Origin of the sequence: Streptomyces sp. NA04227, assembly GCF_013364195.1 — a bacterium.
GTDB lineage: Bacteria > Actinomycetota > Actinomycetes > Streptomycetales > Streptomycetaceae > Streptomyces.
The window spans coordinates 4,713,808-4,771,478 of record NZ_CP054918.1; the positions used below are offsets into that span (position 1 = coordinate 4,713,808).

General features: G+C 69.2%; 48 protein-coding genes and 3 rRNA genes (2 of these 51 only partly in view). 36 read left to right on the forward strand and 15 right to left on the reverse strand.

Translation table 11 applies throughout. The features are described 5' to 3' along the window. Positions 1 to 709: the start of a serine/threonine-protein kinase gene (locus HUT18_RS20120; RefSeq protein WP_176101990.1), read on the reverse strand. The gene continues 1,706 nt to the left of window position 1, outside the view; the window shows 709 of its 2,415 coding nt (coding positions 1-709); its start codon is at positions 707 to 709; its stop codon lies beyond the left edge, outside the window. 239 nt (positions 710 to 948) lie between these two features. Between HUT18_RS20120 and HUT18_RS20125 the strand changes: the two genes are divergently transcribed. The 15 genes from HUT18_RS20125 to HUT18_RS20195 all read left to right on the forward strand — a co-directional run bounded on the left by HUT18_RS20125 (position 949) and on the right by HUT18_RS20195 (position 17,103). Continuing rightward, positions 949 to 1,371 carry an SH3 domain-containing protein gene (locus HUT18_RS20125; RefSeq protein WP_176101991.1) on the forward strand — a complete coding sequence of 141 codons (423 nt, stop codon included), beginning with the start codon at positions 949 to 951 and terminating at the stop codon, positions 1,369 to 1,371. 306 nt (positions 1,372 to 1,677) lie between these two features. Beyond that, positions 1,678 to 2,715, forward strand: a complete 1,038-nt coding sequence (locus HUT18_RS20130; protein ID WP_176101992.1) for an ABC transporter ATP-binding protein — start codon at positions 1,678 to 1,680, stop codon at positions 2,713 to 2,715. Then, a complete protein-coding gene (locus HUT18_RS20135) occupies positions 2,712 to 3,449 on the forward strand; it encodes an ABC transporter permease (protein ID WP_176101993.1) in 738 nt (245 codons plus the stop codon). Before HUT18_RS20130 ends, HUT18_RS20135 begins: the two co-directional genes overlap by 4 nt. Positions 3,450 to 3,636: 187 nt before the next feature. Beyond that, entirely contained in the window at positions 3,637 to 4,446 is an 810-nt protein-coding gene (proC, locus tag HUT18_RS20140; RefSeq protein ID WP_176101994.1) for a pyrroline-5-carboxylate reductase, read from the forward strand. Between the two features lie 756 nt (positions 4,447 to 5,202). Beyond that, positions 5,203 to 6,727, forward strand: a 16S ribosomal RNA gene (locus tag HUT18_RS20145). Between the two features lie 315 nt (positions 6,728 to 7,042). Beyond that, positions 7,043 to 10,159 (forward strand): 23S ribosomal RNA (locus HUT18_RS20150). Between the two features lie 93 nt (positions 10,160 to 10,252). Further along, positions 10,253 to 10,369, forward strand: a 5S ribosomal RNA gene (gene rrf, locus HUT18_RS20155). Together the 16S, 23S and 5S rRNA genes form the textbook arrangement of a ribosomal RNA operon. Before the next feature lie 117 nt (positions 10,370 to 10,486). Beyond that, positions 10,487 to 11,143, forward strand: coding sequence for an HAD family phosphatase (locus HUT18_RS20160; RefSeq protein ID WP_176101995.1), 657 nt, complete (start codon positions 10,487 to 10,489; stop codon positions 11,141 to 11,143). Positions 11,144 to 11,226: 83 nt separating this feature from the next. After that, positions 11,227 to 12,399 (forward strand): acetoin utilization protein AcuC, encoded by a 1,173-nt coding sequence (locus HUT18_RS20165; RefSeq protein ID WP_176101996.1) that lies wholly within the window; start codon positions 11,227 to 11,229, stop codon positions 12,397 to 12,399. Between the two features lie 136 nt (positions 12,400 to 12,535). Continuing rightward, positions 12,536 to 13,360 (forward strand): phosphatase, encoded by an 825-nt coding sequence (locus tag HUT18_RS20170; RefSeq protein ID WP_176101997.1) that lies wholly within the window; start codon positions 12,536 to 12,538, stop codon positions 13,358 to 13,360. A 128-nt stretch (positions 13,361 to 13,488) separates the two neighbouring features. Beyond that, positions 13,489 to 13,698 (forward strand): helix-turn-helix domain-containing protein, encoded by a 210-nt coding sequence (locus HUT18_RS20175; protein ID WP_176101998.1) that lies wholly within the window; start codon positions 13,489 to 13,491, stop codon positions 13,696 to 13,698. Between the two features lie 132 nt (positions 13,699 to 13,830). Next, complete coding sequence (locus tag HUT18_RS20180; protein ID WP_003948845.1) at positions 13,831 to 13,929, forward strand: AURKAIP1/COX24 domain-containing protein; 99 nt, start codon at positions 13,831 to 13,833, stop codon at positions 13,927 to 13,929. Between the two features lie 282 nt (positions 13,930 to 14,211). After that, positions 14,212 to 15,300 (forward strand): NAD-dependent epimerase/dehydratase family protein, encoded by a 1,089-nt coding sequence (locus tag HUT18_RS20185; RefSeq protein WP_176101999.1) that lies wholly within the window; start codon positions 14,212 to 14,214, stop codon positions 15,298 to 15,300. 14 nt (positions 15,301 to 15,314) lie between these two features. Then, the gene (locus HUT18_RS20190; protein ID WP_176102000.1) at positions 15,315 to 16,484 is read left to right on the forward strand and encodes a lysophospholipid acyltransferase family protein; all 1,170 of its coding nucleotides are present in this window, start codon (positions 15,315 to 15,317) and stop codon (positions 16,482 to 16,484) included. 115 nt (positions 16,485 to 16,599) lie between these two features. Further along, entirely contained in the window at positions 16,600 to 17,103 is a 504-nt protein-coding gene (locus HUT18_RS20195; protein WP_176102001.1) for a DUF1579 family protein, read from the forward strand. A gap of 30 nt (positions 17,104 to 17,133) precedes the next feature. Here HUT18_RS20195 and HUT18_RS20200 read toward each other — a convergent pair whose 3' ends face one another. After that, entirely contained in the window at positions 17,134 to 17,898 is a 765-nt protein-coding gene (locus HUT18_RS20200) for a bifunctional 2-polyprenyl-6-hydroxyphenol methylase/3-demethylubiquinol 3-O-methyltransferase UbiG (protein ID WP_176102002.1), read from the reverse strand. Positions 17,899 to 18,090: 192 nt separating this feature from the next. Here HUT18_RS20200 and HUT18_RS20205 point away from each other — a divergent pair, with 192 nt between their 5' ends. Next, positions 18,091 to 18,753, forward strand: a complete 663-nt coding sequence (locus HUT18_RS20205; RefSeq protein WP_176102003.1) for a helix-turn-helix transcriptional regulator — start codon at positions 18,091 to 18,093, stop codon at positions 18,751 to 18,753. Between the two features lie 178 nt (positions 18,754 to 18,931). On the opposite strand, the gene HUT18_RS20210 is transcribed toward HUT18_RS20205, so the two are convergent. The 3 genes from HUT18_RS20210 to HUT18_RS20220 form a co-directional block, all read right to left on the reverse strand. Then, positions 18,932 to 20,125 (reverse strand): DUF5667 domain-containing protein, encoded by a 1,194-nt coding sequence (locus HUT18_RS20210; protein WP_176102004.1) that lies wholly within the window; start codon positions 20,123 to 20,125, stop codon positions 18,932 to 18,934. A 272-nt stretch (positions 20,126 to 20,397) separates the two neighbouring features. After that, positions 20,398 to 21,219 (reverse strand): ECF subfamily RNA polymerase sigma factor, BldN family, encoded by an 822-nt coding sequence (locus HUT18_RS20215; RefSeq protein ID WP_176102005.1) that lies wholly within the window; start codon positions 21,217 to 21,219, stop codon positions 20,398 to 20,400. Between the two features lie 536 nt (positions 21,220 to 21,755). Beyond that, on the reverse strand, positions 21,756 to 22,769 hold the full coding sequence (locus tag HUT18_RS20220) for an HAD family phosphatase (RefSeq protein WP_176102006.1): 1,014 nt from the start codon (positions 22,767 to 22,769) through the stop codon (positions 21,756 to 21,758). Between the two features lie 201 nt (positions 22,770 to 22,970). Between HUT18_RS20220 and HUT18_RS20225 the strand changes: the two genes are divergently transcribed. The 6 genes from HUT18_RS20225 to hemB all read left to right on the forward strand — a co-directional run bounded on the left by HUT18_RS20225 (position 22,971) and on the right by hemB (position 29,525). Beyond that, positions 22,971 to 23,258, forward strand: coding sequence for a glutaredoxin family protein (locus HUT18_RS20225; RefSeq protein ID WP_176102007.1), 288 nt, complete (start codon positions 22,971 to 22,973; stop codon positions 23,256 to 23,258). A 347-nt stretch (positions 23,259 to 23,605) separates the two neighbouring features. Beyond that, positions 23,606 to 24,409, forward strand: a complete 804-nt coding sequence (locus HUT18_RS20230) for a redox-sensing transcriptional repressor Rex (protein WP_176102008.1) — start codon at positions 23,606 to 23,608, stop codon at positions 24,407 to 24,409. Then, a complete protein-coding gene (locus tag HUT18_RS20235) occupies positions 24,406 to 25,770 on the forward strand; it encodes a glutamyl-tRNA reductase (protein WP_176102009.1) in 1,365 nt (454 codons plus the stop codon). The genes HUT18_RS20230 and HUT18_RS20235 overlap by 4 nt, the downstream gene beginning before the upstream one ends. Next, a complete protein-coding gene (gene hemC / locus HUT18_RS20240; RefSeq protein ID WP_176102010.1) occupies positions 25,767 to 26,738 on the forward strand; it encodes a hydroxymethylbilane synthase in 972 nt (323 codons plus the stop codon). Before HUT18_RS20235 ends, hemC begins: the two co-directional genes overlap by 4 nt. Further along, positions 26,735 to 28,411 carry a bifunctional uroporphyrinogen-III C-methyltransferase/uroporphyrinogen-III synthase gene (locus HUT18_RS20245; RefSeq protein WP_176102011.1) on the forward strand — a complete coding sequence of 559 codons (1,677 nt, stop codon included), beginning with the start codon at positions 26,735 to 26,737 and terminating at the stop codon, positions 28,409 to 28,411. Before hemC ends, HUT18_RS20245 begins: the two co-directional genes overlap by 4 nt. Positions 28,412 to 28,532: 121 nt before the next feature. Beyond that, entirely contained in the window at positions 28,533 to 29,525 is a 993-nt protein-coding gene (hemB, locus tag HUT18_RS20250) for a porphobilinogen synthase (protein WP_176102012.1), read from the forward strand. A 24-nt stretch (positions 29,526 to 29,549) separates the two neighbouring features. Here the strand turns inward: hemB and HUT18_RS34220 are convergent, their stop codons facing one another. Then, positions 29,550 to 32,033, reverse strand: a complete 2,484-nt coding sequence (locus tag HUT18_RS34220) for a serine/threonine-protein kinase (RefSeq protein WP_303246548.1) — start codon at positions 32,031 to 32,033, stop codon at positions 29,550 to 29,552. Positions 32,034 to 32,290: 257 nt separating this feature from the next. Continuing rightward, positions 32,291 to 32,953 carry a DUF4360 domain-containing protein gene (locus HUT18_RS20260; RefSeq protein ID WP_176104678.1) on the reverse strand — a complete coding sequence of 221 codons (663 nt, stop codon included), beginning with the start codon at positions 32,951 to 32,953 and terminating at the stop codon, positions 32,291 to 32,293. Between the two features lie 1,290 nt (positions 32,954 to 34,243). On the opposite strand from HUT18_RS20260, the gene HUT18_RS20265 reads away from it, so the two are divergent. Continuing rightward, positions 34,244 to 34,441, forward strand: a complete 198-nt coding sequence (locus HUT18_RS20265) for a hypothetical protein (RefSeq protein WP_176102014.1) — start codon at positions 34,244 to 34,246, stop codon at positions 34,439 to 34,441. Positions 34,442 to 34,711: 270 nt separating this feature from the next. Continuing rightward, a complete protein-coding gene (locus HUT18_RS20270; RefSeq protein ID WP_176102015.1) occupies positions 34,712 to 36,556 on the forward strand; it encodes a right-handed parallel beta-helix repeat-containing protein in 1,845 nt (614 codons plus the stop codon). Positions 36,557 to 36,600: 44 nt separating this feature from the next. Here HUT18_RS20270 and HUT18_RS20275 read toward each other — a convergent pair whose 3' ends face one another. Together HUT18_RS20275 and HUT18_RS20280 are read right to left on the reverse strand one after the other, a co-directional pair. Beyond that, the gene (locus tag HUT18_RS20275) at positions 36,601 to 38,049 is read right to left on the reverse strand and encodes a cell wall metabolism sensor histidine kinase WalK (protein ID WP_176102016.1); all 1,449 of its coding nucleotides are present in this window, start codon (positions 38,047 to 38,049) and stop codon (positions 36,601 to 36,603) included. Then, a complete protein-coding gene (locus HUT18_RS20280) occupies positions 38,046 to 38,744 on the reverse strand; it encodes a response regulator transcription factor (protein WP_176102017.1) in 699 nt (232 codons plus the stop codon). The genes HUT18_RS20275 and HUT18_RS20280 overlap by 4 nt, the downstream gene beginning before the upstream one ends. A 205-nt stretch (positions 38,745 to 38,949) precedes the next feature. Here HUT18_RS20280 and HUT18_RS20285 point away from each other — a divergent pair, with 205 nt between their 5' ends. From HUT18_RS20285 to HUT18_RS20305, 5 genes are all read left to right on the forward strand, one after another. Continuing rightward, positions 38,950 to 40,065 carry an endo-1,4-beta-xylanase gene (locus HUT18_RS20285; protein WP_176102018.1) on the forward strand — a complete coding sequence of 372 codons (1,116 nt, stop codon included), beginning with the start codon at positions 38,950 to 38,952 and terminating at the stop codon, positions 40,063 to 40,065. 301 nt (positions 40,066 to 40,366) lie between these two features. Beyond that, positions 40,367 to 41,014 carry a hypothetical protein gene (locus HUT18_RS20290; protein WP_254878719.1) on the forward strand — a complete coding sequence of 216 codons (648 nt, stop codon included), beginning with the start codon at positions 40,367 to 40,369 and terminating at the stop codon, positions 41,012 to 41,014. Positions 41,015 to 41,208: 194 nt separating this feature from the next. Next, positions 41,209 to 41,700, forward strand: a complete 492-nt coding sequence (locus HUT18_RS20295) for a DUF2975 domain-containing protein (RefSeq protein WP_176102020.1) — start codon at positions 41,209 to 41,211, stop codon at positions 41,698 to 41,700. After that, positions 41,700 to 41,921 (forward strand): helix-turn-helix transcriptional regulator, encoded by a 222-nt coding sequence (locus HUT18_RS20300; protein WP_176102021.1) that lies wholly within the window; start codon positions 41,700 to 41,702, stop codon positions 41,919 to 41,921. The genes HUT18_RS20295 and HUT18_RS20300 overlap by 1 nt, the downstream gene beginning before the upstream one ends. Before the next feature lie 262 nt (positions 41,922 to 42,183). Next, positions 42,184 to 43,056, forward strand: coding sequence for an alpha/beta fold hydrolase (locus tag HUT18_RS20305; protein WP_176104679.1), 873 nt, complete (start codon positions 42,184 to 42,186; stop codon positions 43,054 to 43,056). 7 nt (positions 43,057 to 43,063) lie between these two features. Here HUT18_RS20305 and HUT18_RS20310 read toward each other — a convergent pair whose 3' ends face one another. Both HUT18_RS20310 and HUT18_RS20315 read right to left on the reverse strand, forming a co-directional pair. Further along, positions 43,064 to 43,822 (reverse strand): hypothetical protein, encoded by a 759-nt coding sequence (locus tag HUT18_RS20310; protein ID WP_176102022.1) that lies wholly within the window; start codon positions 43,820 to 43,822, stop codon positions 43,064 to 43,066. A gap of 184 nt (positions 43,823 to 44,006) precedes the next feature. Next, on the reverse strand, positions 44,007 to 45,221 hold the full coding sequence (locus HUT18_RS20315; RefSeq protein WP_176104680.1) for an RNA-guided endonuclease TnpB family protein: 1,215 nt from the start codon (positions 45,219 to 45,221) through the stop codon (positions 44,007 to 44,009). A gap of 51 nt (positions 45,222 to 45,272) precedes the next feature. Here HUT18_RS20315 and tnpA point away from each other — a divergent pair, with 51 nt between their 5' ends. After that, on the forward strand, positions 45,273 to 45,701 hold the full coding sequence (gene tnpA / locus HUT18_RS20320; protein ID WP_176102023.1) for an IS200/IS605 family transposase: 429 nt from the start codon (positions 45,273 to 45,275) through the stop codon (positions 45,699 to 45,701). A 136-nt stretch (positions 45,702 to 45,837) separates the two neighbouring features. Here the strand turns inward: tnpA and HUT18_RS20325 are convergent, their stop codons facing one another. Together HUT18_RS20325 and HUT18_RS20330 are read right to left on the reverse strand one after the other, a co-directional pair. Beyond that, on the reverse strand, positions 45,838 to 46,089 hold the full coding sequence (locus HUT18_RS20325; RefSeq protein WP_176102024.1) for a DUF397 domain-containing protein: 252 nt from the start codon (positions 46,087 to 46,089) through the stop codon (positions 45,838 to 45,840). Beyond that, positions 46,086 to 46,871, reverse strand: a complete 786-nt coding sequence (locus HUT18_RS20330) for a Scr1 family TA system antitoxin-like transcriptional regulator (protein ID WP_368661544.1) — start codon at positions 46,869 to 46,871, stop codon at positions 46,086 to 46,088. The genes HUT18_RS20325 and HUT18_RS20330 overlap by 4 nt, the downstream gene beginning before the upstream one ends. 158 nt (positions 46,872 to 47,029) lie before the next feature. Between HUT18_RS20330 and HUT18_RS20335 the strand changes: the two genes are divergently transcribed. From HUT18_RS20335 to HUT18_RS20350, 4 genes are all read left to right on the forward strand, one after another. Then, positions 47,030 to 47,449, forward strand: coding sequence for an ATP-binding protein (locus HUT18_RS20335; protein ID WP_176104681.1), 420 nt, complete (start codon positions 47,030 to 47,032; stop codon positions 47,447 to 47,449). Between the two features lie 145 nt (positions 47,450 to 47,594). Continuing rightward, entirely contained in the window at positions 47,595 to 48,476 is an 882-nt protein-coding gene (locus HUT18_RS20340; protein ID WP_176102026.1) for a hypothetical protein, read from the forward strand. Between the two features lie 211 nt (positions 48,477 to 48,687). Then, positions 48,688 to 49,677, forward strand: a complete 990-nt coding sequence (locus HUT18_RS20345; protein WP_176102027.1) for a hypothetical protein — start codon at positions 48,688 to 48,690, stop codon at positions 49,675 to 49,677. A gap of 184 nt (positions 49,678 to 49,861) precedes the next feature. Beyond that, positions 49,862 to 52,006: a transporter substrate-binding domain-containing protein gene (locus tag HUT18_RS20350; RefSeq protein ID WP_176102028.1), complete on the forward strand. Its 2,145-nt coding sequence runs from the start codon at positions 49,862 to 49,864 to the stop codon at positions 52,004 to 52,006. Here the strand turns inward: HUT18_RS20350 and HUT18_RS20355 are convergent. After that, positions 52,003 to 54,567, reverse strand: coding sequence for a caspase family protein (locus tag HUT18_RS20355; protein ID WP_176102029.1), 2,565 nt, complete (start codon positions 54,565 to 54,567; stop codon positions 52,003 to 52,005). The two genes, HUT18_RS20350 and HUT18_RS20355, sit on opposite strands and share 4 nt — an antisense overlap. Beyond that, entirely contained in the window at positions 54,560 to 54,979 is a 420-nt protein-coding gene (locus HUT18_RS20360; protein WP_176102030.1) for a hypothetical protein, read from the reverse strand. The genes HUT18_RS20355 and HUT18_RS20360 overlap by 8 nt, the downstream gene beginning before the upstream one ends. A 466-nt stretch (positions 54,980 to 55,445) precedes the next feature. Here HUT18_RS20360 and bla point away from each other — a divergent pair, with 466 nt between their 5' ends. Beyond that, entirely contained in the window at positions 55,446 to 56,522 is a 1,077-nt protein-coding gene (gene bla, locus HUT18_RS20365) for a class A beta-lactamase (protein WP_254878720.1), read from the forward strand. 163 nt (positions 56,523 to 56,685) lie between these two features. Further along, positions 56,686 to 57,671, forward strand: the 5' portion of a protein-coding gene (locus HUT18_RS20370) for an aldo/keto reductase (protein WP_176102031.1). The gene runs 22 nt beyond the window's last position; 986 of the gene's 1,008 nt are visible here — the first part of the coding sequence; it begins with the start codon at positions 56,686 to 56,688; the stop codon falls past the right edge of the window.

The following is a 57,671-nucleotide window of genomic DNA, read 5'->3' on the forward strand; positions in this document are numbered from 1 at the left end:
CCTCGTCGTGCACGACCTGGTAGGCGACCAGATAGGGGCTGTCGGAGTCCCAGGGGGCCTTGCCGGTGGCGGCGTGCACCATGAGGGAGCCGAGGGCGAAGATGTCGGCGGCCGGGCCGACCTCGCGGGGGCGCCGGAACTGCTCGGGTGCCATGTACGGCGGGCTGCCGATCAACTTGCCCGTCTCGGTGCGCAGTTCACTGTCCTTGGGGCGGGAGATCCCGAAGTCGATGACCTTCGGGCCGTCGTCCGCGAGCAGCACATTGCTCGGCTTGAGGTCGCGGTGCACCACCCCGGCCCGGTGGATGTCCCGCAGCGCCTCCGCGAGCCCGGCCATCAGCCGCCGCAGCATCGCGGGCGCCAACGGCCCGTTCCGCTTGACCTGTTCGGCGAGGGTCGGGCCCGGGATGTAGAGGGTGGCCATCCACGGGCGTTCGGCGTCCGGATCGGCGTCCACGACCGGCGCGGTGAAGGCGCCGCTGACGCGCCGGGCGGCCGTCACCTCCTGCCGGAACCGCCGCCTGAACTCGGGGTCCCGGGCGAACTCGGTGTGCACGACCTTCACGGCGAGGTTCAGCCCCGAGTCGCTGCGGGCCAGGTGCACCACACCCATGCCGCCCGAACCCAGGCGCGCCTCCAGCCGGTAACGGCCCGCGAACTCGGGAGACTTCGCGTCCGTTCCGGTACCGATGCTTCTCTGTGGCGCCATGGACCCACCCCCGTGCTGTTCCTCCGGCGCGCGACTCACGGAGCCTAGTCGATGCTTCGTCCGGGGCTGCAAGGGCTTGCTAGCCTCCGCGTGTGACGCCCGCACCGGCCCTTTTCGGCCCAAGGGCCGTCTCTGTACCGAGGGTTGACCATTCGGCCCGCGGTGGGTGATTGGTCGCGGGGACCGGTCGCCGCGATCACTGGACGGGATCCGTGGGGGGATCCGGAGGGGGAGCAGGCATGGCTGTCGACCGTGCGCAGGCGGAAGCGACGGAAGTGAAGACAAGAACGGAAGCGGAGACGAGAGCGGCCGATCCGGCCACCGACGGGACGGACGTCGTGGCGGCACCTGCGGGCGTGGACCCGACGGACGGCGCGAGCCCGGCAGACGGTGCGACGACGCTCGCGGCCGCCGCCGTCACCTACCCCACCGCACCGGGCTACTCCCTCAACGTCCGCAGCGGCCCCGGCACCCAGTACGGCGTGGTGCGCGTCCTCCCGCCCGGCAGCAGGGTCCGCATCCGCTGCCAGGCCCCGGGCCAGTGGGTCTCCGGCCCCTATGGCACCACGAACCTGTGGGACAACATCGCCCTCGGCGAGTTCGTCGCGGACGCGTACGTCAGGACGGGCAGCGACGGGTACGTGGCGCCGCGGTGCACCTGACCGGGACGGTGCCGTGGGAGGTGTGACCTCGGCGGGGGTGAGCTCGGCGGGGTGAGCTCCGGCGAGCGCAGCCGCAGTCCATGGCGGTTCGGCGCGGTCCACAGCAGTTCAGAGCAGAGCAGTTCAAGAGCAGAGCAGTCCAGAGCAGTTCACGAGTGGCGGGCGACAGGCAGCAGCACTGTCGCCCGCCACTCGTCGTTTTTCCTGGTCGGCCCGTGTGCGCAGACGTCCTCCGCGCCCTCCCTCGCCACTTCCCTCCCTTCCCCTCATTGACGTCTCCCGACCTTCGGACGCATTATTCATCACATGATGAATAAGAGGGAAGGTGCTCCCGAGGCCGGGACCGAGACTGACGCTGGGACTGGGGCCGATACTGCGAGTGGGGCCGATACTGCGGGTGGCCCGGACACCGGCCCACCCGCCATCCGCGCCCGCGACCTCACCGTGGTCCGCGGCACCCGTACCGTCCTCCGCGGTCTGGACTTCGCCGTCCCGCGCGGCCGTATCACCGGGCTGCTCGGGCCCTCCGGGTGCGGAAAGTCGACCCTGATGCGGGCGATCGTCGGTACGCAGGCCAAGGTCGCCGGAACGCTGGAGGTGCTCGGCAGCCCGGCCGGGGTCGCCGCACTGCGCTCACGTATCGGCTACGTCACTCAAGCCCCGTCCGTGTACGAGGACTTGACGGTGCGTCAGAACCTGGAGTACTTCGCCGCCGTGCTCCAGCCGGGCAGGGCCGCGGCGGCCGGGCGCCGGGAGCAGGTCACGCGCGCGATCGACGATGTCGACCTCGGCTCCCACGCCGACTCGCTCGCCGGGAACCTCTCCGGCGGCCAGCGCAGCCGGGTCTCGCTGGCGGTCGCCCTGCTCGGCGCCCCCGAACTCCTGGTCCTGGACGAGCCGACCGTCGGCCTCGACCCCGTACTCCGGCGCGACCTGTGGCGACTGTTCCGCTCCTTGGCCACCGAGCGCGGTACGACCGTCCTCGTCTCCTCCCATGTCATGGACGAGGCCGAACGCTGCGACCGCCTGCTCCTCCTGCGCGACGGCGAACTCCTCGCCGAGGACAGCCCCGACGCCCTGCGCCACCGCACCGGCTCGGAAACCGTCGAGCAGGCCTTCCTCCACCTCGTCGACGAGGCAGCCGAGGCAGCGGCCCGGGCCCGCACGGGCACCGACCCCCACCCGGACTCCGACTCCGACCCGAGCGCGGGCCCCGACCCGAGCGCGGGCCCCGCCCCCACCCCGGACGCCACCGGAACCACTACGGGAACCGCCACCGAAACCACTACGGGAACCGCCACCGAGACCGCCCCCACCCACCCGCTCCCGAGGACCACCCCATGAATCTCTCCCGCACCCTCGCCACCGCGGCCCGCGTCCTGCGCCAGCTCCGGCACGACCCGCGCTCGATCGCGCTGATGCTTCTCGTGCCGTGCGTGATGCTCCTGCTCCTGCGCTACGTGTTCGACGCGAGCCCGCGCGCCTTCGACGGCATCGGCGCCTCGCTGCTCGGCATCTTCCCGCTGATCACGATGTTCCTGGTGACCTCGATCGCCACCCTGCGCGAGCGCACCTCGGGCACCCTCGAACGCCTCCTCGCCATGCCGCTCGGCAAGGCCGACCTGATCGCCGGATACGCGCTCGCCTTCGGCGCCCTCGCCGTCGTACAGTCCGCGCTCGCGACGGGCCTCGCCGTGTGGGCCCTCGGCCTCGACGTGACCGGCTCGCCCTGGTTGCTGCTCCTGGTCGCCCTGCTCGACGCGCTGCTCGGCACCGCGCTCGGACTGTTCGTCTCGGCGTTCGCCGCCTCGGAGTTCCAGGCCGTCCAGTTCATGCCCGCGGTGATCTTCCCGCAGCTGCTCCTCTGCGGCCTGTTCGCCGCCCGCGACACCATGCACCCCGCTCTTGAGGCGGCCTCCGACGTGCTCCCCATGTCGTACGCCGTCGACGGCATGAACGAGGTCCTGCGCCACAGCACCGTCACGGGCACTTTCGTACGCGACGCCGTAGTGGTCGCCGCCTGCGCCCTCCTCGTCCTCGCCCTCGGCGCGGCCACCCTCCGTCGCCGCACGGCCTGAGTACGGCCGCCGGACGGGTGCGGCGCCCCCTCCCTCTTCTTGTCGTCTCTCTCGTACGCCCCCGTCCCGGCCCTCGGACACGACGGCCCGCGCGTCCGTCGCGGTGCGAGGATGAGGGAACCGGGTGGGCGGGGCCGGGCGACCGGGCCGCACCCGGGGACGCAACGAGAGAAGAGGAACCGCTCCCATGAGCCAGAAAGTCGCGGTACTCGGCACCGGCAAGATCGGCGAGGCCCTGCTCAGCGGCATGATCCGGTCCGGCTGGGCAACCTCCGACCTGGTGGTCACCGCCCGCCGCGGCGAACGCGCGGCGGAGCTCACCTCCCGCTACGGCGTCACCGTCGTCACCAACGCGGAGGCGGCCAAGACCGCCGACACGCTGATCCTCACGGTCAAGCCGCAGGACATGGGCGCGCTGCTCCAGGAACTGTCCGCGCACATCCCCGCCGACCGCCTCGTCATCAGCGGCGCCGCGGGCATCCCGACCACCTTCTTCGAGGACCGCCTCCCGGCGGGCGTGCCCGTCGTCCGGGTCATGACCAACACCCCGGCGCTGGTAGACGAGGCCATGTCGGTCATCTCCGCGGGCAGCCACGCCACCGGCGACCACCTCGCCCACGCCGAGGAGATCTTCGGCGCGGTCGGCAAGACCCTGCGTGTCCCCGAGTCGCAGCAGGACGCCGCGACCGCGCTCTCCGGCTCGGGACCCGCGTACTTCTACTTCCTCGTCGAGGCCATGACCGACGCGGGCATCCTGCTCGGCCTGCCCCGCGACAAGGCCCACGACCTCATCGTCCAGGCCGCCATCGGCGCCGCCGTGATGCTCCGCGACAGCGGCGAACACCCGGTCAAGCTGCGCGAGAACGTCACCTCGCCCGCGGGCACCACCATCAACGCCATCCGCGAACTGGAGAACCACGGCGTACGGGCCGCCCTCATCGCCGCCCTCGAAGCGGCCCGCGACCGCAGCCGCGAACTCGCTTCCGGGAGCAGCTGACCGAGGCCGAGACCGGGGCCGCCGCCGTCAGGCGGCGCCCCACTGCTGGGTGCGCGGATGCGTAGCCATGGGGGACCGTCTACGTGGACCCGTCTCGAGTTGACATGTTCTTCAGCCATCCGTAATGTACTGCGAGTTGTCCGACGTGAGCCATCGACTCCGGTCGGTCCCCGGACAGCCATTCCGCAGAGCCCATCAAGACCGAGCCACGATCCGTCGTCGGCTCGTTTTCATGTCCCTCCGCGTAATGAGGAAACTTCGTTCGACCCGTTCGAGGAGCTCGAAAGAGCATCCCCTCGATTAGGCCCGGACGAATACTTCCGCTAAGGTCTCACTCACGTCGGAGCGGCCCAACAGCCGTTCGGACAGCCCCCGCTGACGGGGAATCAGAGCGAAAAACCTCTGATAGAGTCGGCACCGCCGGAAAGCGAAACGCGAAAGCGAAGAACAGACCGGCAGCCTCCTCCGGAGGGTGGCAGAAACGGAAATCGGATCTGCTAATCTGGAAACACCGAAGGGAAGCGCCCGGAGGAAAGCCCGAGAAAGTAGCTTGGGTGAGTACAAAGGAAGCGTCCGTTCCTTGAGAACTCAACAGCGTGCCAAAAGTCAACGCCAGATATGTTGATACCCCGTCTCCAGCATCAGCTGGGGCGAGGTTCCTTTGAAGAAAACACAGCGAGGACGCTGTGTGCGAGAGCGATTATTCCTTGCTCTCGCACCGCTCTCGTGATGTGTCGTCCCGATTACGGGAAAACATTCACGGAGAGTTTGATCCTGGCTCAGGACGAACGCTGGCGGCGTGCTTAACACATGCAAGTCGAACGATGAAGCCGCTTCGGTGGTGGATTAGTGGCGAACGGGTGAGTAACACGTGGGCAATCTGCCCTGCACTCTGGGACAAGCCCTGGAAACGGGGTCTAATACCGGATAACACCCTCTCTCGCATGGGAGAGGGTTGAAAGCTCCGGCGGTGCAGGATGAGCCCGCGGCCTATCAGCTTGTTGGTGAGGTAGTGGCTCACCAAGGCGACGACGGGTAGCCGGCCTGAGAGGGCGACCGGCCACACTGGGACTGAGACACGGCCCAGACTCCTACGGGAGGCAGCAGTGGGGAATATTGCACAATGGGCGAAAGCCTGATGCAGCGACGCCGCGTGAGGGATGACGGCCTTCGGGTTGTAAACCTCTTTCAGCAGGGAAGAAGCGAAAGTGACGGTACCTGCAGAAGAAGCGCCGGCTAACTACGTGCCAGCAGCCGCGGTAATACGTAGGGCGCAAGCGTTGTCCGGAATTATTGGGCGTAAAGAGCTCGTAGGCGGCTTGTCACGTCGGTTGTGAAAGCCCGGGGCTTAACCCCGGGTCTGCAGTCGATACGGGCAGGCTAGAGTTCGGTAGGGGAGATCGGAATTCCTGGTGTAGCGGTGAAATGCGCAGATATCAGGAGGAACACCGGTGGCGAAGGCGGATCTCTGGGCCGATACTGACGCTGAGGAGCGAAAGCGTGGGGAGCGAACAGGATTAGATACCCTGGTAGTCCACGCCGTAAACGGTGGGCACTAGGTGTGGGCAACATTCCACGTTGTCCGTGCCGCAGCTAACGCATTAAGTGCCCCGCCTGGGGAGTACGGCCGCAAGGCTAAAACTCAAAGGAATTGACGGGGGCCCGCACAAGCGGCGGAGCATGTGGCTTAATTCGACGCAACGCGAAGAACCTTACCAAGGCTTGACATACACCGGAAACGGCCAGAGATGGTCGCCCCCTTGTGGTCGGTGTACAGGTGGTGCATGGCTGTCGTCAGCTCGTGTCGTGAGATGTTGGGTTAAGTCCCGCAACGAGCGCAACCCTTGTCCCGTGTTGCCAGCAGGCCCTTGTGGTGCTGGGGACTCACGGGAGACCGCCGGGGTCAACTCGGAGGAAGGTGGGGACGACGTCAAGTCATCATGCCCCTTATGTCTTGGGCTGCACACGTGCTACAATGGCCGGTACAATGAGCTGCGATACCGCGAGGTGGAGCGAATCTCAAAAAGCCGGTCTCAGTTCGGATTGGGGTCTGCAACTCGACCCCATGAAGTCGGAGTCGCTAGTAATCGCAGATCAGCATTGCTGCGGTGAATACGTTCCCGGGCCTTGTACACACCGCCCGTCACGTCACGAAAGTCGGTAACACCCGAAGCCGGTGGCCCAACCCTTGTGGAGGGAGCTGTCGAAGGTGGGACTGGCGATTGGGACGAAGTCGTAACAAGGTAGCCGTACCGGAAGGTGCGGCTGGATCACCTCCTTTCTAAGGAGCATCTAGGCCGCCAAGCTTGCTTGGTGGTCCAGAGCCATAACGCAGGCGAACGTCCTGCGATGGTCGCTCATGGGTGGAACGTTGACTATTCGGCACAGACAGTTGGATGGGTTCACTAGTACTGCTCTTCGGAGCGTGGAACGTGGAGATCGTCAACTGGCTGTGCCGGGCGCGCTGTTGGGTGTCTGAGGGTGCGAGCGTGAGCTCGCCCTTCGGTATGCCGGCCCCAGTGAACTCGGACTCTGGTTCGGGGTGGTGGGTGGTTGGTCGTTGTTTGAGAACTGCACAGTGGACGCGAGCATCTGTGGCCAAGTTTTTAAGGGCGCACGGTGGATGCCTTGGCACCAGGAACCGATGAAGGACGTGGGAGGCCACGATAGGCCCCGGGGAGCTGTCAACCGAGCTGTGATCCGGGGGTGTCCGAATGGGGAAACCCGGCAGTCGTCATGGGCTGTCACCCTTGCCTGAACACATAGGGCATGTGGAGGGAACGCGGGGAAGTGAAACATCTCAGTACCCGCAGGAAGAGAAAACAACCGTGATTCCGGGAGTAGTGGCGAGCGAAACTGGATGAGGCTAAACCTCAAGCGTGTGAGACCCGGCAGGGGTTGCGCTTGGGGTGTTGTGGGATCTCTCTTCTGTCGTCTGCCGGCGGCAGGACGAGTCAGAAACCGTTGATGTAGGCGAAGGACATGCGAAAGGTCCGGCGTAGAGGGTAAGACCCCCGTAGCTGAAACATTAGCGGCTCGTTTGAGAGACACCCAAGTAGCACGGGGCCCGAGAAATCCCGTGTGAATCTGGCGGGACCACCCGCTAAGCCTAAATATTCCCTGGTGACCGATAGCGGATAGTACCGTGAGGGAATGGTGAAAAGTACCCCGGGAGGGGAGTGAAATAGTACCTGAAACCGTGTGCCTACAAGCCGTGGGAGCGTCGGACACACTTTGTGTGTCTCGTGACTGCGTGCCTTTTGAAGAATGAGCCTGCGAGTTTGCGGTGTGTTGCGAGGTTAACCCGTGTGGGGAAGCCGTAGCGAAAGCGAGTCCGAATAGGGCGGTTTAGTAGCGCGCTCAAGACCCGAAGCGGAGTGATCTAGCCATGGGCAGGTTGAAGCGGAGGTAAGACTTCGTGGAGGACCGAACCCACCAGGGTTGAAAACCTGGGGGATGACCTGTGGTTAGGGGTGAAAGGCCAATCAAACTCCGTGATAGCTGGTTCTCCCCGAAATGCATTTAGGTGCAGCGTCGTGTGTTTCTTGCCGGAGGTAGAGCACTGGATAGGCGATGGGCCCTACCGGGTTACTGACCTTAGCCAAACTCCGAATGCCGGTAAGTGAGAGCGCGGCAGTGAGACTGTGGGGGATAAGCTCCATGGTCGAGAGGGAAACAGCCCAGAGCATCGACTAAGGCCCCTAAGCGTACGCTAAGTGGGAAAGGATGTGGAGTCGCAGAGACAACCAGGAGGTTGGCTTAGAAGCAGCCATCCTTGAAAGAGTGCGTAATAGCTCACTGGTCAAGTGATTCCGCGCCGACAATGTAGCGGGGCTCAAGCGTACCGCCGAAGTCGTGTCATTGCAGCAATACTCCCAACGGAGGCTGTGATGGGTAGGGGAGCGTCGTGTGCCGGGTGAAGCCGCGCCGGAAGGCAGTGGTGGACGGTTCACGAGTGAGAATGCAGGCATGAGTAGCGATACAAACGTGAGAAACGTTTGCGCCGATTGACTAAGGGTTCCTGGGTCAAGCTGATCTGCCCAGGGTAAGTCGGGACCTAAGGCGAGGCCGACAGGCGTAGTCGATGGATAACCGGTTGATATTCCGGTACCCGCTGTAGAGCGTCAAACATTGAATCCAGTGATGCTAAGCCCGTGAAGCCGTTCCGGACCCTTCGGGGAATGGAAAGTGGTGGAGCCGGTGACCCGAGCTGGTAGTAGGTGAGTGATGGGGTGACGCAGGAAGGTAGTCCATCCCGGGCGGTGGTTGTCCCGGGGTAAGGGTGTAGCCCGTCATCTAGGTAAATCCGGATGGCACGTGGGTGAGACCTGATGCCGAGCCGATTGTGGTGAAGTGGATGATCCTATGCTGTCGAGAAAAGCCTCTAGCGAGTTTTATGGCGGCCCGTACCCTAAACCGACTCAGGTGGTCAGGTAGAGAATACCGAGGCGTTCGGGTGAACTATGGTTAAGGAACTCGGCAAAATGCCCCCGTAACTTCGGGAGAAGGGGGGCCATTTCTGGTGATGAGCTTCGCGCTCTGAGCTGGGGGTGGCCGCAGAGACCAGCGAGAAGCGACTGTTTACTAAAAACACAGGTCCGTGCGAAGCCGTAAGGCGATGTATACGGACTGACGCCTGCCCGGTGCTGGAACGTTAAGGGGACCGGTTAGTCACATTTCGGTGTGGCGAAGCTGAGAACTTAAGCGCCAGTAAACGGCGGTGGTAACTATAACCATCCTAAGGTAGCGAAATTCCTTGTCGGGTAAGTTCCGACCTGCACGAATGGCGTAACGACTTCTCGACTGTCTCAACCATAGGCCCGGTGAAATTGCACTACGAGTAAAGATGCTCGTTTCGCGCAGCAGGACGGAAAGACCCCGGGACCTTTACTACAGTTTGATATTGGTGTTCGGTTCGGCTTGTGTAGGATAGGTGGGAGACTGTGAACTCTGGACGCCAGTTCAGGGGGAGTCGTTGTTGAAATACCACTCTGGTCGTGCTGGATGTCTAACCTGGGTCCGTGATCCGGATCAGGGACAGTGTCTGATGGGTAGTTTAACTGGGGCGGTTGCCTCCTAAAGGGTAACGGAGGCGCCCAAAGGTTCCCTCAGCCTGGTTGGTAATCAGGTGTTGAGTGTAAGTGCACAAGGGAGCTTGACTGTGAGACCGACGGGTCGAGCAGGGACGAAAGTCGGGACTAGTGATCCGGCGGTGGCTTGTGGAAGCGCCGTCGCTCAACGGATAAAAGGTACCCCGGGGATAACAGGCTGATCTTCCCCAAGAGTCCATATCGACGGGATGGTTTGGCACCTCGATGTCGGCTCGTCGCATCCTGGGGCTGGAGTCGGTCCCAAGGGTTGGGCTGTTCGCCCATTAAAGCGGTACGCGAGCTGGGTTTAGAACGTCGTGAGACAGTTCGGTCCCTATCCGCTGTGCGCGTAGGAATATTGAGAAGGGCTGTCCCTAGTACGAGAGGACCGGGACGGACGAACCTCTGGTGTGCCAGTTGTTCTGCCAAGGGCATGGCTGGTTGGCTACGTTCGGGAGGGATAACCGCTGAAAGCATCTAAGCGGGAAGCCTGCTTCGAGATGAGTATTCCCACCTCCTTGAGAGGGTAAGGCTCCCAGTAGACGACTGGGTTGATAGGCCAGATATGGAAGCCCTGTAAGGGGTGGAGTTGACTGGTACTAATAGGCCGAGGGCTTGTCCTCAGTTGCTCGCGTCCACTGTGTTGGTTCTGAAACCACGAACAACCTCCACACCCATGTTCATGGGGTGTGATGCTGGTTGGTGTTTCATAGTGTTTCGGTGGTCATAGCGTGAGGGAAACGCCCGGTTACATTCCGAACCCGGAAGCTAAGCCTTACAGCGCCGATGGTACTGCAGGGGGGACCCTGTGGGAGAGTAGGACGCCGCCGAACTAACTTTAGAAGAATAATGCGTGTGAGCCCCTGTGCCGGGATACGGTACGGGGGCTTTCCGCATTTCTGGACCTATTTCCAGACCCTTCTCCAGGCCCTTCCCGTAGGGTCGAGCCCATGCGCTACGAACTGGTGATCTTCGACAACGACGGAGTGCTCGTCGACAGCGAGCCGCTGTCGAATCGGATACTCGCCGCCTACCTCACGGAACTCGGGCACCCGACCACGTACGAGGAATCGCTTCGGGACTACATGGGCGGGGCGAATCACCGGATTCACGAGACGATTCTCCGGCGCAGTGGGCAGAAGCTGCCGGAGGACTTCGACGAGATATTCCATCAGCGGGTGTTCGCCGCTTTCGAGCGGGACCTGAAGCCGGTGGCCGGGGTGCCCGAGCTGCTGGAGCAGCTGTCGGCCCAGGGCGCCGCCTACTGCGTCGCCTCTTCCGGGAGTCATGACCGGATCCGGGTCGGGCACCGCAGTACCGGCCTGGCCAAGTGGTTCGACCGGGAGCGGGTTTTCAGCTCGCAGGACGTGGGGCGGGGCAAGCCCGCGCCGGACCTCTTCCTGTACGCGGCGGAACGTATGGGTGTGGCACCGGACCGGTGCGCGGTGGTCGAGGACAGTCCACTGGGTGTGCGTGCCGCGCTGGCCGCCGGCATGGATGTGTTCGGATTCACGGCGATGACTCCGTCGGAACGGCTCGAAGGGGCCACCCAACTATTCGACGGTATGGGCGAGTTGGCGCGTCTGCTGGGCCTCGGGGAGCGTTGAACCGTCCGGGGCGGCCCGGCGTGGCGAGTGAGGACGGCCACGCTCTTGTCTGCGTGAGCCGACCGGCCGGTACGGTGACGGGCATGAGTGGCCGCGCACAGCTGATGTGGGACGAGACGGTAACGGGGTACGACTTCGGGCCTGGACACCCGATGGACCCGATCCGGCTCGCGCTGACCCGGAGTCTGGTCGGCGCCCTGGGACTCGACAGTGCCGTCGAGGTGGTGAAGGCCAAGCGGGCCGGCGAGTCCACGCTCAGACTGGTGCACCGCGAGGACTACGTGAACGCGGTCAAGGCGGCCTCGGCCGACCCGGCCGCGGCGGACAGTGCGTACGGCCTCGGTACCGTCGACGATCCCGCGTTCGCGGGGATGCACGAGGTCTCGGCGCTGATCGCGGGGCAGTCGGTGGGTGCGGCGGAGGCGGTGTGGCGCGGGGAGGCGCTGCACGCGGTGAACTTCGCGGGCGGACTGCATCACGCGATGCCCGGCGGCGCCTCGGGATTCTGTATCTACAACGACGCCTCGCTCGCGATCGCCCGGCTGCTCGAACTGGGCGCGGAGCGCGTGGCGTACGTGGACGTCGACGTGCACCACGGCGACGGCGTACAGGCGGCGTTCTGGGAGGACCCGCGCGTACTGACGATCTCGCTGCACGAGCACCCGCGCACGCTCTTCCCGCAGACCGGCTGGCCGCAGGAGACCGGCGCGGACGCGGCGGAGGGCACGGCCGTGAACGTGGCGCTGCCCGCGGGCACCGCCGACGCGGGCTGGCTGCGGGCGTTCCACGCCGTGGTGCCCGAACTGCTCGCGGACTTCCGGCCGCAGGTCCTGGTCACCCAGCACGGCGCCGACACCCACTTCGAGGATCCGCTCGCCCATCTCGCCGTCTCGCTGGACGCGCAGCGCGCCGTACAGGTGGCGCTGCACGAGTTGGCGCACCAGCACGCGGACGGACGCTGGATCGCGCTCGGCGGCGGTGGATACGCGGTGGTCGACGTGGTGCCGCGGTCCTGGTCGCATCTGGTGGGCATCGCCGCGGGGCGGCCCGTCGCGCCGGAGACCGAGATTCCGGAGGAGTGGCGCCACGAGGTGTACGCGCGGACGCGGCAGCCCGCGCCGCGGCGGATGACGGACGGCGCCTGGCCCGTCGAGTTCGCCGACTGGGAGAGCGGCTACGACCCGGCCGACCGCACCGATCAGGCCGTACTGGCCACGCGTAAGGCAGTCTTCCCGCTGCGGGGGCTGTTGCCCTAGTTGCCCTAGCGGCTCTCCCCGGTAGTGCGGTGGGGAGCGCGCGCCGGTGTGGCACTGCCGTGCGCGCTCTCCGCCGGGCGGGGCCAAGTTCGGGCAATGCGGCGCGGGGGCGGGAAGTCTGCGCGACGATCGCAGCGTGCTGAGTACTCAGGCGCTGCGGGAGCATCTGCTGAGGAGCGGGCTGGCCGGGACGGTGGCGACCTCGCGTGAACGCAGCCTGCGCAGCTACCGGTTGTTCGCGGACCGGGATCCGCGCGTCACGCTGGGGCTCGACCCGGTGCGGGAGTGGTGCCCGCGACAGGTGATGGCGTTGATGGCCGAGCGGTGCGGGGTCTCCGGCGATCCCGCGCGGCGGACCGGGCCCGACGAGATCGACCCCGAGCGCACCCTGGCCGCCCTGGACGCCTTCGCGGACCGGCTCGCGCGATGCGCCGAGCGCGGGGCGCCGGTGTTGTTCGGCACCGGTCACCCGCACCGGCTGCTCGGCTTCTACGCCGCCTTGGCCGAGGCGTTGTGGGCGGCGGGCTGTCCGGTGCTCACCCCGGCGCGGGGGGCGGCCGTACCCCTGTCGACGCGGTTCGGTCTACGTCTGCACCGCCTCGATTACGTACGTGGGGTAGCCCTGGTGCGGGAGGCGGAGGAGACGGGTGCGGCAGGCGCGGGGAGTGAAACAGGAGCGCACACGCACTCGCCCCTGCCGGTGCGGACGGCGCTCGCGGCGCTCGCCGGAGGCGGTGAAGTGCTTCCCGCACTCGTGGTCGGGGACCACGGCTGGGTCTGCGGAGCAGGTCAACTGGGCATTGATGCCATGGGACTTGCCGATACGGATGATCCGGCGCCGTTCGTCGCCGAGGCCGAGGGACGCGTTTCGGTCGTCGTTCCGCTCGACGACGCAGTTCGCTCCGATCACTACCGGCCACTTGTGCGACATGTGTTGGCGCGGGCCCGCCTGTCGCGATAAAGGGGTTCCGCTCCTCCTCTTCCCCACTCGTACCACCCGCCCCTAACCTGGTGAGTGAGCACGCAACGACGAGGAGTCACCGGAAGGGGAAGCCGGGGCGCGTCGTGTGCGGAAGGTTCAGGTGTGTCATGGCTGGTGGCGAGAGGCCTCTGAACGAGGTTCGGTTCCTTACCGTGGCGGAAGTCGCCTCGGTGATGCGAGTGTCCAAGATGACCGTGTACCGGTTGGTGCACAGCGGTCATCTGCCCGCGATCCGGGTCGGAAGGTCCTTCCGCGTCCCGGAACAAGCGGTTCACGAGTACCTCCGAGAGTCCTATGTGGGGGTGGAGACGGCCTGAGCGGCCTGGAGAAGGACTGCGGCTTTCCCCTCGATTACGGGCTCGGCGCTCGGGCGGGTAGGCTAGCCCCTCGTAGGTCGTGTGGGCCCATGTCGCCCAGCACCGAGTGAGAAGAAGTGAGCGAGGGTAGTCGTGGGCTCTGTTATCAAGAAGCGGCGCAAGCGGATGGCTAAGAAGAAGCACCGCAAGCTGCTGAAGCGCACGCGCGTTCAGCGTCGTAACAAGAAGTAAGCGACGCGTACGACAAGCGCTCCGCGGCCCTCTCGCCTTCGTGGTGAGGGGGCCGCGGCCGTTTTCCGGCGGGCCCGGGCCCGTGGTGCCCGGCCGTGCGGCGGACGGCGGATGCCCGGGCGAACCGAACGGGTTCCCGAGAGGAATCGGTACAGCGCGGCGATTGCGCCCGGACGGCGAACCGCTACCGTGGCGCGTGCGGCAGGTCCCGCGTACGCGCGGGTGCGCGTCGCGGGCGGCAGCCGGTGACGGTGGGGCGACGGTGGAAGGCAGGCGCGGAGCGTGGGCGATGTCGTACTCGTGACGGGAGCGGCCCGGCAACTGGGCGGCCGCTTCGTACGCCGTGTGCAGCGGGAGCCGGGAGTCGACCGGGTCGTCGCCGTGGACGCCGCACCACCCCGGCACCATCTGGGTGGCGCCGAGTTCGTCCAGGCGGACATCCGGCAGTCGACCATCGCCAAGGTGCTCACCGAGTACGGCGTGGACACGGTCGTGCACATGGACGTGACCGGCACCGGCCTCGGCAGCACCAGCCGGGCGACGGTCAAGGAGACCAACGTTATCGGCACCATGCAGCTGCTCGGTGCCTGCCAGAAGTCGCCGCGTGTGAAGCGGCTCGTGGTGAAGTCCTCGACCAATGTGTACGGGTCCGCCTCCCGCGACCCGGCCGTGTTCACCGAGACCACCTCGCCCAAGTCGCTGCCCAGCGGCGGCTTCGCCAAGGACACCGTCGAGGTCGAGGGCTATGTGCGCGGCTTCGCACGCCGCCGCCCCGATGTCGCGGTGTGCGTACTGCGCTTCGCGAACATCCTCGGACCCGGCGCGGAGACGCCGCTCACCGAGTACCTGTCGCTGCCCGTACTGCCCACCGTGTTCGGCTACGACCCGCGGCTGCAGTTCGTGCACGAGGACGACGTGGTCGAGGTCCTGCTGCGCGCCGCCCGCGAACCGCGCCGGGGCACGCTCAACAGCGGCACCTTCAACATCGCGGGCGACGGGGTGCTGCTGCTCTCGCAGTGCGCGCGGCGGCTCGGGACGCCCACGGTGCCGATGCTGCCGCCCGCGGTGAGCTGGCTCGGTTCGGCGCTGCGCACGCTCGGGATCACCGATTTCTCCCCCGAGCAGCTGAGACTGCTCACGCACGGCCGCGTGGTGTCGACGGTACAGATGCGTGAAACCCTTGGATACGAGACGAAGTACACGACGGCCGAGGCCTTCGAGGACTTCGTCCGCAGCCGTGGCCTCGGGGTGCTGGCGCCCGCGCTGGTCGCGGCGGCGGTCGACCGGGTCGCCGCCCTGCCGTTCCTGACGGGCGCGCGCGGCGCGGGCACCGGCGCTCGAGGCACGGCCCCGGCGCAGAGCGCGAACTGAGGAGAGCGGCAACGATGGCGGACGCCAAGGTCATCCCCTTCGACGACGACCGTTCCCGCGCGGGCGAGCGGCGCACGCCCCGCCGCGCCCCGGCCGCGAACGGGAACCGTGACGGGCACCCGGCCGAACCGGTCCCGATCAACAAGGCCGCCGCCAACTCGGCGTCCACAAAAGGCACTTCGGGCAAGGGCGGGTCCGGCGGCCGCTCCGGCGCCAAGGGCCGTCGCGGCCGGGCCCTCCCCGAACAGCCGTCCGCCCCGCATGATGAGCGGATGGAACAGCGGGGCGGGGCGGCGCGGGAGGCGGACGGGGCATCCGGCGACAGCCGGGGCGAGGGCGGCGGGGACAAGTGGGAGCGCCGCATCGCGGGCGGCCTGAAGTTCCTGCGGCGGCGGCTGACCGGTGACTACGAGGTCGACGACTTCGGCTACGACGCCGAGTTGACCGAGCAGGTCCTGATGTCCGTGCTCCGCCCGGCCTACGAGAAGTACTTCCGGGTCGAGGTCAAGGGCATCGAGAACATCCCGTCCGAGGGCGGCGCCCTGATCGTCGCCAACCACTCCGGCACCCTCCCGCTGGACGGCCTGATGCTCCAGGTCGCCGTCCACGACGAGCACCCCGACCAGCGCAACCTGCGGCTGCTCGCCGCCGACCTGGTCTTCGCGCTGCCCGTGGTCAGCGAGATCGCCCGTAAGGCCGGGCACACCCTGGCCTGTGCGGAGGACGCCGAACGGCTGCTCGCCCGGGGCGAGTTGGTCGGTGTGATGCCGGAGGGGTTCAAGGGGATCGGCAAGCCGTTCGGCGAGCGGTACAAGCTCCAGCGCTTCGGGCGGGGCGGCTTCGTCTCGACGGCACTGCGGGCGCGTACGCCGATCGTGCCGTGCTCGATCGTCGGGGCCGAGGAGATCTACCCGATGATCGGCAACGCCAAGACCCTCGCCCGGGTGCTCGGCTTCCCGTACTTCCCGATCACCCCGACCTTCCCGCTGCTCGGCCCGCTCGGCGCGGTGCCGCTGCCGACCAAGTGGACCATCCAGTTCGGCGAACCGATCCCGACCGACGGCTATCCGCCGGAGGCCGCCGAGGACCCGATGCTGATGTTCAACCTCACCGACCAGGTGCGCGAACAGATCCAGCACACGCTGTACAAGCTGCTCGTGCAGCGGCGGTCGGTGTTCTTCTGAGGTGACGCCCTCCCGAGTCGGTGTTCTCCCGAGTCGGTGTTCTTCTGGGGGGAGTTCTTCTGAGTGTTCTTCTGAGGGGTACGGATCCGGTCGTACGAAGGGGACGGCACCACCGATGGCGGACGCGGCACCTCGCGTAGTGGCGGTCAACCGGGGCACGGAGCGCGCCGAGGGTCCCGGGCCCCGGCGCGGACCCGGGCACGAGGCGCTCGCCGCCTGGGTCGGCCGGTGGATCAACGAAGGCCATGTGGTCGAGGAGGACGGGAGCCCGGGCCCGGCGATCACCACCTCCAACGTCTACGAGTGGGCTCCCGGCGGGTTCTTCCTGCTGCACACGGCGTACGGGCGGATCGGGCGGTACGACGTCGGCGGCACCGAGATCATCGGCTACGACGAGCCGAGCGGTGAGTACACCTCGCACTTCTTCGACAGCCAGGGCGTGGTGACCGTCAGCCGCCTGATCGCGCACGACGACACCTGGACGTACCAGGGCGAAAGCACGCGCGCCATCGTGCAGTTCAGCGACGACCACCGCGTCCAGACCGTCCTGCACGAGCGCACGGACGACGGGACTCTCTACCGGCCCTCGATGAAGGTCAGGCTCGTCAAGGTCGGCTGAGAGTAGGGGAGTTGCCCGGTCCGCGCCGACTCATCCGCCCGTACGCAGCCGCCGTACCTTCAGGGTGTTGTCGCGACGCGTGCCCATGGTGCCGTCGGGGCGGGCGGCAGGGCGTTCGTAGGTCTCGCTGACCAGCAACTCCCATTCCTCCTCGGGGAGTTCGAGAGCAGCGAAGACCTCCTGAGGGGTGGGGAAGTGCACGTCGTGGTCGGGGTCCACGGCCCAGGCGGGCCAGCCCGCGTGCCCGACGACCAGGAGTACGCCGCCCGGTGCGACCGTCGCCGCGGCCCGACGCAGGACGGCCTCCCTCGGCAGGTCGCCCGGCGAGTGCAGGAAGTGCGCGGAGACGAGGTCGAAGGGGCCCGCCGGGAAGGACGTGGCCAGGTCGTGCCGCTGCCAGTCGATACGGTCGCCGTCCACGCCCTTGTCGGCCGCGTGCCGCTCGGCCCGGTCGAGTGCCGTACGGGAGATGTCCACCCCCGTGACCTGCCAGCCCTCCAGGGCCAGCCAGATGGCGTCCGCCCCCTCGCCGCAGCCGAGGTCGAGCGCGCGCCCGGGGGTGAGCCCGCCCGCCTCGCGCACCAGCGCGTGATTGGGCAGCCCGCTCCAGACCCGGTCGCTGTCGTTGTAGAGGGCGTCCCAGAAGGCCGTCTCGGTGGCGCGCTTCTCGGCGGCGTCGGCCTCGGGGGCGTCGGCCTCAGGGGTACGGGCCTCGGCGGCGTCGGCCTTGAGGGTGACGGAATCGGACGCGGTGATGGGGGAATCGGACGCGGTGGTGGGGGAGGTCTCGGGCATGCGGTCTCCTGAGCCGGTCGTCAACGGTGCTTGCCCGGGTGCGGGCCTGCGTTGCTGTGATGGTCCGTCGCAGCGCGACCGTTTGACAAATACACTTGCCGTATCGGCAAATGGAGGCTCCGGAGTCTTGGTCCGAGTCCTGGTCCGGACGAGACTGCCGGGTGAACCGCCGGGTGAGCGAAAGGTGCGCGGATGCCGAGGAACCGAGAGGTGCAGGGGGCGAAGGGCGCCGAACCGGACGGCCCGCGGGCGCGCGAGGACGACGGTGCGGACCTGGCCGAGGTGCTGAGCTCGGTCGGGCCGAGGCTGCGGGCCCTGCGCAAGGACCGGGGAACGACGCTGGTGCAGCTCTCGGAGCGCACCGGAATCTCGCTCAGTACGCTGTCGCGGCTGGAGTCGGGTCAGCGCCGTCCGACCCTGGAACTGCTGCTGCCGCTGGCCAAGGCCCACGGGGTGCAGCTCGACGAGATGGTCGGCGCCCCGGCTACCGGCGACCCCCGGATCCACCCGCGCCCCTTCACCCGGCACGGCCAGACCTTCATCCCGCTCACCCGCTACCTCGGCGGACTGCACGCGTACAAGCAGATCCTGCCGGCGCCCCCGTCGGGCACCCTCGCGACCCCGCCCGAGCAGCGCGTCCACGAGGGCTACGAGTGGCTGTACGTCCTCTCGGGCCGGCTGCGGCTGCTCCTCGGCGAGCACGACCTGATCCTGACGGCGGGCGAGGCGGCCGAGTTCGACACCCGCACCCCGCACGCCTTCACCAACGCGGGCGACACCCCGGTGGAGTTCCTCAGCCTCTTCGGGCCGCAGGGGGAACGCCTGCACGTACGGGCGCGGACGACAGAGAACTGACGGCGAGTGTCAACTGCGGCGAACGCAGCGGAACTTGGGGAACTCGGGGAACTTGGGAACCACATGGATCCGGGCCGCCGGGCGGCAGTTCAACTCACCGCCCGACGGCCCGGGTTACCGCAAAGGCACCCAACTCTCGCACTCACAGCCGATTTTCACCGGCCGACGGCGCGGGGGCTCACCCCTCCGCATCCTCCGCGTCGATGCCGAGACCCGGCAGGAGCCCGGGCAGCAGCGGCGGCAACGTGACGTCGGGCTCGGGGAGTTGGCCGTCGTTTTCCGGGTCCTTCGGGGAGCCGGAGCCCGACTCGTCCTCCGGCGGGAAGAGACCGCCGGTGTTGCCGCCGAGCAGGCCGTCGTCCTCGCTGGCCGACGGCGAGGGCCTGGGGCTGCCCGACTCCTTTCGGTCCCGCTTGTCGCCGGGCTCGGAGGACGGCGAACCGGACTTCTCGTCGGACCTGCCCGAGTTCTCGCCGTCCGGAGCGATGGCGTCCCGCTCCTCGGCGGGGTGCTCCGGCAGCAGCGAGCGCAGCGGCTCGACCTCTTGGTCTATGGCGTCGAAGACACTGCTGACCCGGTCGCGGATGTCGCCGAGCTGCACCGGAAGCCGGTCGCGCAGGGCGCTCCAACTCTCGCGGTGGGAACGGGAGAAGGAGGACAGCGTACGGATCGGTCCGAGCGAACCGTCGCGGGCGTAGGCATCGTGCAGGAGGCGGTGGCCCTCGGCGGCGTCGTGGTTCATGCCCGACAGGGCACGCCGGATCTCGCCCATCGACTCGTGGTCGAGATGGCGGCCGTCACCGCGTTCGACCAGGCGGCGCGCCTCGCTCAGCCGGGTGGAGGCCTGGTCGAGGTAGAGGCGGCCGCGGTCGGAGTCGCCGTCGGCGAGACCGAGCCGGAAGTCCTCCATGCCGCGCTTGAGACCGTAGAGCGTGTCACCGGGCAGGGCGTCGGTGCTGGCCGCGGCCACCCCGCCGAAGGCACCGGCGGCCACGCTGACGGTCAGCCCGCCCGCGGCCAGGCCCTTGGACAGGCGGGTACGAGGACGGAGGGCGCGCAGGGGCCCGCCGCGGTGTCTGCCCGGGCCGCGCTGTGCGGGTACGGACGGGGTGTCCGGTTCGGCCAGGGTGCCCTCCTGGATCATGGTTTCCATCGCGGCCATGAGCTGCGCGCGCTGGGTCACCTTGACGTCCGGGTCAAGGGCGGGCCGCGGCAGTGCGCCGATTTCGCTCACCAGACTGGTGAGGCGTCTGCGCTCGGCCGCGGCGGCCGTCTCCTCGCCGTACTCGGCCGCCGCACCCTGGCCGGAGCCCTCCTCCAGGGCCTGGGCGAAGGCGTTCGCCCGCCGGTGCCCCGACACATTCGCGATCACGGGCGGCACCTCCTCTCGTCAGGACGGACGACTCCCGACTGGGGTGGTGGAGGTTCCTGAACCCACTGAATCCCACTCGTTCGAGTGAGCCGGGGTGGACAGGAAGCGACCACAGGGAGCCTGTATCCCGCACAACGACGGGGGCGCCATGGGGGTTACGGACCGCCCGACATCCGGCAGGGAAAGTCAACAGACTTGTACGCAGGGTGAGTTGGCTGTTGCGGATGGTGTAGGGGACAGGTTCCCGGGCCCGGTCCCGGGAACGTCCCGGATCAGCGCGCGTCCTCCGGAAGCAGCCGGGCGAGCGTGCGCACGGCCCGGTACTGGAGCGTCTTGATAGCGCCCTCGTTCTTGCCCATGACCCGGGCGGTCTCGGCGACCGAGAGGCCCTGGAGGAAGCGCAGGGTCACACACTCCTGCTGTTGCGGGTTGAGTCTGCGTACCGCTTCGAGCAGGGCGGCGTTGGACAGTGATTCGAGGACGGACTCCTCGGGGCTGCGCTCGACCTCGTTGGCGTCGAGCATTTCGCCGGTGGTCACTTCGAGCCGGAACCGGCTCGACTTGAAGTGGTCCGCGACCAGATTGCGCGCGATCGTGACCAGCCAGGCGCCGAAGTCGCGCCCCTGGTAGGTGAAGGTGCCGATCCTGCGCAGCGCGCGCAGGAAGGTCTCGCTGGTCAGGTCCTCGGCCGTGGCCTTTCCGCCCACCCGGTAGTAGATGTACCGGTAGACGGTGTCGCTGTACTGGTCGTAGAGGCGGCCGAAGGCCTCCGTCTCGCCGGACTGGGCGCGTTCGACGAGCTCCATCATCCGCGCGCTGTCGCTGTCCGCCGCGGGACGGCGGGCGGTGGCGGAGGACGAGGACGAGGTGCTGGTGGGACGGGTGCGGCGGCCGACCGCGGCGTGGCTGTTGGCCATGGCGTAGCAGGGACCGGAGGGGCCGCCGCCGGTGGCGGTTCGCGGTCCGGCGAGGGCGGGGACGGCATACGCGGTGGGGACGTTGTACGCGAGGGGGACGAGATCGCGCAGACGGTCGATGACCGCTCCACGCAGCGTAGCCAGGCCCGAGGCGTCAACCCCGACGTGTGGGTACACGGGACTCCCAGAGGCAGAGCTTGCATGCAGGTGCAGTACCGGCACATTCACCCGCCGAGGCGACAAAGCGCTCCGGGTGGGCGCCGGATTGCGTTTGAGGAGAATAACGCTTTGTGAATGCGGCGCTACGCCGAGTTGCTCAAATCTGCGATTCCGTCGCCGGTACTGACGCTCCGTGTCCGGTCAATCGCCTTTCGCTGACCGTTTGTTGACCGAAAACCTTCGTCTTCCGGTATCTACGGGGCGAGTTGTGGCCGTGCGTCACCGAACGGACTGGCATACGCCACGAGCGGGTAAGAAGAAACGATTGACCAGCGGCCGAACGGGCCTCGCGAGAGTCGTACGAGCCGCTCAGCAGATTTCTGTGGCCCGATCGGGTGCGATTTCATCCGGTCGGGCGAGTCCGTACGAGCAACCGCCCGCCACGAGCCGTCACCCGCGGGCGCTCGGGCGTGAGCCGCGCCCGCTCGGCAGGGGAAACCTCCCCCGCTCAGCGCGTGAACCGTCCCCGGCTCAGCGCGTGAACAGCCGTCGGCTCAACGCGTGAACCGCCGCCGGTGCAGGGCGATCGCCGCCGCCGTACCGCCCGCCACCGCGCCGACTCCGGCCGCGGCCGGGATGCCGACCTTGGCCGCCTTGCGGCCGGTGCGGTAGTCGCGCAGGCGCCAGTCGCGTGCGCGGGCGTGCTTGCGCAGCTTGGCGTCCGGGTTGATCGCGTAGGGGTGGCCGACCAGCGAGAGCATCGGGATGTCGTTGTGCGAGTCGCTGTACGCGGCGCAGCGGGACAGGTCGAGGTCCTGGGCGAGCGCGAGGGCGCGTACCGCCTCCGCCTTGGCGGGTCCGTGCAGGGGTTCGCCGACCAGCTTGCCGGTGTAGATGCCGTCGACGGACTCGGCGACCGTGCCGAGCGCGCCGGTCAGGCCGAGGCGGCGGGCGATGATCGTGGCCGTCTCCACCGGGGCGGCCGTCACCAGCCACACCCGCTGGCCCGCGTCGAGGTGGGCCTGGGCGAGGGCGCGGGTGCCGGGCCAGATCCGGTCGGCCATGTACTCGTCGTAGATCTCCTCGCCGATGGCCATGAGTTCGGCGACCCGGTGACCCTTGACGATGGACAGCGCCGATTCGCGCGCGTCCTCCATGTGCGAGGCGTCCTCGATGCCCGCGAGCCGGAACCAGGCCTGCTGCCAGGCGAACCGGGTCAGGTCACGGGTCTGGAAGAACTTGCGCTTGTAGAGGCCGCGGCCCATGTGGAAGATCGCGGCGCCCTGCATCACGGTGTTGTCGAGGTCGAAGAAGGCGGCGGCCCGCTCGTCGCCGACGACGGGGAAGACCGGTTCCGCCGGTTCACCGGCGCCTTCGGCCTCGGCCTCGGCGACAGCGGTCCGTGCGCCGGCGGCGGTGTCGGGCACGAGCGCCGCGGCCGCGGCCTCGGCTTCGAGTACCTGGCCGAGCTCCGCCTTGCGCGCGGCCTCGGCCGAGGCTTCTCCTGCCAGCACGCTGAGTGCCGTGGCGGAGCGCCTACGGGAAGTGAGCCATCCGAGAGCGGCCATGCCGTCGAGCATAGCCAGCCAGGTCGCACAGCCCTCGGTCGCACAGCAGCGGGGCCGTGAACTCTCCGCGACCACAGCGTGAATCGGCCACCGGCCAGGGCGGTTGGCCGACTCTGGTCCGGGGCACTCGGCCCGCTCCGGCCGGGCTCCGGCGGACCTCACACGCACACGTGGTCCCGGTAGTGCCCCGACCGCGCGAGAATGGCGGATATGAGTCCCTTGTTTCGTCGTACGGAGAAGAAGCGGCCCGAGGACCGGGTCGTGACGCTCGTGCGCAAGCCCGGCTGTCATCTGTGCGACGACGCGCAGGAGGTGATCGAGGCGGTCTGCGGCGAGCTGGGCAGCCGCTGGGAACAGAAGGACATCACCGAGGACGAGGAGCTGTACCGCAAGTACTGGGAACAGATCCCGGTGGTCCTCGTGGACGGCGCGCAGCACGACTTCTGGCGGGTCAACCCGGACCGGCTGCGGCGGGCGCTCACCTCGTGAGGGCCCGGCGTTCCGCAGTTGTCCGAAGTCTCCGCACGATGGCGTGAACCTGTGCCCAAATCCCGTACGATCAGGGGCCGTTGGGTCTCGGGGGGCGAGGATCGGCGAGGAGCGTGTCCTGTTTCGTGACCCATTTCATGACCCGGAAGACTCCGGAAAGACCACGACGATCGAGGCTTGGGGACAGTTCCCGAGGCATATGCGCTGGCCGCGTGAGCCCTATCACGTTGGCCGGGCAAATCGGACACCATCTTTGTGCACGCGTTCACAAAGACATAGCCTGCTGTCGATGGGGCGGCCGAGGGACGTACGACCGCCCAGAGCCCCGCTCTACCCGCAGGAGCACCGTGGCAACTGGCCGAACTCACCGACCGGCGACTCGCAGCCGAGGGATCCCCGAGGCCACCGTCGCCAGGCTTCCGCTGTATCTGCGGGCCCTGACCGCTCTGTCCGAGCGCTCGGTGCCCACGGTCTCCTCCGAGGAACTCGCGGCCGCGGCGGGCGTCAACTCCGCCAAGCTGCGCAAGGACTTCTCCTACCTCGGTTCCTACGGAACGCGCGGTGTCGGCTACGACGTGGAGTACCTCGTCTACCAGATCTCCCGGGAACTGGGCCTGACGCAGGACTGGCCGGTCGTCATCGTCGGTATCGGTAACCTCGGTGCGGCACTGGCCAATTACGGAGGGTTCGCCTCCCGCGGCTTCCGGGTCGCCGCGCTGATCGACGCCGATCCGGCCATGGCGGGCAAGCCCGTTGCCGGGATCGCCGTCCAGCACACGGACGAGCTGGAGAAGATCATCGACGACAACGGCGTCTCCATCGGGGTCATCGCGACCCCGGCGGGCGCCGCCCAGCAGGTCTGCGACCGGCTGGTGGCCGCGGGCGTCACCTCCATCCTGAACTTCGCGCCGACGGTGCTCTCGGTGCCGGAAGGCGTCGACGTACGCAAGGTCGACCTCTCGATCGAGCTGCAGATCCTCGCCTTCCACGAGCAGCGCAAGGCGGGCGAGGACGTGGCGGACGTGGAGCGGGACGAGAGTGCCGGGTCCGCCGAGGCCGTGGCGCCGTCCGCGCCGGCCGTCGCCAAGGACGACCGCAAGGACGACCGCAAGGGACCGGACGGGGACGTCCCCGCCGTGATGCCGGCATGAGTCTCCTCGTCGTCGGCCTCAGCCACCGCAGCGCCCCCGTCAGCGTGCTGGAACGGGCCGCGCTCAGCGCTGACGCCCAGACCAAGCTGCTCACCGACACCCTGGCCGCCGAGCCCGCCGCCGAGGCCGCGGTGCTCGCCACCTGCAACCGCGTCGAGCTGTACGCGGACGTGGACAAGTTCCACGCGGGCGTCGCCGAGCTCTCCACCCTGCTCGCCCGGCACAGCGGCGTGGGCCTGGAGGAACTGACCCCCTACCTCTACGTGCACTACGAGGACCGGGCCGTCCACCACCTGTTCTCGGTGGCCTGCGGCCTGGACTCGATGGTGGTCGGCGAGGGCCAGATCCTCGGCCAGATAAAGGACGCGCTGGCCACCGGACAGGAGCTGCACACCGCGGGCCGGCTGCTCAACGACCTGTTCCAGCAGGCGCTTCGGGTCGGCAAGCGCGCGCACAGCGAGTCCGGGATCGACCGGGCCGGACAGTCCCTGGTCACCTTCGGACTCGGGCAGCTCGCCCGCGACGTACCGGTCGAGAAGTGGGCCACCGGCAAGCGGGTCCTGGTGATCGGCGCCGGTTCGATGTCCTCGCTGTCGGCGGCGACGCTGTCGCGCGCGGGAGTCGCCGAGGTCGTCATCGCCAACCGCACCCTGGACCGCGCCCAGCGCCTCGCCGAGATCCTGGCCGAACCGGGCAACGGCACGGCCGCCGCCCGCGCCGTACCGATCGCCCAGGTCGCCGAGGAACTGACCCGCGCCGATGTCGTCGTCTCCTGTACGGGGGCGACCGGACTGGTGCTCACCGGCAGGGACATCGAGCAGGCCCTGGCCGCGCGCACGGCGCCGCTCGCCCTGCTCGACCTGGCGATGCCGCGCGACATCGACGCCGCGGCGCACCGCCTCGACGGGGTCCGCCTCGTCGACATCGAATCCCTCGCCGAGGCCAGCGCGGACGCGCCGATGGCCGCCGACGTGGACCAGGTCCGTGGCATCGTCACCGACGAGGTCACCGCCTTCGGCGCCGCCCAGCGCGCCGCCACCATCACCCCGACCGTGGTCGCCCTGCGCACCATGGCCGCCGATGTGGTCGCCAGTGAGATCGCCCGCCTCGAAGGCCGGCTGCCCGGCCTCGACGAGAAGGAGCGCGGCGAGATCACCCAGACCGTGAAGCGTGTGGTCGACAAGCTGCTGCACGCCCCGACCGTGCGGGTCAAGCAACTCGCCGCCCAGCCCGGCGGGGCCGGCTACGCCGACGCCCTGCGCACCCTGTTCGACCTCGACCCCGAGACGGTGGCCTCCGTCTCCCGGGCCGACGGGGCCGACAGCCGCGAAACTCCCCCCACGAACCGAGGCCGGTCATGACCCAGAAACCACTCAGACTGGGGACCAGGCGCAGCAAGCTCGCCATGGCCCAGTCCGGCCACATCGCCGAATCCGTACGGCAGTTGACGGGACGCCCCGTCGAACTCGTCGAGATCACCACGTACGGGGACGTCTCCCGCGAGCAGCTCGCGCAGATCGGCGGCACCGGCGTGTTCGTCACCGCGCTGCGCGAGGCACTGCTGCGCGGCGAGATCGACTTCGCGGTGCACTCGCTCAAGGACCTGCCGACCACGCAGCCCGAGTCGCTGACGCTGGCCGCGGTGCCGCGCCGCGAGGACCCGCGCGACGTGCTCATAGCCCGGGACGGTCTGCGGCTGGCCGAGCTGCCGCACGGCGCTCGCGTCGGCACCGGATCGCCGCGCCGGATGGCCCAGCTCAACGCCTTCGCCCGGCAGCACGGACTGATGATCGAGACGGTGCCGATCCGCGGCAACGTCGACACCCGGATCGGCTACGTACGAGGCGGCGAACTCGACGCCGTCGTACTCGCCGCCGCCGGAATGAACCGGATAGGCCGCGCCGCCGAGGTCACCGAGTACCTCGCCACGGAAACGGTCCTGCCCGCCCCCGGCCAGGGCGCCCTGGCCATCGAGTGCGCCACCTCGAACGTGGCCCTCGCCGCCGAACTCGCCGGACTCGACGACCCGGGTACCCGGGTCGCGGTGGCGGCCGAGCGCTCTCTGCTCGCCGCCCTGGAAGCCGGTTGCAGCGCGCCCGTCGGCGCGCTTGCCGAAACCCTGACCGGCTCCGGCGGCCAGGGAGAAGTTGTCAACGAAATGCGCCTGCGGGGTGTCGTCGGGTCGACCGACGGTGTCACGCTGGTGCGGCTGTCCACCACCGGTCCCGTGCCCGAGAACTCCGACCGGGCGCTGGCGCTCGGCCGCGAACTCGCAGCCGAGATGCTTGCCAAGGGCGCGGCCGGTCTGATGGGGGAGCGAGCACATTGAGCCCCACCACCTCGAACCGACCCACGGTCCCCGACTGCGGGCACGTCACCTTCCTCGGTGCCGGCCCCGGCGATCCAGGACTGCTGACCCTGCGCGCCGTTGATGCCCTGGCACAGGCCGACGTACTGGTCGCAGAGCCCGAAGTGCTCGACGTCGTACGCACTCATGCGCGTGCGGACGTCGCGGCCACCGAACTGGTGACGGACACGCCTCAGCTCACGCTTGTTGACGGTCCGTCAGCAGGCGAGCCCCTCGCGCCGAGGGATGCGGCCAATCTTGTCATGCAGGCCGCGCGCGGCGGCAAGCGGGTCGTGCGTGCGGTGACCGGTGACCCCGGCCTGGACACCTACGCGGCGGGCGAGATGCTCGCCTGCTCCGCGGCCGGTGTCCCCTTCGAGGTGGTGCCCGGTATCGCCGCCGCGGTCGGTGTCCCCGCCTACGCGGGTGTACCGCTGCGCGACGCGCAGGGCGCGGACGTACGGTTTGTCGACGCGCGTACAGCCTCCGACCGCTGCTGGATGGAGCTGGGTGCCTCGGACGGCACGGTCGTCGTCTCCACCACCCTGGACTCGGTCGCCGCCACCGCGGGCGAACTGGTCACCGCGGGCCGCAAGCCGGACACCCCGGTCACCGTGACGCTCGCGGGCACCACCACCCGCCAGCGCACCTGGACCGCGACGCTCGGCACCCTGGCGCAGACCCTGAAGCAGGCCAAGGTGCTGCCCTCGGCCCAGGGCGGCCAGTCGGTGATAGCCGTGGTCGGTGAGCGCAGCGCCGCCGCCCAGCGAGAGCAGTTGTCCTGGTTCGAGTCCAAGCCGCTCTTTGGCTGGAAAGTACTTGTACCGCGCACCAAGGAACAGGCGGCCTCCCTCTCCGACCAGCTCGTCTCCTACGGCGCGGTGCCGCACGAGGTGCCGACCATCGCCGTCGAACCGCCGCGCACCCCGCAGCAGATGGAGCGCGCGGTCAAGGGCCTGGTCACCGGACGCTACGAGTGGATCGCCTTCACCTCGGTCAACGCCGTGAAGGCGGTGCGCGAGAAGTTCGAGGAGTACGGGCTCGACGCGCGTGCCTTCGCCGGGATCAAGGTCGCCGCGGTCGGCGAGCAGACCGCCAAGGCCCTGATCGCCTTCGGCGTGAAGCCGGACCTGGTGCCCAGCGGTGAGCAGTCCGCGGCCGGACTCCTGGAGGACTGGCCGCCGTACGACCCGGTCTTCGACCCGATCGAGCGGGTCTTCCTGCCCCGCGCGGACATCGCCACCGAGACCCTGGTGGCCGGGCTCATCGAGCTCGGCTGGGAGGTCGACGACGTCACCGCCTACCGCACCGTGCGTGCCTCGCCGCCCCCGGCCGAGACCCGCGAGGCGATCAAGGGCGGCGGCTTCGACGCGGTCCTGTTCACCTCGTCCTCCACGGTGCGCAATCTGGTCGGTATCGCGGGCAAGCCGCACAACGTCACGGTGATCGCCTGTATCGGCCCGGCCACCGCGAAGACCGCGGAGGAGCACGGACTGCGCGTCGACGTCATGGCGCCCGAGCCCTCGGTGCACAAACTCGCCGAGGCACTGGCCGAGTTCGGCGCCCAGCGCCGGGCCGCCGCCCTGGACGCGGGTGAGGTCGTGACCCGCCCGAGCGAGCGCAGACCCGGATCGCGGCGGCGCAGGACCACCTGAGCCAGAACCCGAGCGGGTGCGGCCCCAGGGCCGCGAGGCTTGCCGGGCCCGGAGGTACGCGACAGCGGCTGCCTCCGGGCCCGGGTCCGTTTCCGGTCTCGTACGGGCGTAGCGTGGAGGAATGACGACGAAGTACGGTTCCTTCCCCGGCGCACGGCCGCGGCGCCTGCGTACCACCCCGGCGATGCGCCGGATGGTAGCCGAGACCCGGCTGCACCCGGCCGACCTGATCCTGCCCGCCTTCGTCCGCGAGGGCATCAGTGAGCCGGTGCCGATCTCCTCGATGCCCGGCGTCGTCCAGCACACCCGGGACACCCTCCGCAAGGCGGCGGTCGAGGCCCTGGAGGCGGGCGTCGCCGGGATCATGCTCTTCGGGGTGCCCGAGGACGAGAAGAAGGACGCCATCGGCAGCGCGGGCACCGACCCCGACGGCATCCTCCAGGTGGCGCTGCGGGACGTACGCGCCGAGGTCGGCGACGAGTTGCTCGTCATGTCCGACCTCTGTCTGGACGAGACCACCGACCACGGCCACTGCGGCGTCCTGGACGAGAAGGGCCGCGTCGACAACGACGCCACCCTGGAGCGCTACGCCGAGATGGCCCAGGTACAGGCCGAGGCGGGCGCCCATATCGTCGGCCCCAGCGGCATGATGGACGGCCAGGTCGGCGTCGTCCGCGAGGCCCTGGACCGCGCCGACCACGAGGACGTCGCGATCCTGGCCTACACGGTCAAGTACGCCTCCGCCTTCTTCGGCCCCTTCCGCGAGGCCGTCGCCTCCTCACTGCGCGGCGACCGCAAGACCTACCAGCAGGACTACGCCAACTCCCGTGACGCGATGCGCGAGTTGGCGCTCGACCTCCAGGAGGGCGCGGACATGGTGATGGTCAAGCCCGCGGGCCCCTACCTCGACGTCCTCGCCAAGGTCGCCGACGCGGTGGACGTGCCGGTCGCCGCGTACCAGATCTCCGGCGAGTACGCGATGATCGAGGCCGCCGCCGAACGCGGCTGGATCGAACGGGACAAGGCGATCCTGGAGGCGCTGACGGGGATCAAGCGGGCCGGGGCCAACATGATCCTTACGTACTGGGCGACCGAGGTGGCGCGGGGGCTGTAGTCCTGTCGGCCCAGGCCCGGGCTGTCAGGTCAACTTCCGCAGGACGTCCAGGACTTTGCTGGTCAGCTCCTCGGGCAGCGCGCCGTAGCCGAGTTCGGTTGCGGCGCGTTGGCCTTTCTCGCTCACGGCGCGGGAGAGGAAGGCGCGGAGGATGTCGGCCACCTTCTCGCCGTTGTCGCGGCTGCAGACGACGGCGTAGCCGAACTCGATCATGGGGTAGGCCCTGCTGCCTTGTGTGTCCCTGTAGTTGACCTCCAGGGCGAGGTCGTCGTCGGTGCCCCGCAGCCGCGCGGCCCGCGCGCCGTTGAGCACCGTCGCCTCGGTGGGCGTCACCATGTCGTTGCCGCCCTGGCTCAGGCCGACGGGCGTCAGGCCCATGTCCGTCGCGTAGCCCATGGGTACGTAACCGAGCGCGCCGTCGGTCTCCTTGACCAGGGTGCCGAGCTGCTGAGAGGTCTGCGCACTCTGGCCTTCCTGTATCGGCATCTTGGTGGAGGGCTCGTACGTCCAGTCCTCGGGCGCGGCCTTGGCGAGGTACTTGCTGAAGGAGAGCGTGCTGCCCGCGAACGACGACACATGAATCGGAACGATCGCTTTGTCGGGCATGTCCTCGCCGGGATTCATGCCCACGATGCGGGGGTCGTTCCACCTGGTGATCTCGCCCTTGTAGATCAGCGCGATGATGCTGGCGGTCAGGGCGAGGGTGTGCTCCGCCTCCGGGAGATTGACCACGACCGCGGTCGGCGAGGTGCTCAGCGGCAGGTGAATGGGTCCGCCGTTACTGCACTGCTTCTCGCTGATCTTGTCCGCGTCGTCGGGGGTCAGCACGCTGTCGGTCACGGCGAAGGAGGTTCTGTTCTCCGCGAAGGCCTGGATTCCCGCGCCGACACCCTGACCGTCGTAGATGATCTGGTCCTTCGGGCAGTCCTTGATGTAGTCGCTCATCCAGCGGTCCAGTGCGGCCTTCTGCATCGTCGAGCCGTCGCCGCGCAGCGGGGGAGCGTTCTTCGGGCAGCCGAGCGACTGCACGGGACCGTCGCCTGTGCCGGGCGACGAACTCGCCGTGGGCGAACCGGAGTTCTTGCCCTCGGGCTCTTTCCCGCCATCCCCGGAATCGTCGTTGAGGAGTCGTACGGAAACCACTCCGGCGGTCAGCATCGCGGCCGAGACGGCGAGGGCGATGAGGGCGCGCGCGGAGATGCCTCGCTTGCCGCCACCGCTGCCGCCGCCCCCACCGCTGCCGCTGCCGCCGGGCCGTCCGGACAGGGGGCCGAGGAGGTCCGGGGGGACGGTCGGGGGTGCGGTCAACTCTCCTGCGGAGGAGGGGAGTTCACGGCCGGGGTGCGGGATGGCGTCCGCCGGTGCGGGGAACCCGGCGGCTTTCGGAACGGCGGTGTTCGTCTCGGGGGAGCGGGGGGCCTGGAGGACGAAGTCGCCCGAGTCCGAGGGGGAGTTGGGGGCAGAGGTGGGTGTGGGCGTGGGTGCGGGCGTAGGCGCTGAGTTGGTCTTGGCGCCCGCGCCCGTGTCTGCGTCAGCGTTGGGCTCGGAGTCGGGGCCTGTGGTCGGCGCGCCCGTGTCCTGAGTGCCGTGCGCGTCCGGTGCGCCCGCCTCCGGGACCGGCGGAACCGTAGGCGGCACGGTCGGCGGGGGAGTGGCAGGCGGCAGTACCGAGGGCACGGGCGGCGCGGACGACTGAGGTTCCCCGGACTGGCCTGCCTCGACGAGCGCCCTCAACAGTACTTCCAGCGTGGGCCGTTGACCGGCGTCCTTGTCGAGGCACGGCAGTACGAGCGAGTGCAGCTCGGGTGCGAGGCCGTCGAGATCGGGCTCCTCGTAGACCACCCGGAAGCCGATGGCGTGGGTGTGATCGCCGTCGAACGGGCCGTGGCCCGTGGCCGCGTAGACGAGTACCGAGCCGAGGGAGAAGACGTCGGTCGCGGCGCTGACGGTGCCGCGCCGGAACTGTTCCGGGGCCATGAACGGCGGGGTGCCGATGGCAACTCCGGTGCTGGTGAGGGGAGTCGCGTCCGTGACGCGGGCGATGCCGAAGTCGATGACGCGCGGGCCGTCGTGGGCGAGGAGGACGTTGCCGGGTTTCAGGTCGCGGTGGATCAGGCCGACCCGGTGGATCTCGCGCAGCGCCTCGACCAGTCCGGCCGCCAGCCGCCGTACCTCGGAGACCGGCAGTGGGCCCTGCTGTATCACCCGCTCGGCGAGCGAGGGCCCGGGCACGAACAGCGTTGCGAGCCAAGGGGTTTCGGCTTCCGCGTCGGCGTCCACGACCGGGGCGGTGAACGCGCCGCTGACCTGCCGGGCCGCCGCCACCTCGCGCCGGAAGCGGTCGCGGAAGCCGGGGTCCTGGGCCAGTTCGGGGCGGATGACCTTCACGGCGACCTGCCGTCCGGACAGGGAACTGGCGCGGTAGACCACGCCCATTCCGCCCGCACCGAGCCGCCCCTGAAGCTGGTATCCGCCGATGGACCGCGGATCCCCGTCCAGCAGTGTCACGTGCCTTCGCCCCCTGCAGCCGTGTACGGGCACGCCCGCGCGCGGACACCCCGAACGGTCCATGGCGGACCGACCGGGCCAGGGTATCGGCGGCGGACGACGGCACCACCGCCAACCGGGCCAAGCGGCGCTCCTCCTGCGACACGGGCCCCCGGCGGATCCTTTCCGGGAGCCCGTGCCCTGCTCACCCGCGCTGCGACAGTGGCCGATCTGGCGCCAACTGCCGCTGCCCAGCGGCTACTTGCTCAGGTTGCCGACTACTTCTGCGGCGGGCACTCCTTCCATGCCAGGTGGTAGACCGTCTCGATGTCGCCGTCCGTGGAGTCCATCGCCATGTAGCTGGTCCTGGACGGGTCCGAGTTGCCCGCGTTCACGCGGAGCTCGGTGTTGATGTTGAAGTTGCGCTGTTCACCGCAGGGTGCCCAGACCAGGTTGGCCCAGTCGGTCTCGTCCGTGGCCTGCCAGTTGTCCTCGTACGGGCCGGAGAACGGGTGGCTCCTGGAGGCGGTGTCGGGCGAGCCCTGGAAGTAGTACGAGGCCTTCTGGACGCCGCTCGCACCGGGCTGCAGCGAGGCGTAACCGCGGTAGTCGGTGCTCGCGACGGCGTACGTGAAGCCCTGGGGGACGTGGACGATCAGGTTGAGCTGGCAGTTCTTGCGGGCCTCGGTCGGGTCGGCGCCGCCGCCCGCCTTGGCGAGGTACTGGCTGTACGTCACCGTGAAGGCCGTGTTGTCCTCGGAGACCGCGACCGCTGCGGTCTCCGGCGGGCAGCCGGAGCCGTTGACGGTGGCGACGTCGATGACGATCTTGTCCGGCGGCGGATCGGTGATCACCGACTGTGCTGCCGTGGCGCTCTGGGGCGCGAGCGCCAGCGCGAACAGCGCGGCGAGCGCGCCGGTCGCGAGTTTTCCAGCGGCCATGATGCTCCCATCGGGGATGAGGGAACTCACGAAGGAGTTCCTGATGGTGGGGGGTTGGCCAAGGGCCGACGCGCGCCCGGGTGACTCAGGAGCGGTGGGCGCCGAACTCCGTGACGAGCGCGCCGAGTTGAGCAGGCGTCCTCGCCGGGGTACGTCGGCGTTCTTCGGTGTGCGTCCGCGTTCCCGAGTTGCTTCCCGAGGTGCTTTCCGAGTTGACCCCGAGGGTCATGAGACGGGCGGGTCGGGAGCGCCGACGGATCCGTACATCGACCAGTGACCTGGAGTGGTGCTTCATGTGCGGGGGGTTGCTGGAGTGATGAGGATCGTACATATCCCTTACCGCACCCTCTAGTTGGACGTTCGGTCATTTCTCAACGGTCGGATTCCGCCAGTGTCCGGCTGGAATGTATGGGTGTGGGGGGCACGGGCATGAGCGGGCCGGTCGCGGAGATCGTTTCGGGCGTCGAACTCGGCGGCTGTGCACACAACTTGGGCCTGACGCTGCGTTACCGGGGTGCGCCTCTCCGCGCTCCCCTCCGTGGCGCGGAATCCGCCCTCGCGCGGGGCGGCCGGGGGTCGCCGGGGCGGCGCCTGTGAAGGGGTGGGCGTCCGGATATCGATTCCGTTGTCCGGTGAGTGGTGGGTGCCGGGCGCCAAGGGGGCGTAAGGGAAAGGGGGGAGGGAAGGGGCCTGCGTGACTGCGTTGTCAGCCGTTGTGGCCTGCGGGTTTCCCGGCGCTTTTCGACAAGATCCTCACAAGCGCTCGTGCGCCGTGGGATCCCCAACTCCCGCTACTTTTCAGTAAGTTTGAAGCGTCAATCATGACCTGCGCTTCCTTCGCCGGGTCGTATACGGACGCCGCGTGTTTCGGCCGCGCGACCTGTGAAGCTCTCGAAGAGATGGCCACGCTGAGTGTATGGAGTGCACCAAGAAGTCACGTCACGGCCGCGCCGTCCGAACGTTCTCGGCGTATCGTCAGGTCTTGTGAGGTTCACGTCGAAGGGCTTGACGTGACGGGGAATCAGTTCGCAGAAAACGGAGGAACGGTGTCGTTCGACGATGAATGGGCCTACGCCCAGACGGGTTCGGCACGCTGAGCCCGACCAGCTCGCCGTCCTGGTAGCAGCTCTCAACTCCCGCGAGATTCGCGGCATATGAGTACGTGGCGCTCATCCACCGTCAGGTGGGTGGGCGTCTCGCATGTGCGGCGGGCACCGTTTCTGTCACAGCGGCGTCACTATGAGGCACCCTCCGTCCGGAGCGAGCGGGACGGGCCCTAGCGTTCTTGGCATGAACGCGTACGAACACTTGATTCTGGCGGCTTCCGGTGGACGGGGCGGCGGCTCACGTGGCGGCTACCGCGGTGGATACGGTGGCGGCTCCGGCGGGGGAGGGGGCATGCCCACCTGGGTGTGGGTCCTGCTCATCCTGCTGGTCGTGGGGTGCGTCGCCGCGGTGGTCTGGAACCGCAACCGCGCGCGCGACTGAGGGTCCACACCCCTTTCTCGCCCCCTTCGCCTGCGCGGCACACCGTGCGCGATCCGATCCGCCGCGCGACGCGCTCCGTGACGGTGCTCCCACGAACTTCCCACCGTCCGCAGGCCGATCGCTCACCGCGGGACCGGAATCTGGACGAGGCCGCCGACGCGGCCCCGTCCGCACCGGTCAGGGGCTCGACTGCGGGGTTTCCCCGTCCCCACCTGCCGTGCTCCCGCTGGTGCGGGCGGTCCCCGACCGTCCCTCATCGCGGAGTTCCTCGTGTTCCTGCGGAAGAAAACCCTTGTCGGGCTCGGCCTGGTGCCGGCGCTCGGCGTCGCCGCGTGCCTCCTGTGGTGGCTGTGGCCCGACGACCGGAAGAACGAGTCCGAAGCCGAGTGCGAGGTGTCCGTAGCCCCCGGCGAGTCCTTCAGCTGCACTCTTCCCGGGGGTGAGGGCCAGTTCGCTCTCGACGACGCCCCCGTCGGCATGACCGTCCAGCCGCGATCCGGGGTCGTTCACTGGAGCCCGACACGGTCCCAGCGCGGTCGGCACACCGTCACGGTGCGGACCCGGGCCGACCAGGGCACGCAGACCTCGACCTACACGGTCACGGTCGAGGGCGCGGCGAAGCCGGCGCCCGAAGGAATCTTCGTGGCGCCCGGCGCGGAGGAGGGAGACGGCTCGCTTGACCGTCCGCTGAACTCCCTTGAGGAGGCGGCCGACCGGGCCGAACCCGGTGACACCATCTACCTGCGCGGCGGCGAGTACCGCAACGCCGAGTACGGGGAAGAGGGGGAACGTGAGTCCAAGGCCCTGGCGACCATCACCTCCTCCGGCACCCAGGACAATCCGGTGACCGTCCGCCCCTGGGGCAATGAGTTCGCCCGCCTGACCTCGGACCGGGCGGGCATCGCCTTCAAGGACGCCTCGTACTGGGTGGTCGACGGACTTGAGCTGTATGGCACCGCTGACCGGCTCGACACCCGCCAGGCCCTCGCCGACTGGTGGAACCCGAAGGCCGCGCTGGGGCAGTCGGGCGGCCGTGGCATCTCGATGGACGGCTCGCGGCACATCGTCGTCCGCAACAGCCGGGTGCACCACTTTCCCGGCGCGGGGATCAGCAGCAACGGCGGCTCCTACCTCACCGTCGAGAACAACGTCATCCACGACAACACCTGGTGGTCCACGGCCGGTTCACACGGCTTCGCCAACTCCAAACCGGCGTCCCGCGCCGGTGACGACCCCGAGGACTTCGGCCTCGTGATGCGCGGCAACCTGGTCTACGGCAACCAGTCGTCGATGATCTCGCACGTCTTCGCCAAGCCCTTCAGCAAGTTGGAGATCGACGAGGGCAACGGCCTGCACATGCAGAACACCGAAGGAAGGTTCGCGTCCCGGTTCCTGATCGAGCAGAACCTGCTGGCCTTCAACGGCAAGGCAGGTGTCGGCCTCAACACCGTCGACAGGGGGGTCCTGCGCAACAACTCCTTCTGGTCCGACTCGGCCGCCGTGGCCGGAGCCGGGGAGATCAGTCTGCAGAACTCCGACTCGGACGAGATCTCGCACAACCTGCTCCAGTCCCGCGAGGGTGGCAGGGTGCTGCGCGACTTCGCGGACACCTACAGCGGGGTGCGGGACAACTACGCGGCAGGGACCGGTGAGCAGGAGCGCGTCCCGGCCGGCGTGAAGGTCGTGCCCTCGGTGTTCGCCGACCCGGAGGGCGGCGACTTCCGCCCGGCACCCGGCGTGCCCGAGGGGTACGGGGTCTCGCGGCAGAACCTCGACCGCATGGCCGCACTGATCGATCTGTACGGACTGGACGTGGGGCCCGCCCCGACCACCGTCGACGACGACTACCTCGGCGAACTGCGCGCTGCGATCCTCGACGCCTGGCCCGAGCCGAGGGCGCAGGACGGCATCCCGGACGACTACCTGCTGCTGGATCCGGAGACGGGTTACTGCTACGCCTACGCCGACCGTGCCGACTACCCGGGCAAGCCCCACTCGGGCGCCCAATGCCCCAAGAGCGAGCAGGACGCCGAGGACAAGCGGGACCGTAAGGACAAGCGGGACCGCAAGGACCGGCAGGACCGTAAGGATCCCGCAGGACAAGCAGGACCATGAAGACCCGCAGGACAGCCCGTCACCACGGTGATACCGCCATCCGTTCACCTGTCCGACGCGCTGTCCCCGGACGTGCTCGTCGCCTCCGGGCCGACGGCGGCGGGCAGTTCGACGGTCACCGTGGTGCCGAGTCCGGGGCCGCTGCGCACCAGAGGGCGGCCCCGGTGCGCGGCGGCCACCGCGGCGACGATGGCCAGGCCGAGACCGCTGCCCTTCCCGCCGGCGGCCGAGGCCCCGCGATGGAAGCGGTCGAAGACGAACGGCAGCACCTGTGGAGGGATTCCGTCGCCCTGGTCGGCGACCTCGACGAGGACCGTTCCTCCGGTGCGCACCGTCCGTACCCGTGCAGGGGTTCCCGCAGGGGTGTGGGCGCGCACGTTGGCGAGCAGGTTGTCCAGGAGGCGGCGCAGTTGGTCGGCGTCGCCGATCATCGTCGCGGGCCCCTCGGTGAGAAGTTCCAGGGGCCGGTCCGGGGCAACGACACGGGATGCCTCGACGGCTGCGCGGGCCACCGCCGAGATGTCGACAGGTGCGCGACGCGGTTCGGCCTCCGCGTCGAGCCTGGCCAGGAGCAGCAGGTCGTCCACCATCCGCTGCATCCGTAGCGCTTCGTCCGTGATGCGCCCCATCACCTGCGTACGGCGCGCCTCGTCGGGCAGCGCACCCTGCCGGTAGAGGTCTGCGTAGCCGAGCACCGCGCTGATCGGAGTACGCAGCTCGTGCGAGGCGTCGGCGACGAAACGACGAAGCCGGTCCTGCATGTGCTGCTGCTGTGTGAACGCCTCACCCTGCTTCTGGAGCATGGTGTTCAGCGCGGTGCCCAGGCGGCCCACCTCGCTGTCACCGGACCCGGTGATCCGCGCGGGCCCGTGGCCCAGGGCGATGGCGTCGGCGTCACGGGCCATGGCCTCCAGCGGCCGCAGGCCGCGGCGCACGATCACGAACCCGGCCGCGACCGTCACCAGCAGCCCGGCACCCACCGCGGCCGACTCCACCACCCGCAGTCTTCGCAGCGCGCTGTCCACCTCGGTCAGCGGCACCGCGACCACGAGACGGCCACGGTCACCAGGCAGCCGCCGGACCAGCATCCGATAGTCGGGTCCCTCCCCGTCGGCCGACGTGACGGTCACGGGTGACCCCTGCGTCAACCGCGGCGACGAGGGGATACGGGGCGGGGAGATCTCCGGATCACGCAGCCCCGGTGCGAGCGGCCGCACCCGCCCGGAGGGTTCGTGGATCTCGATGTAGTACGTGGTGGTGCCGAGCATGCGCGCACCGGCCGCCATGCCCTCGCCCGGCGGACGCCCGGTCCTGATCTGCTCGACCATGCGGGCGTGTACCGCGCGGACGGTGGTGTCCGCCCGTTCCACCAAGTACGCCCGCATCGTCGCGTAGACGAACGCCGCCACGCCCACGAGGACCAGGCAGACGACGGTGAGCAGTGTCAGGAGCAGGCGCCCGCGGAGCGAGCGCGGCGGACCGGGGCGCCTCATGAGCCGTCGGCGCCCGGTTCACGCAGCAGATATCCGATGCCGCGCCGGGTGTGGATCAGCGGTGGACCGTGTGCGTCGAGTTTGCGCCGCAGGTAGGAGACATAGGTCTTGAGCACGGCGGGGTCGCCCTCTCCGTAGCCCCACACCTGGTCCATCAACTGCTCCTTGCTGAGCGTCCGGCCGGCGTGCCGAAGCAGGCAGTGCAGCAGCCGGTACTCGGTCGGCGACAGGTCCACGGCCTGGCCGGCGCGGCGTACCTCCACGGTGTCCGGCCGCAGTTCCAGGTCGGCGCAGCGGAGCACCTGCTCGGCCGGTGGCGCTGTCCGCCGGATCACCGCGTGGACCCGTGCGGCGACCTCCTCCAGTCGGAAGGGCTTGGTGATGTAGTCGTCGGCACCCAGGGCGAAGCCCGTCAGGACGTCCTGTCCGCTCTCCCGTGCCGTCAGGAAGACCACCGGCACGCCGTGACCGCGCTCCCTGAGTCTGCGGGCGACCGTGAAGCCGTCCATGTCGGGCAGCATGACGTCCAGAAGGATCAGATCGGGTCGCGTCCGGGACGCCGCTGCCAGTGCCTCGCGGCCGTCCGCGGCCTCCGCCACCTGGTAGCCGAGGAAGCGCAGCGACGTGGCAAGCACGTCGAGGAGCGACGGTTCGTCGTCGACGACCAGTACGCGTCGGCCCTCGCCCTCCTGCATCCCGCCACCTCCGCGTGCCTTCGGTCCGAAGCCCCAGGATGCAGGAACCGCCTGGTGAACGGCGCCTGCGCAGGGAACTTCCCACCGAACTCCCACCCGCGGCCCACCGGGTTGTGACGCTCGGTGGCCAGGCTCTCCCGGGGAGTGGGGGCGAGCACACGCGCCGACGGCCCTCGCCCCGTCAGGAGTTGAGGAAGGAACCCGCGTGCACGCCCCTCGAAGGAACTCACCTCGGGCCGGTCTGTGGGCCATGCCCACGGCCCTCGCCCTGCTGCTCGCGACCGGCTGCGGCAGCGGGGACGGGGACCCCGCCCCTCCCAGCCCCTCGCAGTCCACCGGCCCGAGCCCCACCGCCCCCGGCGAGCGGACCATGCGACAACTGGCCGAGGAACGGGGCAAGTACATGGGGGTCGCCGTCGACGCCGACGCGCTCGGCGAAGAGTCCCCGTACCCGCGGCTCGCGGGCGAGCAGTTCGGCATGCTCACCGCGGAGAACGCCATGAAGTGGCCGCAGACTGAGCGCAGCCCCGGCAGTACCTCCTACGAGGACGCCGACCGCGTCGTCGACTTCGCCAAGCGGCACCGGCAGCGTCTGCGCGGCCATGCCCTGACCTGGAACACCCACGAGCCGCAGTGGCTCAGCGCGCAGAAGTTCTCGGACGAGCGGATCGGCGAACTGCTGAGGGAGCACGTCCAGGACGAGGCGGGCCGCTACAAGGGCGCGATCTACGCCTGGGACGTCGTCAACGAGCCCCTCACGGGCAAGGGCACTCTCAAGCCAGGCACCCTCCTCGACGCGCTCGGCCCCGACTACATCGCCGATTCGCTGCGCTGGGCCCACCAGGCCGACCCGGACGCCAGGCTCTATCTGAACGAGTTCGGCGCCGAAGGGATCGGGCCCAAGAGCGACGGCCTGTACCGGCTCGCGAAGTCCCTCAAGGAGAAGGGGGTTCCGCTGCACGGCATCGGCTTCGAGTCCCACTTCGAGCTGGGCAAGGTGCCCAAGGACATGCGGCAGAACATGGAACGCTTCACCGCCCTCGGTCTGGAGGTCGCGGTCACCGAACTCGACGTACGCATGCGGACACCCGCCACCGACGACGCCCTGGAGCGTCAGGCCGAGGACTACGCGAGCGTCATCCGGACCTGCCTGAACGTCGAGAAGTGCGTCGGCGTCAGCTTCTGGAACCTCCATGACGGTGCCTCGCACGTTCCGAAGAAGCGGCCCGGCTGGGGCGCGGCCCATGCCTACGACGCGCAGTACCGGCCCAAGCCCGCCCGGGAGGCGGTGGCCGAAGCACTGACCGAGGAGGGCGGCTGAGCGAGGCGGAAGGGACTGCGCGGCGGCCCCGCCGCTGTCGCGGGGCCGCCGCGACAGCGTGAGTTCGCTCGTTACCTGCGCCCCTTCGCTTGTTACCAGGTGCGGACAAAACTGGGTGAACGGCCTCGGCCCGGGTCCCCTCTAAGTGGATGTACCGAACAGCGGATGCAGCCGAACCGTCCTGTGGGAGCAGGCGGGAGGCACAGACCGGCATCCGACTCAGTCAGACATCCCATGGGGGGACCACGTCATGACCATGCGCCGTACTCGTCGCACGCGCCGTTCCGTTCGTTCCGTCGGCATGCTGGCGGTTGCCGCCGTCGCGGCCTTCTCGTTGACCGCGTGCCAGGGTGACGACAAGGACGACGCCTCCGCTCCGGAGAAGTCGGCGTCCAGTGCCGCCTCGCCCTCGGCCGGTAAGGGGGGTGCGGAAGGCGGCACCGAGGGTGGCGGCAGCCAGACCCCGGCCGGTGCGAAGTCCGACGCGCCCGCTGCGAAGGAGAGTTCCGGCACGTCGGACTCGGCCGGCACGGACGCCCCGGACAGCACCGAGAAGCTGGCGGACGGCAGCACCGCCGAGATCTACAAGCTCGGCGACACGCACTACAAAGCCAAGATCGTCAACGACGGTGATGTCCTGGGCGAGATGGAGACGAACGGGGAGGATGCCGCGATGGACGCCAACGGCATGTTCGTCCTGCTCGCCATGGACGGCAAGATCTACTCCTGGATGGGCAACAGCGACACCGGCCCGGGCACGTTCGTGCTGGAGGGCGACTGGCAGGCCGAGGTCAGCAAGATCGGCGACGGCCACTTCCGCGCCGAGATCAGCGGCCACGACGGTGTGGTGGCCACGCTGGAGACGAAGAACGGCAACGCCGACGGGGTCTACGCCAACGGCATCCCGATCGTGCTCACCGCCATGGGCGAGATCAGCTCCCAGAAGTAATCACGGCAGAACGCTTGGCACAACTGCCCACCCTGCTACGGCGGTTGGGGCTGCCTGGGATCGGTCCTGGGGGCGGCCCCGACCGCCGTTTTGTCGCCCTGCTTGGTGCGCACGGTGACGGCCGCGCCCCAGCCATTTGCTCCATCGATTGATATTCGATAGATTCCCATCGTAGATCGATGGGAGGTCGGGTCATGGGAAAGCTGACAGTGAGCGCGCTGCGCGCCGTGCTCGCCGTGGTGTTCACCGGCACCGTGTTCGTGCAGGCGTTGATGGTGTGGGTGCTGGTCAGCGGGAGTGACCCGGAGGACGGGTCGCTCCCGCTGACCCCGCTGCGCGTGATCACGATCCTGGGCATCGGTACGGTCCAGGTCGCCCTGTTCTGTGTCTGGAGACTGGTGACGATGGTGCGACGCGGAACCGTGTTCTCCCACGCCGCCTTCCGGTACGTGGACGGCATCATCGGCGCGGTCGTCGCGGCTTCTCTCGTGTGGTTCACGGTCACGGCCGTGAACGCGCCCGGCCAGCGGGACGACCCGGGCGTCACTCTCATCATGGGCGGGATCGGCGTGGCCATTCTGGGAGTCGCGCTCATCGTGCTGGTGCTGCGGATGCTGCTCGCCCAAGCCGTCGCCCGCGACGTCGAAGCAGCCCAGATGCAGGCCGAGTTGGACGAGGTCATCTGATGCCGATCGCCGTCGACATCGACGTGATGCTGGCCAGGCGGAAGATGTCCGTGGGCGAGCTCGCGGAGCGCGTGGGGATCACGCCCGCCAACCTGGCGGTACTCAAGAACGGCCGCGCCAAGGCGGTGCGCTTCTCGACCCTCGCCGCGCTCTGTGAGGTGCTCGAGTGTCAGCCGGGCGACCTGCTTCGCTGGGAGGACGAGGGCGCCGCAGGCGAATGAACCTGCGTCGTGGGACCGCTCGCCGAGACGGTACGTGCCTTTGCGGCGGCGGTCTGACCGTCCTGAGGGCGAAGAGTGACCCCGGCCCGCCCGCTCGCCGGAGCGCTCGGGCGTCTCGTACCGTACGGCGTAGAACCATCAGCTCCACCGGTTCCCCTCAGCCCCACCAGCCGCCATCCCGGCCGTACTCGGCCAACTCAGGGAGGAGCAGGACTTGTTGACGCCGCTGCATGTGACGACTTGGGACGAGACCGCCGGGCGCGTGACGCACTCGGCCACGCAGGCCGAATCGGCGCCCTCCACCGCGATCTTCGTGCACAACATTTTTACCTGGGGCAGTGACGCGTCCTACGGCTTCGCGGCGCAGCGGCCGTTGGCCGACCGCCACCGTCTCCTCGTACCCGACCGGCGCGGGTACGGGCACAGTCCTGACACCGAGCGCAGTGACTTCGAGGCCGACGCCGACGACCTGGTAGCTCTCCTCGACGACGTCGCGGGACGAGGCGAGGGCGGTACGGACGTAGGCGCGGACCCCGGCACCGGCACCGGCACCGGCACCGACACCGGCACAGGTACCGGTGGCGTGCACCTGGTCGGCCACGGCAACGGCGGTGTGATCGCCATGCTCGCCGCCGGTCGACGCCCCGCTCTCGTACGGTCGCTGACGCTGATCCAGCCCTCCGCGTTCACTGCGGCGGCCGAACACCCCACCATCGCGGCGCTGTTGGAGCGGGTGGCGGAGTCGGGCCCCGGCGACGTGCCCGACTCCATGACCGCGGAGGAGTTCCTGCGCGCGTCCACCGAAGGCATCGGGCTGCCCATGCCCGAGCCGACCGCGCAGCGGCTGCGGGCGGTGGGTACGTCCATGCGGGAGCGCCCCATCTGGGAAGCGCGTATCCCCCTCGAACCCCTGCGGGACGCCGACTGGCCGACGCTGGTGATCTGCGGTACCTGGGAGGACGCCCCCGAGATGTACCGCAGTTACGTCGGCGAACCCCTGATGGCCTGCGCCGAGGCCCTGACCGCCAGCCTCGGCGCCCGCTCCCTGCGCGTGCCCGGCTTCTACCCGCACACGCAGCAGCCGGAGGCCGTGAACGCGGCACTGCGGGAGTTGTGGGACGGCGGCTGCCGGTAGGGACCGGTCAGACGAGGCCGGTGTGCGTGGTCGACCAGCGCATACCGGCCGCCATGTGTGCGAGAAGGGCCGCGTCGGTGACCGTCACCGTGATGTCGGCGTACGGACGTTCCTCGAACGGGCGCGATGCGAGCAGGCTCCACACCCGCCCGAACTCCAGGTCGGCGGGATCGTGCCAAGTGGCCATCTCCTCGCGCGACTCACCGGGTGTCCAGGGATCGTCCTCGTCCTCCAGCGCCGCGACCTCGCTCCACAGCGGAACGTTGTGGACGGGGCCACAGTGGTACGTACTCACGACTTCGGCGGCCCGGCGCGTGAACGCTTCACCGTTTCGTTCCGTGACGACGTAGCGGGATATCTCGTCGTGGCCCGAACCGCCGCTCAGCTCGTACACATCCGCCGCCTTGCGTCGGGGTTCGAGGAGCGTCCTGCCGTCGTCCGCCAGCAGATGCCCGGCCGAGTCGACCCGGAGGTGCTCGCCGAAGAGGTACGTGTACAGCTCCGCGAACTCGTCCTTCCGCCGCATGCCGGCGACGATCTCCTTGCCTCGGTCCACCGAGAAGGGGCACCGGTCTCCACGCGGCACCCGCCGGTCGTCGTCGCGCAGGAACCCGTTCGTCAGCAGGAACCAGGCGTCCACCAGCAAGGCCAGGGGAAACGTGGCCTTGTTCGGTACTTGCCATGCGTCCGGGTTGATGAGGTGCACCCGCCCGTGGAGGGTGGGGCCTTCGACGGTGTCGATGGACACGGTGAAGAGGTCGGTCACGGCGAGAGCCAATCACTCGGGAAGCGGCGATCGCTGGTGATCACCGCCGGTCCCGGACACTAGTGGTCGCCACTGACATTAACTCGGCGTCGAATGCGGGGAGTTGAGGCGCAGCTGCTCCGCGCCCGCCTCAGTCATGCCTCACATGGTGACTCCTCCCCCTCGTGAACGAGGGGGCTTCTCGCTATGCCGGGTTGGCGTTGCGACGGACCAGCCCGGCCCGTAGAACGTTGATTGCGCCCACAGTGTCCGCGTGCGCCGAGTGGCCGCACGAGACGCAGTGGAACTTCTCCTGCGTGGGCCGGTTCTCCGCGTTGACGTGCCCGCATTCGGGGCAGGTCCGGGAGGTGTTGCGAGGGTCCACGGCGATCACCTCTCGTCCGGCGCTTTCAGCCTTGGCGTGCAGGATCGTCAGGAACACCCCCCATCCGGCATCTGAGATGGAGTGGTTGAGCCCGGCCTTCGCGGCTGCCCCGTTGGACAGGAAGCTTCCCACCTGTTCGGGGTCCGGCTTCGGCGCGGGGGCCTTGACCATGTTGCGGATCTTGAGGTCTTCGTGCGCGATGAAGTCGTGTTCCCTCACGAGGTCAAGCGCGGTCTTGTGTGCGTGGTCCAGGCGCTGACGGCGGACCTTGCGGTGGAGGTCGGCGACCTTTGAGACGGCCCGCTGGTGGTTGCCGGTGCGCCTGTCCCGGCTAACGCGGGGGAAGCGGGAAAGAGCCTGCTGTGCGGCTTCGAGCTTCGCGGCAGCGCGGCTACCGTGGCGCGGGTTGGGTACGAACTCGCCGCCTGAGTCGGCGAGGAAGTTGACTATGCCCATGTCGACGCCAACCACGCGGCCCGTTTCGGGAAGCGGTTCGGGCGCGGTCTGCTCGGCAGTCAGGATGACGTACCAGCGTCGCCCTTCACGCTTGACGGACACGGTCTTGACCTCGCCGACCACGGGCCGGTGCTGGTTGACCTTGACGTGCCCGACGCCTTGGAGGCGGACGCGGGTTGTGGGGTCGTGGGGGGTGGAATTCCAACGGCAGCCGTCGCCGTCCTTGGGGAAGTCCACCGTGTCGAACCAGTTGACTCCCCGGAACCTGGGGTAGCCCGGTTTGTCCCCGGACTTCACACGCCGGAAGAACGCGGCGAACGCCTTGTCGAGCCGGCGAAGCGTGGCCTGCTGCGAGGAGAACGACCACCGGCCCTGATGCTCCGGGTCGAAGGCCCGGATGTCCTTGAGCTGGGCGGACTGCTGCCCGTACCTGATGCTCGTCTTCGAGGTGTGCCGCCAGGCGTCGCGGCGTTCTTGCAAGGCCCCGTTGTAGAGCGAGCAGTGGTCACGCAGCATCTCACCCAGCGTGGCGCTCTGGCCCACGGTGGGCCGCATGAGGAACTTGTACGCACGGATCATCCGGCCCACCCCCTTCCTGGTCAGCTTCGAAGATCCTACTACCCTTGGCGTATGTCACCCCGCTGGAACCCGAACCCCGATGTACGCACCGGCCGTCACGTCGCTTACGACCTTCACGCTCACTTGGTGTTCGTCACCAAGTACCGGCGTGACGTCTTCGATGACGCCATGCTCAAGAGGTGCGAGGAGATCATGCGGGAGGTGTGCGGCAAGTTCGAGACCGAGCTACGCGAGTTCAACGGCGAGCCCGACCATGTGCACTTGCTGATCCACTACCCGCCGAAGATTGCCCTGTCCAAGCTGATCAACAGTCTCAAGGGTGTCAGCTCCCGCTACCTGCGGGCCGAGTACACCGGCCGCATCAACCGGACCGGCATGGGCTCCGTCTTCTGGTCCCGTTCCTACTTCGCAGGCTCGTGCGGCGGTGCACCATTGACGGTGATCCGTCAATACATCGAGCAGCAAAAGCGTCCGCTCTAAAGCGCAGGTCAGAGCAGCCTCAAGATGCGCTTCCCTCCCCGGCTGAAGCCGGGGATACCCACGCAAGATCAAGGATGGAGGGCATCCACCTTGGCGGAGGTGTGGACCGTCAAGGTGAATCAACTGGCTCTGGAAATCAGTGGGTTGGGTCAACCTGGGCGTACGAGGTGAAGGCCGACCAGGCGTCGCGGCCCAGGGTGAGGATCGGGCCTTCGGGGGTTTTGGAGTCGCGGATGTGGATGGCGGTGGGGCAGGGGGAGATCTCCAGGCAGGCGCCGCCTTCGCTGCCGCTGTGCGTCGACTTGCGCCAGTCGGCGGCGACTTCGAGGCAGGCTCCGCCCTCGTCGCCGCTATAGCTGGACTTGAACCACATCAGGTCGGTGTTCATTGCTCTCCCAGCAGCTCGTCCATCAGGCTCTTGGAGTCCTCTGAGTTGAGAGCCTGGGTTCGCAGCATCGCATATTTGCGCGAGAGGATGCTCACCTCACTCGGGTCTGAGATCAAGTGGCTCCCGCGCTGTGTTTCGGAGTAGGCCAGGGACTGATGGTCGGGAGTTTCCAGCAGGATGAAGGGGCCGTTCAGACCAGCATGCGAGGTCCGCCCCAGCGGCATGATCTGAATCGTGAGGTTGGGCAAATCAGCACACCTGCGGAGGTGTTCAAGCTGCTCTCTACGTACGGCGCTGCCGCCGAGATTGTCCCGTAGTACAGGTTCCCAGATGACGAAGCTGAGCGTCGGAGGATCACTTCGGTACAGGATCTGCTGACGCTCGATGCGTGACTGCGTGTCCGTCTCGATTTCCTCCTCGCTGAGCCTTGGTACCCGGCTGCGGAACACCGCGCGGGCGTAGTCCGGGGTTTGAAGCAGTCCAGGCAGAACCTGGTTCTCGTACCAGGAGAGGGTGAGCGCTTCCTGCTCCCGTGCCAGGTACTCCTCCGCCCAAGCCGGAATGCGGTCCACCTCCGGCATGTGATCGACCGCAACCTCCAACACCCCCTTGGTCTTGAGCAGTTGGTCCACCTGCTGGGCCACATCGAGGAACAGCGGCCGTCGACCCTGTTCGATGGACGCGACGGTGTCCTCGCCTACGTTGAGTGCTGCGGCGAGTGAGGCCTGGGTGTATCCGGCGGCCGCGCGGAGGAGGGCGAGCTGGGCGCCGACCAGTTTCATGGCGGATGCGTTGCGCCTCGGGCGCTTTCGGTTGGGCATACGGGGTGAACTCCCCACTTGTGCTGGGATTTTCGCCTGGGCCACGTCGTACGCCGCATGCGTACGACCTGACGCACTGAAACACTCTAGTCACGTTCTGCGACGCTCACCCCGTGAATGTGCAGACCGAACGCACCGAACATCCCGAATGTGTCGCTTCGTGCCAACAGTTCTCCCGTCGTGAGCGCCGATCGGTGGCCGCGGCGCGGAAGTTCGCGAGACGAGCGCTGACCGAATGGGGACTGGAACGGTTGCTCGACGATGTCGTCCTGTGTGTCAGCGAGTTGAGCACCAACGCCCTGGTGCACGGCGTCCCGCCGGATCGCGGCTTTCTGCTGCGGCTGTATCTGTACGACGGGGGCACGTTGCGGGTGGAGGTGCACGACAGCGGGGACGGGCATCCGCACATTCCGGCGGAGACGGCGGGCTCGGACGAGGAGAAGGGCCGAGGGCTGTTTCTGGTACGGGAGTTGGCCGACGCCTGGGGTGTGGGGGAGCGTAATCCGGGCAAGGTGGTGTGGTGCGAGTGGCGGGCCTGAACCGGTACGGACGCTCTGTTGCGGCCGAACTCCGCTGTGGTGAACACCTGCTGACGTGGGTTGCGTGGTCACCGAAGGTTCCTGTTGCATGCCTTTCGTTGTCCGCTCGTTGTCCGCAAGCCCGGTGCCGCCGAAGGGGGAGGTCGTGAACGCGTCCGTTCCGCTCCCCGGGTGCGCCGGCCCCGGCATGAAGTCCGCGCCCGCTGAAGTGAGTTCGGTGGCGGCGCGGCGTGCGCTGTACGTCCTGCTCCTGCTCGGCGGGTTCCTGGCCCTGGCCTGGATGACGGCGGGCGAGGCGCACGCCGAGGACTCCCCGCAGGGCCCGGCCGCAGCGGTCGCGGGCGTCACCTCGTCGGCGCGGGCTGCTGCCGAACCCGTCGTACAGACCCGGGTCGCCGACTCATCCGTCACCGCCTCGGTCGCGGTGCCCCATGGTCGTACGGCCCCCGTGCGGGTCACCGCGACGGTCGAGAGCCCCGTGGACGAGGTCGTGGACGCCGTCGCCGAACCGGTGCGCGGCAAGGGCCTCGTACCGCCCTCAACACGCCTGCCCAGTACGGACGTTGAGCTGAACCCCGGCGACGTACTGCCCGGGCGTCCGTCCCACGACCCGCCGCCGGTGAAGTCGGCGCCCCGGGCCGAGGTGCCGTCCGCTCCGGTGCGTACGGCGGACAGTGTTGCCGACGCGGAGCCGTACGACGTCGTCGCGGCCGTGGGCGAAGGCCTCCCGTACGCGGACGGTGGTGAACTCGGCGGCGAACAGGCCCTCGCGTCACCCTCGTACCAGGATCCGGACCGGCACGGGCCGGGTGACAGCGGGGCGTCCCGGCTGCCGTGCCCGTTCGGGGTGGGCCCCGCGCCCTGTACCGGGACGAGCGGGGACCAGCCGACGCACCGTAAGCACGATCCACTCGCCACCTCTCCGGTTCCGGGACCCCGTCCCGCCCTCCTCGCCGGACCCCGGCTGAAGGACAGCGCCCCGGCGCTCGCCCAGCGGCCCCACGACGTCGTCGAACTGCCCGGCTAGCCGGAGGGGCGCGCGTACCCAACGCGCCCTCCGAGCAGGCCAGTTCATTTCCGCAGATCAGTGGATCTGCGGATCTGCGGAGCGGATTCGCAGCTTCGACGAGACGAAGAGAGCTTCTGATGTTCTTCCCAGTGAGCATTTCCCTGCCTTCGCCCGTGCCCTCGTTCGGGCCCTCACCCCTGCCCGCACCCGGCTTCCGGGAGGCGCGGCGATGAAGTCGAACCAGGAGATCAACGAGATACTCGCGGCCTTCGACGCCACCGAGAGTGTGCGGTCGGCGGCGAAGATCGCCGCGTGCGATCCCAAGACCGTGCGGCGCTATGTCACGGCACGCGCGGAGGGCCGTCCGGTCGGCAGTCCGGTGCGCAGGCGGCGGGTGATCGACGTGTACCTGGAGAAAATCGAGGAGTGGGTGGAGCGGTCCGAGGGGCACATCCACGCGGAGCGGGTGCACCAGCGGCTGATCGGGCTCGGGTTCACGGGCAGCGAGCGGACGACCCGGCGGGCGGTCGCCGAGGTGAAGGCCCGGTGGCTGCGGGGCGAGCGGCGGATTCTGCGGCCCTGGAATCCGGAACCGGGTCTGTGGCTCCAATTCGGCTGGAGCGGCGGCCCGTTGGTGCCGGGGCCGCAGGGGGAGGCGCGCCGGACCGTGCTGTTCAGCGCGTGGCTGGCCTGGTCGCGGTTCCGGGTGGTGATCCCCTGCCGGGAGCGTTCGCTGCCGGTCCTCACCGAGTGCCTGCGCAGCACGCTGACCCTGGTCGGCGGCGTACCGAACCATCTCCTCACCCGCGCCGAGGGCCTGGAAGCGAGCCGTCTCCCCGCCCAACTCGACGCGCTGGGCGCGCACTTCGGCACCGAGATGCGCACCTGTGTGCCGTACGACGCGCAGGCCGGGGAGGACCGCCCGGGCGCGCGAGCCGTGCAGTCCGGCGTACGGATCGCGGTCGCCGACTGGCTGCCGGTGACCGTCGGACTGCCCCGGGCGCTCCCGTCGTTCGCCGCGTTGCGTGCGGCCTGCGCGGACCTCGGCGAGCAGGCCAACAGGCGCAGCGGCGACGGCGGTCCGGGCGGAACACCGTACGGCCGTCTCGCCGCCGAACGCGCCCGGCTGCGTCCGCTGCCCGCGGGGAGGCTCCCTGCCCACGCGGTACCGAGCGGGGTGAGCCGACTGAGCGGACTGAGCGGGGCGGGCGTGTCCTGAGTCCGTGCCGTGCGGGTGTTGGGGCCCGGCGCCTCCCTTGGTGGGGGTGCCGGGTCTCAACCGCCTCCGGCGTAAGCAAGATCGAAATCGTCGTGAGGATCGTGAGGTGAGTGCAGTTGGCCCTCCGCGTGCGGTGAGCGGCTCTCGGTAGCATCGGCGCCGTCCACGACCAAGGGGGAAGCGCGTGACGTACGACCGGGAGCAGGCGCGGGAAGCGCTGCGACCACTGGGAGCCGAGGACCCGCGAGAGGTGTCCGGCTACCCGCTCGTCGCGCGGATCGGCGAGGGCGGCATGGGGTCGGTGTACCTCAGCCGGACTCGTGGCGGCCAGCCCGTCGCACTCAAGCTGATCCGGCGCGAGTTCGCCCAGGACCCGGACTTCCGGGCCCGGTTCGAGGCCGAAGTGCAGGCGGCGCGGCGGGTGTCGGGCTACCACATCGTGCCGGTCCTCGACCACCGGATGGACGGCGAGCAGCCGTGGATCGCCAGCGCGTACGTGCCCGGGCTCCCCCTGGACGACGCGCTCGCCGCCTTCGGCCCGCTGCCGGTGCCGGTCGTCCTCCAGCTGGTCGGCTGTACGGCCCACGCGCTCGGCTCGGTGCACGCCGCCTCGGTGATCCACCGCGACCTCAAGCCGAGCAATGTGCTGCTGAGTTCGCAGGGCCCGTGGGTCATCGACTTCGGCATCGCGCGGGCGACGGACAGTACGCAGCTCACCCGTACCGGTGGTTTTGTCGGCACCCCGCAGTTCATGTCGCCCGAGCACGCGCTCGGCCGGCACGTCACCCCGGCCGCCGACATCTTCGCGCTCGGCCTGATCGCCGCCGTGGCCGCCACCGGCCGCCACCCGTACGGCGACGGCGCGGGCATCTCCATCGCCGCCTCCATCGCCAACACCGAGCTGCGGCCCCCGGACCTGAGCGGCTACCCGGACGCCCTGCGCCCGTTCCTGGCGGACTGCCTCGCGGCCGATCCGGCGCTGCGCCCGACACCTGCCGTACTCGCGGAGCGGTGCGAGCAGGCGAGCGGGCGGCGGCTGCGGGACTTCGCGGGGTGGCTGCCGGGGGCGGTGGCGGAGGAGATTCAGCGGCGGGAGCGGGCGGCCGAGGGGTACGGGGACGCGGGGGAGGGGGCGCCTTCGGGCGGGGCTTCTCCGGGCGGCCAGGTCTCGGGTGGGCAGGTCTCGGGCGGGCACGTCTCGGGTGGGTACGTACCGACCGAGGCGGGTCCGACGCCGGGGGCGGCTCCCCGTGACGCCGTGCCCACCGACGCCGTACGCAACGCCGGTGCGCCGACGGAGGCAGTACCGTCATCCGCTCCGACCCCGCCGCCAACTTCCGTGCCACCCAAGGGAGTTCCGCCACGTCCGCCATCCGTACCGGCCGCCCCGGCGCCCCGGCAGGGCGGCTTCCGGCGGCCCAGGAAGCGGATGGTCGCCGCCATGGTCGCCCTGCTGCTGGGAGCGGTGGGCGCCACCTACCTCGCCGAGCGAGGGAAGGACGACGGCACCTCCGACAACGGGCAGCACACGCCCGGCCCTGGCGAGGGCACCGGCGACGGCAACGGGCCGGACGGTGGCGGGGGCGGGACCGCGGAGGGCGGCGTCGAGCTGGTCAAGGACGGTGTGCTCACCACATGCACCCAGGTCCCGTACCCGCCCTTCGAGTCGCAGATCAACGGCAAGATCCAGGGGTTCGACATGGACCTGACCGATCTGGTGGCCAAGGAACTCGGGGTGCGACAGAGCATCGTCGTCCGCCCGTTCGAGACGTTCACCTCGGGCGCCGCGTTCCGGACGGGGCAGTGCGACGTCATCGCCGCGGCCATGACGATCACCCCGGACCGCAAGCGGAAGCTCGGCGTCTCGCAGCCGTACTACAAGGCCACCCGCGCCCTGGTCGCCGCTCCCGGCAGCGGTGTCGGCGGGGTCGAGGACATCAAGTCCAAGAAGAAGGTGGTCGGTGTGCAGGAAGGCACCGGGGACCTGGAGCACGCACAGAAACAGGGCCTTGAGCCCGAGCAGTTCACGACGGTGGACGAACTCCTCGTCGCCCTCCGCTCCGGCCGGATCGACGCCGCGTACACCGAGTACGCGACCGCTCAGCTCTGGATCAAGGACAAGTCCGCCTCCGGCGAACTGGCCCTCGTCGACCGGACCGACATGGACCAGGACTACGGCTTCCTGGTCGACAAGGGCAACACCGAACTCCTCGCCGCCGTCAACGACGCACTGGCCAAGGCCCGCAAGGACGGTACGCACGGCAAGCTGTTCCGGTTCTGGATCGAGCAGAAGCCGGGTGGCGGCAGCGGGAGCAACAGCGACAGTTAGAGGTACCAGCCCCTTGCCACCTGGTGGGGGTCCGTCAGCGCGACCACGACCGAGTGCAGGACCTCGGCCCTGGCGTCGCCCTGGATCCGCTGGGCGATGCGCCGGGCGCGGTCCGGGGTGCTCACCGCGACGGCGGCGGCGACGGCGCTGCGGATCCGTACCGCGGGGACCTGGCCGGTCACGGTGTTCGCGATGTGCTCGGCTCGGTCGGGGTCCTTGGCGGCCAGGGCCGTGCCGAGGGCGACCAGCACGGCTTCCCGGTCGGTCTTGTTGGTGATCGCGTACGCGAACCGCTCGGCGCGCTCGGGGTTCAACTCGGCGGCCGCGGTGACGACGGCGATCAGCGCGTCCGTACGGCGGGGCAGCCTGGCCGTGGACACGATCTCCTCGGCCTGGTCGAGCAGGCTCACGGCCAGCGCCGGGTCCTGGTCGGCCACCGCCGAGGCCAGGTCGGCCCGCGCCATGACCCGGATCTGCGGCCCCGTAAGGGAGTTGACGATGAGCTCGGCGCGCCAGGTGTCGGTGGTGGCGACGGCTCGTACGACCGCGGCGAGCGCGGCCTCCCTGGTGACCTTGTCGGTCAGGCCGTCGGCGATGCGTTGGGCCCGGTCGGGGTCGGTGGCGGCGATCGCCCGTGCCACCGCGGCCAGTACGTTCTCGCGCGAAGACGTGTGCGGCACGGCGTGGGCGATGCGCTCGGACCGGTCGGGGCCGTCGGGGGCCATCACGGTCAGCAACGATGCGAGCAGCGTGGCCAGATAGGCGGCTCGGCCCGTGTCCGCGGCCAGGAACGCCGACACTCGGCTGTACTTGCCGATCATGTCTCGCGCGAGGCGCTCGGCGCGGTCGGGGTCGGTGGCCGCCACCGCCTTGGCGACGGCGTTCTGCGCGGGCCAGCGGTGGTTGGGGTCGGTGAGGGAGTAGGCGATCTGCTCCGCCCGGTCGGGGTCGGTGGCGGCGATCGCCACGGCCACCGAGCCGAGCGCCTGGGTCCGTAGGTACTTCTCGCTGATGGAGCGCGCGATGTGCTCGGCCCGGTCGGGGTTGGTGGGTGCCAGCGCCGCTGCCACGGCGCTCAGCATCGGCCACCGCTCCTGCTTGGTGCCCACGGTGTGCACGATGCGTTCGGCGCGGTCGGGGTTGGCGGCCGCCGTCGCGGTGGCCACCCGGGTCAGCGCGCGCCACCTGTGGTGATCGTGCTCGATGGTGACCGCGATGGCCTCGGCCCGGTCGGGGTCGGTCGCGACCAGCGCTCTGACCAGCGCACCGAGGAGGTGCCCCCTGGAGTCGGCGCCGATGGCCGTGTTGGCGATGCGTTCGGCCCGGTCCGGATCGAGGGTGGCCGCGGCGGTGACCACGGTGGTCAGGGCCCTGGTCGACCCCTCCCCGGCGGTGATCGCGGCCTGCTCCGCCTGGCCGATCAGGCGCCCGGCCCGCTCGGGTTCGGGAATGTCGGCCGCCGCGAGCGCCACCCGGACCAGCGCGCGGGTACGCCACCAGCCGTCGGTGATGGTGTTGGCGATCGCCTCGGCGCTCGTCAGGCGCTCCGTCATGTCCTGGGCGGGGGAGGGGAGTTGGGGTGGGACGGTGGCGGACTGCGGGGTGTTGTGGGGCGTGGTGTTGTGTGGCGTTGCGTTGTGTGGCGCGGTGGTGGGCGGTGCGGTGGTGGGCGTTGGCCGGGTGGCGACGGTCGTTGCGGTGGCGGCCGGCTTCGGCGGGCGCGGCGGTGTCGCGGGCCCGTCCTCCGGTGCGGATGAGGAGCCGTCCGCATGTCCCGTCCCTGCTCCCGTCCCTGCCCCCGCTTCCGTCTCCCCTCCCGCCTGAACATTGCGTACCAGCCCGAGCAGATCGGCGTTGTTCACGCCCCGCCGCTGCGGTACGGGGAGGCCCTCGGCGCGCAGGCGGCCGTGCAGGTGCCGGTAGATGTCACCGAGGTTGATCATCTGTCCGGCCGCCGGAGTGCCGTCGCAGAGCAGGTCGAGGAGTCGTTCGGTGAACGCGGTGTGCCGCTCGCCGGGCAGGACGACGGCGGTCCGGTTCGCCGGTGAGGACGTGAGTGTGTAGGTCCCGGAGACGTCGAGTTCGCCGAGGACCGCCTCGTCGGCACCGGCGAGGGTCTCGATCGCGCGTCCGCTGAAGCAACTGTCCAGGATCACCACGCGGTTGGTCGCCGCGCTGTCCAGGCACGCGTCCCGGATCGCCTCGAACGGCAGGGCGGAGAAGGCCAGTTGGTCGGGTCTGGTCCCGGCCAGACTCAGGTACAACTCGCGTCGGCGCGGCCCGAGCAGCCCGTGCCCGCTGTAGTAGAACAGCAGCAGGTCTTCCGCCTCTTCGGCCGCCCGCACCAGTACGTCGCCGACCTGGGCCACGCCCGCCGCCGGAGGTACGGCCACACAGTGGAACGGGCTGAAGCCGCCGAGCCGTTCGTCGACGAGCACCCGCGTCAGGTCGCTGATGTTGTTGGCGATCACCGGGACGTCCGGCAGCCGGTCGTCCTCGTAGTGGGCCGGGCCGACGAGGACGATCCGCGAACGGGCGGGATCGACCGCTCGCTCAGCCACCGTCCGGCCCGTGGGCGTCGCGGTCCGGGCCGAGGGCTTGGGTATCCGGGCCGAGTGCCTCGGTATCCGGGCCGAGGGCTTCGCGCAGCAGCCCCTCGACGTCCCGTACGCGCTTGGCGTCGATCTCCACCGTGCGCCCGTCCGGCCTGCCCTCGACCTTGATCCGTACGTCCGAGCGGCGGGGCAGCGCGAGGAAGGCCTTCAGCGAGGCGGCCAGCACACTCAGTACGCCGCCGCTGCCCACCGCGACCACCAACACACTTGTCAGAGAACCGAGTTCGCCCGGTCGCGGGGGCTCGTCGTCCGCGGTGACCCGACCGCGCAGCTCCGGTTCGTGGGCGAACCAGTCGGACAACTCCGCGAGCCCGTCGGCAGGCTCGAACGCCCCGCCGGACTCGACCACCAACCTCACGACAGGTGTCTCAGGAGCCTCGGGTGCCTCGGGTGCCTCGGGTGTCTTGGGCGTCTCGGGTGTCTCAGGTGTGTCATACGCGTCATGCAGATCAGGCCTGTCGGGCAGGTCAGGCATCCGTCTCCCCCGGAACTCGCGCGGACCGATGTGTGATCGATTCAGATCGATTCAGTATGGCGTCGGGATGGCCGCATTTCCCGGGGTTCCGGGCGAGCGCGGGCGGGGCGGAGCGCGCGTACCGGTCCGAACCGGTGCCGACACGACTCTTGACACGAGTACGGAAACGGGAACCGTGTACGGCGAATCGGGTGTCATGGTCAGCGAGGCCGATCAAGAGCCGGTGATCAGGACAGCACAGCGATCACCACGGCACGGTGATCACCACGGCCTCGCCAAGAACGACGACGTACGAGCCCCGTTGAGCCGTTTGCGCCCGCTGAGCCCGTGCCTATCTGTGGGGAGAGTCATGCAGATGCCGAACCCGTCGGACCAGCGGGGTGCAGACATCGGGCAGCCGGAGGCGGGTGGCGGCGAGGAGGAAGGCGTCAAGTCCCTTGCGGAGAAGGCGTTTCCGAGCCGTAGGTCGCTGCTCGCGGCGGGCGGGGCCGCCGCCTTCGCGGCACTCGCGGCGAACGGCGTGGCGGCGGCGGGCGGCGGGTCGGGGGACAGCGGCGCGGGGGCGGACAGCGGTACGGGCCGTGCGGCCGGGGCCGAGTCCGGGGCCGGGAACGGGCCCGCGCGTACGCATGGTGCGGTGGCCCGGCTGCGTGACCTGGAGGCCGAATTCGGCGCCGAGGTAGGGGTGTTCGGGCGCAACCTGGTCACCGGCCGGACGGTGCGCTACCGCGCCGGAGAGGTCTTCCCGATCTGCTCCGTGTTCAAGGGCCTCGCCGCGGCGGCGATCCTGCGCGACCTCGACCGCGACGGCGAGTACCTGGCCCGGCGGATCCACTACACCCGCGACGACCTCGTGGAGCACTCGCCGGAGACCGGGACCGACGAACACCTGGCCAACGGCATGACGGTGGCCGAACTGTCCAAGGCCGCCATCACCTTGAGCGACAACACGGCCGGGAACCTGCTCCTGCGCCAGATCGGCGGACCCCAGGGCATCACGCGCTTCTGCCGTTCCCTCGGCGACCGCGTGACCCGGCTCGACCGCTGGGAGACGGAGCTCAACTCGGCCGAGCCGTGGCGGCGTACGGACATCACGAGCCCGTACTCGATCGCCCGTACCTACGCCCATCTCCTGGTCGGCGACGCCCTCGAACCCGCCGACAGCGCACGGCTCAAGGACTGGATGCTGGCCAACACCACCAGCGGCGACCGCTTCCGTGCCCACCTGCCCGAGGGCTGGCGCCTCGCGGACAGGACGGGCGGCGGCTCCTACGCGGTCAACAACGATGTCGGCGTCGCCTGGACGCAGGACGGCACCCCGATCGTCCTCGCCTGCCTCACCCGCAAGTCCGAGCAGGACGCGCAGACGGACAACGCCCTCATCGCCAGGGCGGCGAAGGTGCTGTACGAGGTGCTCGCGGGCTGATCCTCGGGCTTCGGCGTTGGGCACGGGCATGGACAGGGATATGGACATGGGCACGGCCGAGGGGCCTTCTCGCCAGCCGTCACGGCGAGTTGGCCCCTTGCCCGAACCGGAAACCGAGTCGGCCCTTGCTTGAAGCGCACTCCAAGCGGCTTTCATAGGCGCCATGAAGTACACCCAGCTCGGACGCACCGGGCTCAAGGTCAGCCGACTCGTGCTCGGCACCATGAACTTCGGCATGCTCACGCCGGAGGCCGAGAGCCATGAACTGATGGACGCCGCGCTCGACGCGGGCGTCAACTTCTTCGACACCGCCAACATCTACGGCGTCGACGAGGACAAGGGCCTCACCGAGAAGATCCTCGGCTCATGGTTCGCCAAGGGCGGCGGACGGCGGGACAAGGTCGTGCTGGCCACCAAGGTCTACGGGAACATGACGCCGGGCGAGCCCTGGCAGGACCCGACCTGGCCGAACACGAACAAGCTCAGCGCGCTCAACATCCGCCGCGCGGTGGACGCCAGCCTGCGACGCCTGGGCACCGACCACATCGACCTGTACCAGTTCCACCATGTCGACCGGGACACCCCGTTCGAGGAGATCTGGCAGGCCATCGAGGTCCTGATCCAGCAGGGCAAGATCCTCTACGCGGGCTCCTCCAACTTCCCCGGCTACAAGATCGCCCAGGCCAACGAGACCGCCGCCCGGCGTGGTCGCCTCGGCCTGGTCAGCGAACAGTGCCTCTACAACCTCGCCGAACGCCGCGCCGAGATGGAGGTGATGCCCGCCGCCGAGGAGTACGGGCTCGGCGTCATCCCCTGGTCCCCCCTGCACCAGGGCCTGCTCGGCGGCGCCGTACGCAAGGAACGCGAACGCCAGGGCGCCCGCACCCAGATGGGCCGCTCGGCCCAGGGCCTCGCCGACCCGGCGATGCGCACCCGCGTCGAGGCCTACGAGAAGCTCGTCGCCGCGCACGGCCTGGAACCCGGCGAGGTCGCCCTCGCCTGGCTGCTCACCCGGCCGCAGGTGACCGGTCCCATCGTCGGGCCCCGCGACCGAGCTCAACTCGACTCGGCGCTACGGGCTGTTGAACTCACCTTGCCCGAGGGCTTGTTGGGGGAGCTGGACGAGATCTTTCCGGGGCCGGGGGCGGC

Coding starts and splice junctions, on each gene's coding strand:
- HUT18_RS20125 (WP_176101991.1), top strand. CDS start 949: ATGGCTGTCGACCGTGCGCAGGCGGAAGCGACGGAAGTGAAGACAAGA.
- HUT18_RS20130 (WP_176101992.1), top strand. CDS start 1,678: ATGATGAATAAGAGGGAAGGTGCTCCCGAGGCCGGGACCGAGACTGAC.
- HUT18_RS20135 (WP_176101993.1), top strand. CDS start 2,712: ATGAATCTCTCCCGCACCCTCGCCACCGCGGCCCGCGTCCTGCGCCAG.
- proC (WP_176101994.1), top strand. CDS start 3,637: ATGAGCCAGAAAGTCGCGGTACTCGGCACCGGCAAGATCGGCGAGGCC.
- HUT18_RS20160 (WP_176101995.1), top strand. CDS start 10,487: ATGCGCTACGAACTGGTGATCTTCGACAACGACGGAGTGCTCGTCGAC.
- HUT18_RS20165 (WP_176101996.1), top strand. CDS start 11,227: ATGAGTGGCCGCGCACAGCTGATGTGGGACGAGACGGTAACGGGGTAC.
- HUT18_RS20175 (WP_176101998.1), top strand. CDS start 13,489: ATGGCTGGTGGCGAGAGGCCTCTGAACGAGGTTCGGTTCCTTACCGTG.
- HUT18_RS20190 (WP_176102000.1), top strand. CDS start 15,315: ATGGCGGACGCCAAGGTCATCCCCTTCGACGACGACCGTTCCCGCGCG.
- HUT18_RS20195 (WP_176102001.1), top strand. CDS start 16,600: ATGGCGGACGCGGCACCTCGCGTAGTGGCGGTCAACCGGGGCACGGAG.
- HUT18_RS20200 (WP_176102002.1), bottom strand. CDS start 17,898: ATGCCCGAGACCTCCCCCACCACCGCGTCCGATTCCCCCATCACCGCG.
- HUT18_RS20205 (WP_176102003.1), top strand. CDS start 18,091: ATGCCGAGGAACCGAGAGGTGCAGGGGGCGAAGGGCGCCGAACCGGAC.
- HUT18_RS20220 (WP_176102006.1), bottom strand. CDS start 22,769: ATGGCCGCTCTCGGATGGCTCACTTCCCGTAGGCGCTCCGCCACGGCA.
- HUT18_RS20225 (WP_176102007.1), top strand. CDS start 22,971: ATGGCGGATATGAGTCCCTTGTTTCGTCGTACGGAGAAGAAGCGGCCC.
- HUT18_RS20235 (WP_176102009.1), top strand. CDS start 24,406: ATGAGTCTCCTCGTCGTCGGCCTCAGCCACCGCAGCGCCCCCGTCAGC.
- hemC (WP_176102010.1), top strand. CDS start 25,767: ATGACCCAGAAACCACTCAGACTGGGGACCAGGCGCAGCAAGCTCGCC.
- hemB (WP_176102012.1), top strand. CDS start 28,533: ATGACGACGAAGTACGGTTCCTTCCCCGGCGCACGGCCGCGGCGCCTG.
- HUT18_RS20260 (WP_176104678.1), bottom strand. CDS start 32,953: ATGGCCGCTGGAAAACTCGCGACCGGCGCGCTCGCCGCGCTGTTCGCG.
- HUT18_RS20265 (WP_176102014.1), top strand. CDS start 34,244: ATGAACGCGTACGAACACTTGATTCTGGCGGCTTCCGGTGGACGGGGC.
- HUT18_RS20275 (WP_176102016.1), bottom strand. CDS start 38,049: ATGAGGCGCCCCGGTCCGCCGCGCTCGCTCCGCGGGCGCCTGCTCCTG.
- HUT18_RS20280 (WP_176102017.1), bottom strand. CDS start 38,744: ATGCAGGAGGGCGAGGGCCGACGCGTACTGGTCGTCGACGACGAACCG.
- HUT18_RS20290 (WP_254878719.1), top strand. CDS start 40,367: ATGCTGGCGGTTGCCGCCGTCGCGGCCTTCTCGTTGACCGCGTGCCAG.
- HUT18_RS20295 (WP_176102020.1), top strand. CDS start 41,209: ATGGGAAAGCTGACAGTGAGCGCGCTGCGCGCCGTGCTCGCCGTGGTG.
- HUT18_RS20300 (WP_176102021.1), top strand. CDS start 41,700: ATGCCGATCGCCGTCGACATCGACGTGATGCTGGCCAGGCGGAAGATG.
- HUT18_RS20315 (WP_176104680.1), bottom strand. CDS start 45,221: ATGATCCGTGCGTACAAGTTCCTCATGCGGCCCACCGTGGGCCAGAGC.
- tnpA (WP_176102023.1), top strand. CDS start 45,273: ATGTCACCCCGCTGGAACCCGAACCCCGATGTACGCACCGGCCGTCAC.
- HUT18_RS20325 (WP_176102024.1), bottom strand. CDS start 46,089: ATGAACACCGACCTGATGTGGTTCAAGTCCAGCTATAGCGGCGACGAG.
- HUT18_RS20330 (WP_368661544.1), bottom strand. CDS start 46,871: ATGAAACTGGTCGGCGCCCAGCTCGCCCTCCTCCGCGCGGCCGCCGGA.
- HUT18_RS20345 (WP_176102027.1), top strand. CDS start 48,688: ATGAAGTCGAACCAGGAGATCAACGAGATACTCGCGGCCTTCGACGCC.
- bla (WP_254878720.1), top strand. CDS start 55,446: ATGCAGATGCCGAACCCGTCGGACCAGCGGGGTGCAGACATCGGGCAG.